The sequence below is a fragment of the Streptomyces sp. NPDC007189 genome, from assembly GCF_040703635.1.
Lineage (GTDB): Bacteria > Actinomycetota > Actinomycetes > Streptomycetales > Streptomycetaceae > Streptomyces.
Genome location: NZ_JBEYEY010000014.1, coordinates 217,802 through 274,897 on the forward strand (window position 1 = coordinate 217,802; position 57,096 = coordinate 274,897).

The 57,096-nt window shown below is 74.0% G+C and carries 46 protein-coding genes (1 of these 46 running past the window's edge); 22 read left to right on the top strand and 24 right to left on the bottom strand.

Annotation, left to right across the window (positions count from 1 at the left end):
* Positions 1–1,062: 1,062 nt before the first annotated feature.
* Positions 1,063–2,232: a lactate 2-monooxygenase gene (locus AB0950_RS27325; protein ID WP_366779612.1), complete on the bottom strand. Its 1,170-nt coding sequence runs from the start codon at positions 2,230–2,232 to the stop codon at positions 1,063–1,065.
* Positions 2,233–2,676: 444 nt separating this feature from the next.
* Between AB0950_RS27325 and AB0950_RS27330 the strand changes: the two genes are divergently transcribed.
* Positions 2,677–3,111 (top strand): subtilase-type protease inhibitor, encoded by a 435-nt coding sequence (locus AB0950_RS27330; protein WP_360148714.1) that lies wholly within the window; start codon positions 2,677–2,679, stop codon positions 3,109–3,111.
* Between the two features lie 243 nt (positions 3,112–3,354).
* On the opposite strand, the gene AB0950_RS27335 is transcribed toward AB0950_RS27330, so the two are convergent.
* From AB0950_RS27335 to AB0950_RS27355, 5 genes are all read right to left on the bottom strand, one after another.
* A complete protein-coding gene (locus AB0950_RS27335; protein ID WP_360148711.1) occupies positions 3,355–3,564 on the bottom strand; it encodes a CDGSH iron-sulfur domain-containing protein in 210 nt (69 codons plus the stop codon).
* Entirely contained in the window at positions 3,545–4,219 is a 675-nt protein-coding gene (locus AB0950_RS27340) for a HemK2/MTQ2 family protein methyltransferase (protein WP_360148708.1), read from the bottom strand. Before AB0950_RS27340 ends, AB0950_RS27335 begins: the two co-directional genes overlap by 20 nt.
* Positions 4,220–5,233, bottom strand: coding sequence for an iron-containing redox enzyme family protein (locus AB0950_RS27345; RefSeq protein WP_360574521.1), 1,014 nt, complete (start codon positions 5,231–5,233; stop codon positions 4,220–4,222).
* A 124-nt stretch (positions 5,234–5,357) separates the two neighbouring features.
* Positions 5,358–5,534, bottom strand: coding sequence for a hypothetical protein (locus AB0950_RS27350; RefSeq protein WP_360148702.1), 177 nt, complete (start codon positions 5,532–5,534; stop codon positions 5,358–5,360).
* A gap of 322 nt (positions 5,535–5,856) precedes the next feature.
* Positions 5,857–7,368 (bottom strand): MFS transporter, encoded by a 1,512-nt coding sequence (locus AB0950_RS27355; protein WP_360574523.1) that lies wholly within the window; start codon positions 7,366–7,368, stop codon positions 5,857–5,859.
* A gap of 198 nt (positions 7,369–7,566) precedes the next feature.
* Between AB0950_RS27355 and AB0950_RS27360 the strand changes: the two genes are divergently transcribed.
* The 4 genes from AB0950_RS27360 (at position 7,567) to AB0950_RS27375 (ending at position 10,953) form a co-directional block, all read left to right on the top strand.
* The gene (locus AB0950_RS27360; protein WP_360574525.1) at positions 7,567–8,094 is read left to right on the top strand and encodes an SRPBCC family protein; all 528 of its coding nucleotides are present in this window, start codon (positions 7,567–7,569) and stop codon (positions 8,092–8,094) included.
* 261 nt (positions 8,095–8,355) lie between these two features.
* Positions 8,356–9,213 carry an SDR family NAD(P)-dependent oxidoreductase gene (locus tag AB0950_RS27365; RefSeq protein ID WP_360148693.1) on the top strand — a complete coding sequence of 286 codons (858 nt, stop codon included), beginning with the start codon at positions 8,356–8,358 and terminating at the stop codon, positions 9,211–9,213.
* Positions 9,214–9,219: 6 nt separating this feature from the next.
* Positions 9,220–10,131, top strand: coding sequence for a DMT family transporter (locus AB0950_RS27370; protein ID WP_360148689.1), 912 nt, complete (start codon positions 9,220–9,222; stop codon positions 10,129–10,131).
* A gap of 51 nt (positions 10,132–10,182) precedes the next feature.
* Positions 10,183–10,953 carry a polysaccharide deacetylase family protein gene (locus tag AB0950_RS27375; RefSeq protein WP_360148686.1) on the top strand — a complete coding sequence of 257 codons (771 nt, stop codon included), beginning with the start codon at positions 10,183–10,185 and terminating at the stop codon, positions 10,951–10,953.
* 933 nt (positions 10,954–11,886) lie between these two features.
* On the opposite strand, the gene AB0950_RS27380 is transcribed toward AB0950_RS27375, so the two are convergent.
* A complete protein-coding gene (locus AB0950_RS27380) occupies positions 11,887–12,933 on the bottom strand; it encodes a galactosyldiacylglycerol synthase (RefSeq protein WP_366779631.1) in 1,047 nt (348 codons plus the stop codon).
* 238 nt (positions 12,934–13,171) lie between these two features.
* On the opposite strand from AB0950_RS27380, the gene AB0950_RS27385 reads away from it, so the two are divergent.
* Positions 13,172–13,990 carry a ribonuclease BN gene (locus AB0950_RS27385; RefSeq protein ID WP_360148683.1) on the top strand — a complete coding sequence of 273 codons (819 nt, stop codon included), beginning with the start codon at positions 13,172–13,174 and terminating at the stop codon, positions 13,988–13,990.
* On the opposite strand, the gene AB0950_RS27390 is transcribed toward AB0950_RS27385, so the two are convergent.
* From AB0950_RS27390 to AB0950_RS27410, 5 genes are all read right to left on the bottom strand, one after another.
* Entirely contained in the window at positions 13,987–16,803 is a 2,817-nt protein-coding gene (locus AB0950_RS27390) for an NHLP bacteriocin export ABC transporter permease/ATPase subunit (RefSeq protein ID WP_360148679.1), read from the bottom strand. The genes AB0950_RS27385 and AB0950_RS27390 overlap by 4 nt on opposite strands.
* 1 nt (position 16,804) lies before the next feature.
* Positions 16,805–19,024, bottom strand: a complete 2,220-nt coding sequence (locus AB0950_RS27395) for an NHLP family bacteriocin export ABC transporter peptidase/permease/ATPase subunit (RefSeq protein ID WP_360574531.1) — start codon at positions 19,022–19,024, stop codon at positions 16,805–16,807.
* The gene (locus AB0950_RS27400) at positions 19,021–19,827 is read right to left on the bottom strand and encodes an HlyD family efflux transporter periplasmic adaptor subunit (protein WP_360148673.1); all 807 of its coding nucleotides are present in this window, start codon (positions 19,825–19,827) and stop codon (positions 19,021–19,023) included. The genes AB0950_RS27395 and AB0950_RS27400 overlap by 4 nt, the downstream gene beginning before the upstream one ends.
* A gap of 99 nt (positions 19,828–19,926) precedes the next feature.
* Positions 19,927–20,142: a type A2 lantipeptide gene (locus tag AB0950_RS27405; protein WP_360148670.1), complete on the bottom strand. Its 216-nt coding sequence runs from the start codon at positions 20,140–20,142 to the stop codon at positions 19,927–19,929.
* Positions 20,143–20,597: 455 nt separating this feature from the next.
* Positions 20,598–21,011 (bottom strand): PaaI family thioesterase, encoded by a 414-nt coding sequence (locus tag AB0950_RS27410; RefSeq protein WP_360148667.1) that lies wholly within the window; start codon positions 21,009–21,011, stop codon positions 20,598–20,600.
* A gap of 198 nt (positions 21,012–21,209) precedes the next feature.
* Between AB0950_RS27410 and AB0950_RS27415 the strand changes: the two genes are divergently transcribed.
* A complete protein-coding gene (locus AB0950_RS27415) occupies positions 21,210–22,580 on the top strand; it encodes a S1 family peptidase (RefSeq protein WP_360149768.1) in 1,371 nt (456 codons plus the stop codon).
* 181 nt (positions 22,581–22,761) lie between these two features.
* Here AB0950_RS27415 and AB0950_RS27420 read toward each other — a convergent pair whose 3' ends face one another.
* A complete protein-coding gene (locus AB0950_RS27420) occupies positions 22,762–24,897 on the bottom strand; it encodes a SpoIIE family protein phosphatase (RefSeq protein ID WP_366779613.1) in 2,136 nt (711 codons plus the stop codon).
* Positions 24,898–25,262: 365 nt separating this feature from the next.
* On the opposite strand from AB0950_RS27420, the gene AB0950_RS27425 reads away from it, so the two are divergent.
* Positions 25,263–25,871, top strand: a complete 609-nt coding sequence (locus AB0950_RS27425) for a response regulator transcription factor (protein ID WP_360148661.1) — start codon at positions 25,263–25,265, stop codon at positions 25,869–25,871.
* Here AB0950_RS27425 and AB0950_RS27430 read toward each other — a convergent pair whose 3' ends face one another.
* The 4 genes from AB0950_RS27430 to lanKC form a co-directional block, all read right to left on the bottom strand.
* Positions 25,872–27,596: an ABC transporter ATP-binding protein gene (locus AB0950_RS27430; protein WP_366779614.1), complete on the bottom strand. Its 1,725-nt coding sequence runs from the start codon at positions 27,594–27,596 to the stop codon at positions 25,872–25,874. It abuts the gene before it with no gap.
* Positions 27,597–27,647: 51 nt separating this feature from the next.
* The gene (locus AB0950_RS27435; protein ID WP_366779615.1) at positions 27,648–29,363 is read right to left on the bottom strand and encodes an ABC transporter ATP-binding protein; all 1,716 of its coding nucleotides are present in this window, start codon (positions 29,361–29,363) and stop codon (positions 27,648–27,650) included.
* Between the two features lie 447 nt (positions 29,364–29,810).
* Positions 29,811–29,924: a SapB/AmfS family lanthipeptide gene (locus tag AB0950_RS27440; protein WP_330336349.1), complete on the bottom strand. Its 114-nt coding sequence runs from the start codon at positions 29,922–29,924 to the stop codon at positions 29,811–29,813.
* A 36-nt stretch (positions 29,925–29,960) separates the two neighbouring features.
* Entirely contained in the window at positions 29,961–32,570 is a 2,610-nt protein-coding gene (gene lanKC, locus AB0950_RS27445) for a class III lanthionine synthetase LanKC (protein WP_366779616.1), read from the bottom strand.
* 194 nt (positions 32,571–32,764) lie between these two features.
* On the opposite strand from lanKC, the gene AB0950_RS27450 reads away from it, so the two are divergent.
* From AB0950_RS27450 to AB0950_RS27460, 3 genes are all read left to right on the top strand, one after another.
* Positions 32,765–35,224 carry a SpoIIE family protein phosphatase gene (locus tag AB0950_RS27450; RefSeq protein WP_360574543.1) on the top strand — a complete coding sequence of 820 codons (2,460 nt, stop codon included), beginning with the start codon at positions 32,765–32,767 and terminating at the stop codon, positions 35,222–35,224.
* A 143-nt stretch (positions 35,225–35,367) separates the two neighbouring features.
* Entirely contained in the window at positions 35,368–35,643 is a 276-nt protein-coding gene (locus AB0950_RS27455) for a hypothetical protein (RefSeq protein ID WP_330336346.1), read from the top strand.
* Positions 35,640–37,133 carry a cytochrome bc complex cytochrome b subunit gene (locus tag AB0950_RS27460; RefSeq protein ID WP_366779617.1) on the top strand — a complete coding sequence of 498 codons (1,494 nt, stop codon included), beginning with the start codon at positions 35,640–35,642 and terminating at the stop codon, positions 37,131–37,133. The genes AB0950_RS27455 and AB0950_RS27460 overlap by 4 nt, the downstream gene beginning before the upstream one ends.
* Here the strand turns inward: AB0950_RS27460 and AB0950_RS27465 are convergent.
* Both AB0950_RS27465 and ctaD read right to left on the bottom strand, forming a co-directional pair.
* Positions 37,069–37,452: a cytochrome c oxidase subunit 4 gene (locus AB0950_RS27465; RefSeq protein ID WP_360148641.1), complete on the bottom strand. Its 384-nt coding sequence runs from the start codon at positions 37,450–37,452 to the stop codon at positions 37,069–37,071. The two genes, AB0950_RS27460 and AB0950_RS27465, sit on opposite strands and share 65 nt — an antisense overlap.
* The gene (gene ctaD / locus AB0950_RS27470) at positions 37,449–39,113 is read right to left on the bottom strand and encodes a cytochrome c oxidase subunit I (RefSeq protein WP_360148638.1); all 1,665 of its coding nucleotides are present in this window, start codon (positions 39,111–39,113) and stop codon (positions 37,449–37,451) included. The genes AB0950_RS27465 and ctaD overlap by 4 nt, the downstream gene beginning before the upstream one ends.
* Positions 39,114–39,238: 125 nt before the next feature.
* Here ctaD and AB0950_RS27475 point away from each other — a divergent pair, with 125 nt between their 5' ends.
* From AB0950_RS27475 to AB0950_RS27500, 6 genes are all read left to right on the top strand, one after another.
* On the top strand, positions 39,239–39,595 hold the full coding sequence (locus AB0950_RS27475) for a DUF6479 family protein (protein WP_360148635.1): 357 nt from the start codon (positions 39,239–39,241) through the stop codon (positions 39,593–39,595).
* A 122-nt stretch (positions 39,596–39,717) separates the two neighbouring features.
* Positions 39,718–39,903, top strand: coding sequence for a hypothetical protein (locus tag AB0950_RS27480; protein WP_360574549.1), 186 nt, complete (start codon positions 39,718–39,720; stop codon positions 39,901–39,903).
* A gap of 122 nt (positions 39,904–40,025) precedes the next feature.
* Positions 40,026–41,090, top strand: coding sequence for a glucose-1-phosphate thymidylyltransferase (locus tag AB0950_RS27485; protein WP_366779618.1), 1,065 nt, complete (start codon positions 40,026–40,028; stop codon positions 41,088–41,090).
* Positions 41,087–42,058 (top strand): dTDP-glucose 4,6-dehydratase, encoded by a 972-nt coding sequence (gene rfbB / locus AB0950_RS27490; RefSeq protein ID WP_360148626.1) that lies wholly within the window; start codon positions 41,087–41,089, stop codon positions 42,056–42,058. Before AB0950_RS27485 ends, rfbB begins: the two co-directional genes overlap by 4 nt.
* Positions 42,055–42,918, top strand: a complete 864-nt coding sequence (gene rfbD, locus AB0950_RS27495) for a dTDP-4-dehydrorhamnose reductase (RefSeq protein WP_360148623.1) — start codon at positions 42,055–42,057, stop codon at positions 42,916–42,918. The genes rfbB and rfbD overlap by 4 nt, the downstream gene beginning before the upstream one ends.
* Entirely contained in the window at positions 42,919–43,722 is an 804-nt protein-coding gene (locus AB0950_RS27500; RefSeq protein ID WP_366779619.1) for a class I SAM-dependent methyltransferase, read from the top strand.
* Between the two features lie 15 nt (positions 43,723–43,737).
* Here AB0950_RS27500 and rfbC read toward each other — a convergent pair whose 3' ends face one another.
* The 4 genes from rfbC to AB0950_RS27520 form a co-directional block, all read right to left on the bottom strand.
* Positions 43,738–44,346 (bottom strand): dTDP-4-dehydrorhamnose 3,5-epimerase, encoded by a 609-nt coding sequence (gene rfbC / locus AB0950_RS27505; protein WP_360574553.1) that lies wholly within the window; start codon positions 44,344–44,346, stop codon positions 43,738–43,740.
* Positions 44,347–44,350: 4 nt separating this feature from the next.
* Entirely contained in the window at positions 44,351–46,297 is a 1,947-nt protein-coding gene (locus AB0950_RS27510; RefSeq protein WP_366779620.1) for a glycosyltransferase family 2 protein, read from the bottom strand.
* A 130-nt stretch (positions 46,298–46,427) separates the two neighbouring features.
* Entirely contained in the window at positions 46,428–47,012 is a 585-nt protein-coding gene (locus AB0950_RS27515; RefSeq protein WP_366779621.1) for a hydrolase, read from the bottom strand.
* A gap of 313 nt (positions 47,013–47,325) precedes the next feature.
* On the bottom strand, positions 47,326–47,763 hold the full coding sequence (locus tag AB0950_RS27520; RefSeq protein WP_360148608.1) for a MarR family transcriptional regulator: 438 nt from the start codon (positions 47,761–47,763) through the stop codon (positions 47,326–47,328).
* A 141-nt stretch (positions 47,764–47,904) separates the two neighbouring features.
* Between AB0950_RS27520 and AB0950_RS27525 the strand changes: the two genes are divergently transcribed.
* The 4 genes from AB0950_RS27525 to AB0950_RS27540 all read left to right on the top strand — a co-directional run bounded on the left by AB0950_RS27525 (position 47,905) and on the right by AB0950_RS27540 (position 54,029).
* Entirely contained in the window at positions 47,905–50,946 is a 3,042-nt protein-coding gene (locus tag AB0950_RS27525; protein WP_360574559.1) for an FAD-linked oxidase C-terminal domain-containing protein, read from the top strand.
* Positions 50,947–50,994: 48 nt separating this feature from the next.
* Positions 50,995–52,005 carry an SDR family oxidoreductase gene (locus AB0950_RS27530; RefSeq protein ID WP_366779622.1) on the top strand — a complete coding sequence of 337 codons (1,011 nt, stop codon included), beginning with the start codon at positions 50,995–50,997 and terminating at the stop codon, positions 52,003–52,005.
* Positions 52,006–52,014: 9 nt separating this feature from the next.
* Complete coding sequence (locus AB0950_RS27535; RefSeq protein ID WP_366779623.1) at positions 52,015–52,515, top strand: metallophosphoesterase; 501 nt, start codon at positions 52,015–52,017, stop codon at positions 52,513–52,515.
* Positions 52,516–52,604: 89 nt separating this feature from the next.
* Positions 52,605–54,029, top strand: a complete 1,425-nt coding sequence (locus tag AB0950_RS27540; RefSeq protein WP_360148596.1) for an MFS transporter — start codon at positions 52,605–52,607, stop codon at positions 54,027–54,029.
* Between the two features lie 26 nt (positions 54,030–54,055).
* Here AB0950_RS27540 and AB0950_RS27545 read toward each other — a convergent pair whose 3' ends face one another.
* The gene (locus AB0950_RS27545) at positions 54,056–55,159 is read right to left on the bottom strand and encodes an XdhC family protein (RefSeq protein ID WP_360149765.1); all 1,104 of its coding nucleotides are present in this window, start codon (positions 55,157–55,159) and stop codon (positions 54,056–54,058) included.
* Between the two features lie 298 nt (positions 55,160–55,457).
* Here AB0950_RS27545 and AB0950_RS27550 point away from each other — a divergent pair, with 298 nt between their 5' ends.
* A protein-coding gene (locus tag AB0950_RS27550; RefSeq protein WP_366779624.1) for a translation factor GTPase family protein crosses the window boundary here: on the top strand, positions 55,458–57,096 show its 5' portion. The gene runs 440 nt beyond the window's last position; the window shows 1,639 of its 2,079 coding nt (coding positions 1–1,639); it begins with the start codon at positions 55,458–55,460; the stop codon falls past the right edge of the window.

Sequence of the window (57,096 nt, forward strand, 5' to 3'; positions counted from 1 at the left end):
GCCCTGGCGGTGCCGCGTCCGGCCGCCGGATGGAACTCTGGGCCGCGCTGTGCGGAGCGCCTGGTCGCATCCGGCGGAGTGCTCGGTGGCGTCGCCTGGAGCGCCTGGCGGCATTTGCCTGAGCGCCCTGGCGGTGCCGCGTCCGGCCGCCGGATGGAACTCTGGGCCGCGCTGTGCGGAGCGCCTGGTCGCATCCGGCGGAGTGCTCGGTGGCGTCGCGTGGAGCGCCTGGCGGCATTTGCCTGAGCGCCCTGGCGGTGCCGCGTCCGGCCGCCGGATGGAGCACTGGGCCGTACTGTGCGAAGCGCCCAGCGGCGCCCGTACAGCACCGCCCGCGCTGTGCGGAGCGCCCGGTGGGATCCGGCGGAGTGCTCGGTGGCGTCGCGTGGAGCGCCCGGCGGCATCTGCCCGAGCGCCTGGGGGCACTGTGTCCGGCCGCCGGATGGAGCACTGGGCCGTACTGTGCGAAGCGCCCAGCGGCGCCCGCACAGCACCTCCCGCGCTGTGCGGAGCGCCTGGTGGCATGCGGCGGAGTGCTCGGTGGCGTCGCGTGGAGCGCCCGGCGGCATCTGCCCGAGCGCCCTGGCCGCACTGCGTCCGGCCAACGGATGGAGCGTTGGGCCGCGCTGTGCGGAGCGCCCAGCTGCGCCCGTACAGCGCCCGCCCGCACCGCGCGGAGCGCCCGGTGGCATCCGGCGGAGTGCTCGGGGGCACCGCGTGGAGTGCTCAGCCGCGCCCGTAGAGCACCGCCCGCACCGCGCGGAGCACCCGGTGCCAGTCGGCGAACTGCTCGGTGGCGTCGCGTGGAGCGCCCGGCGGCATCCGCCCGAGCGCCCTGGCGGCACTGCGTCCGGCCGCCGGATGGAGCGCTGCGCCGCACTGCGCGGCGCCCAGCCGCACCCCCTACAGCACCCGCCCGCACCGAGCACCCAACGGGCACCTGGCGGAGCGCCCGACGGCACCCGGCGGCACCCGGCGGAGCGCCCGGCGGCACCCGGCGGAGCGCTCAGCGGCACTCGGTGGAGCCCCCGCGGCAGTCGGCCAAGTGGCCGCCCGGCGTGGTCAGTTCGGGTTCTCCGTCAGGTCCGCCCGCGACAGCGTTCCCGGGCCCGTGTGGCCGGACAGGGCCAGGGTCAGGTCCAGCTCCGCCAGTACGCAGCGGACGACGTGCTCCACGCCGGCCTGGCCGTCCAGTGCGAGGCCGTAGACGTACGGGCGGCCGAGGAGGACTGCCTGTGCGCCGAGGGCCAGGGCCTTGAACACGTCGTCGCCGGTGCGCACCCCGCTGTCGAACAGCACCGTCAGCCGGTCGCCTACGGCGTCGGCGACCCGGGGCAGGGCATCGGCCGCGGCGATCGAGCCCGCCACCTGCCGGCCGCCGTGGTTGGAGACGACCACGCCGTCCACCCCGGCGTCGGCGGCGAGCCGGGCGTCGTCCGGGTGCAGGACGCCCTTGAGCACGATCGGGCCGTCCCAGTGCTCGCGCAGGAACGCCAGGTCCGGCCAGGTGTGCCCGGGATCGCCGAACAGGCCGAGGAAGTGCAGCACCGCCGCGTTGGGATCCTCGTGGACCGGCTTGGCCAGACCCGCCCGGAACGCCGGGTCGGTGAAGTAGTTGGCGGTGCCCACCCCGTGCAGGAACGGCAGGTACGCCTGGTCCAGGTCACGCGGCCGCCACGCCAGCAGCGGGGTGTCCAGGGTGACCACGAGCACCGAGAACCCGGCGGCCTTCGCCCGGCCCAGGAAACTCCGCGTCACCTCACGGTCCTTGCCCCAGTACAGCTGGAACCACCGCTCGGCGTCGCCCATCGCCTCCGCCACCTGCTCCATCGGCGTGCTCGACGCCGACGACAGGATGTACGGCACACCCTGCGCCGCGGCGGCCCGGGCGGCGGCGGACTCGGCGTCCGGATGCATGATCGACAGCACGCCGACCGGCGCCAGGGCCAGCGGCGCCGGCAGCGCCCTGCCGAGCACCTCGACCGACAGATCGCGCTCGGACACGTCACGCAGCATGCGCGGCACGATCCGGCGGCGGGCGAGCGCGGCCCGGTTGGCGCGGGCCGTGCTGCCGTCGCCCGCGCTTCCCGCCACATAGCCCACCGGGCCCGGACCGAGCCGGTGTTCGGCCAGCTCCTCCAGCCGGGTCAGATCGGTGGGCAGCCGCGGCACGGCACCCGTCATCCCGTTCAGATAGATCTCGTACTGGAAATCGGCCCAGTGCTTCGCCATCCGTACGTCCCGCCTCTCCTCGTCGGGCCTGCGCCGCGCCGACCATACCCGCCGGTAGGCGCGGCTCAGCCCCGGGCCCCGTGCCCCCATCCCCGGAGCCGTTCCGGTGACACGTGCGGTCCGGGTCGCGTCTTCATGAACGCCAGGAGTCGTGGAGGCATCGTGAAAGGTTTCAGTGGAAGGGAACCCGGAATGTTTCAGGCCGATTAACGGGCCGGTGATTTTCGGCCATGTGACCGCTTTCCGCGATCAAGACCCGCTCAGTTCCGGGGCCGACGCGTTCGATTTCCGTGACTTCACGCCACTGCTTCAACACGCAATGTTACTGAAACCTATGGGTTCGATGTGTGTTTCGGCGGCGGACTCGGCAGAGTGGCGCTCGCCGCTCCGGCGCCCACCGGGCCGGAGCCGGCACTCATCGATCCGAGCGGAAGGATGCACACAATGCGGAACACCGCGCGCTGGGCAGCGGCCCTCGGCCTCACGGCCGCCGCCGTTTGCGGACCCCTGACCGGGGCCGCCGTCGCTGCACCGGGCGCCGCCCCGTCGTCGCTCTACGCCCCCTCGGCGCTGGTCCTCACCACCGGCCACGGCAGCGACGCGGCCACGGCCACCCCGGAGCGCGCCGTCACCCTGAACTGCGCCCCCACGCCCTCCGGCACCCACCCGGCCGCGGCCCAGGCCTGCGCCGAACTGAGCGGCGCCGGCGGCGACCTGAACGCCCTGAAGCCGGCCGGCGACGTGTGGTGCAACAAGCTGTACGACCCGGTCGTCGTCACCGTCCAGGGCGTCTGGCAGGGCAAACGCGTCTCGTACGAGCGCACCTTCGGCAACGCGTGCGTGCGCGACTCCGTGGGCGGCGGCGTCTTCAACTTCTAGGGAGTCTTCCAGGACCGGGATCGCACGGACCTCGCACACGCCGGAACAGGTCCGCAACCGGGGAGTGCGGCCCCTGGAGCGGGGAACCTGCGATCTCGCACCGGAGCCGACGGGCGGAGTGGGGCCGCCCGCCGGCCTCCGGGCACACAGCCGCTCCCCGGGCGGGCCCGTGGGGGGCCTGTCCCGGGGAGCGGCGTGAAACAACCGGTTGGTGAAACAACCGATTCGTGAAACAAATGGTTTTCAACCGCCGTTCCTGGTTCTGCGCCGGTGACTGGTGTCGCACCACGGATAGCGGCGACTGCGCCCACAGGTGCACAGCGCGACCCGGAAACGGTCCGAGGACACCGTGGTGCCGTCCTCCAACTCGACCTCCACCGGCCCCTCGACCAGCAGGGGCCCCTGCCGCCGGAGGCTGATCCGGCGGGCCTCTTCAGTACGTTCGTTCGGCACGGACGACCACCAACTCCTCCATGCGCGCGGCCGGTTCCAGCAGGCCGCGCCGACGCAGCCAGTCCTCCCGCGAGCGCAGCACCGGACCGAAGGGGATCCGGCGGCGCCGGACCACCGAGGCCTTCAGGCCCGCGGCACGCAGCAGCCGCAGCGTGCGGTCGGGATCGCTGAGCGCGGAGTGCACGATCAGCAGCACGCCTCCCGGGCGCAGCAGCGCGGGCGCGTCCCGGCAGATCCGGTCCAGCAGCAGCCTCCCGTCCCGGCCCGCGTCCCAGGCCCGGGACCGGCCGCGCGGCCCGTGCCGGGCGTCGGGTGCGGGTACGTACGGCGGGTTGGCGAGGATGAGGTCGAAGGTGCGGCCCCGGACCGGCCCGAAGAGGTTGCCGCGCCGGATGCGCACCGGCAGCCGGGACAGCCAGGCGTTCGCCCGCACCGTCCACACCGCGCGCCGGGACACGTCCACCGCGGTCACCTCGGCGCCGTGCCGCGCGGCCTCCAGCGCCAGCGCCCCGCTGCCGGTGCCGACGTCGAGGACCTGGCTGCCGGGCGCCGGGGCCTCCGCGCGGAGGGACTCGGTCAGCAGTTCGGTGTCCTCCTGTGGGGCGTACACGCCCGGAAGGATCAAAGCGATCACGCGGCGCGAGTACCCCGGCATTCAGGATGTATGGGAGGTGTCCGCCGCGAGCGGGGTGCGCAGGGACGAGCGCCCGGCGCGCCAGCCGGCGAGCAGCCGCCGCGCCAGCCGGTCCTCCAGGTACTCGGTCGCGTCGATGCCGAACGCCACGTCCGCCGCCAGTTCCGGTTCCTCGGCGAGCAGCCCGCCGATCACCTCGTGGCGTACGACCTGCTCGTGGACCGCGTCCGCCTCGACATGCTCGTCGTAGAAGAACTCCGCGGCGGGCCCGGCGCCGGTGCGGCGCATGGCCTCGGCGAGCCGGCGGGAACCCGGTGAGGAGGTGATCTCCACCTCCGCGAAGTGGCCGACCAGGGCGCCGCGCAGTTCGCGGTGCAGGCCGAACAGGGACATGAGGTTGACGACGGCCAGCATCTCGGCGGGAGCCGCGTCCAGGTAGCGGCCGTAGGCGGTGTCCAGGCCCAGGTCCGCCATCAGCGCGGCGAACAGGCGCGCGTGCACCCGGTCGGCCCGGCCGCCGCCGAACTCGTCGTACTCCACCGCCGCCATCGCCGCCTTCGCCCGGCCCCACAGCCGGGGCAGCACCCAGGCGTGCGGGTCGGCCTCCTTCAGGTGGTACAGGGAGCGCTGCGCGGCGTACTCGCGCAGCTGCCACAACTCGCCCTCGGCGCACAGGAAATGGGTGACTCCGCTGCCGTCGACCGGTTCGACCAGCAGCGCGCCGAGCGCGTCGTCCAGGCTGTCGTGCCCCGGTGTGTCGCTCCGCAGCGCGGACAGGAAACGGCGCTCCAGCGCGGCCCGGACCCGCAGCAGCTCCGGGTCCCACTCCAGCTCCGGGTCCACGCCGGCGAAGCCGCGGTAGTGCAGTTCGTAGCAGAGGTACAGAGCGAGCTGCGGATCGTCGCCGTAGGGGTCCGCGGCCTCGGCCTCGGCGGGGCGGGGGAGGGGGCCGGTCCCGCGCAGATACGCGGTGACGGCGGCGGACAGGGGGCCTCGGGGCGTGGGCAGCCGGGGGCCGCGTGCGTGGCTGTTCATGGGACCCGGGTACCCGCGCGGCCCCGGTGAGGCACAGGTGGGCTTCAGGGGCCATGGGGGCGGCCCGGGGACAGCGCGGTCGCCGCTGCGTGCGGCAGGCACGGCTGATTCCCCGGCCGTCCCCTCAGTCCTCGCTCGCCTGCTCCTGAGCGTCGGTGTTGGGCGTGATGGCGTCCCCGGCCTTGCCGCCGGTGTCGTCCTCGTCGCGTTGCTCGGCCTCCTCGACCTCCCGGAGGACTTCCTCCAGGGCGGTGTCGAACTGCTCCTTGCGGACCTTCTCGTCGTTTTCCTCACCGGGCATGGCCTGTCCTCCCACCGCCGGTCATCTGATCATCTGAGTTACCCGCCGGCCGGCGTCTCAACCGCTCTGCCAGGGAGTGCGCCGCGGGCACCGGCCCGGCACACCGCCCACCGGCAGCGCGCGTACGCCGTACCAGCCCCGCCTCCTCGTGCCAGCGCACGAACGCCCAGGTCAGCGCCGTAGGCTCCGACGGCGTGGACGAACCGCACCGGCCGGGCGCACCTTCGTGCGCACCCCCACCATGACAGGCCGAGGGGCCGCCGTCTCCCTGCTGACGGCGGCCCCTCGGGCTCGGTGGTGTCCGGCGGTCACCCGGCGGTCGTCACATGTGGACGACGGGTGCGGCTCCCGCGTCCTGCCGGGGCACCCCGCGCCGGTAGAGCAGGAAGGCGAGCACCGCGCCGGCGGCGAAGAAGCCGGCCGACCACCAGAAGGCGGTCGTGTAGCTCTCGATGGTCGCCTGTGCCTGCACCAGCTTGCTGGTGGCGTCCCGGCCGGACAGGTAGTCCGTGGCCGCGCTCGCCGCGAGGGTGTTCAGCAGGGCCGTACCGATCGAGCCGCCCACCTGCTGCATGGCGTTGACGGTGGCCGAGGCCACGCCCGCGTCCTCGGCGGCCACCCCGCCGGTGGCCAGCTGCATGGCCGGCGGCATGACCAGGCCGAGGCCGACCCCGGTCACGATCAGCTGGGGCAGCACCGCGCTCGCGTAGTGGGAGCCCACGCCGATGCCGGTCAGCCAGGCCATGCCGGCCATCGCGACGGCGAAGCCCAGCGGGATGACCGTCTTCGGGCCGAGGCGGGGCACCAGGACCGTGGTGCCGACCTGGGCGGTCACCATCAGCGCGCCCACCATCGGCAGGAAGGCCACGCCGGTCTTCGTGGGGCTGAAGCCGAGGTTGAGCTGGAGGTAGTAGGTCAGGAAGAGAAACACGCCGAACATGCCGGCGCCGGTGATCAGCACCGCGAGGAAGGAGGCGGCGCGGTCGCGGTCGAGCAGGATGCGCAGCGGCAGCAGCGGGTGCGCGGCCCGGGTCTGCCACCAGGCGAAGGCCGCCAGCAGCACGCCGCCCGCGATCAGGAAGCCCCAGGTCAGCGGCGAGCCCCAGTCGTGGGTCTCGGCGTTGGAGAAGCCGTAGACCAGGGAGAACAGTCCGGCGGCGACGAGCACCGTGCCCGGCACGTCCAGCCTGGCGTGCTCCGCGTCCCGGTGGTTGCCCAGCAGGAGCCAGCCGCCCGCGAAGGCGACGACCGCGATGGCCACGTTCACGTACAGCGTCCAGCGCCAGTCGAGCGCGTCGGTCAGCACACCGCCGAGCAGCAGCCCCACGGCACCGCCGGCGCCGGCGATCGCGCCGTACACGCTGAAGGCGCGGGCCCGCTCCCGGGCGTCGGTGAACGTGGTGTTCAGCAGCGACAGCGCGGCGGGCGCGAGCAGCGCGCCGAAGGCGCCCTGCAGGGCGCGGGCGACGACCAGCATGACGAAGCCGTTCGCGGCGCCGCCGAGCGCGGAGGCGGCGGCGAAGCCGACGACGCCGGCGAGGAATGCGGGCTTGCGCCCGAACAGGTCGGCGATCCGGCCGCCGAGCAGCAGCAGGGACGCGAAGGCGAGGGCGTACGCGGTCACGACCCACTGCCGGTTGCCGTCGGAGAACCCGAGGTCGTGCTGGGCGGACGGCAGGGCGATGTTCACGATCGTGGCGTCGAGGACGACCATCAGCTGGGCGATCGCGATGACCGCGAGGATCCACCACCGCTTCGGCGAGGCCGCTCCGGCTCCGTGTTCTACGGCCGCGGCCCCCGCTCGGGAGCTGTCGGACAGGGTCTTCTGGGGCATGCGGAACCACTCCAGGGAAGTCGTTCGGGATGGCAGGGCGAAACAGCCCGTAAACGAAACTGTTTCGTACAGCTAGACCCTACGCGAGGATCAGCGAAACGGCAACGTTTCTTTATTCAGGTGGAATATGGGACCGTGTCCGACCTCCGCGACGTCGGACGACACCCGGCGCCCCCACCACCGAAGGACTGAGGCACCATGCCCGTCGACCTCACCGGCACCTATCTGATCCTCGACGACGGCCGCCCCGCCGTCCGGTTCAGCCGCACCTACGACCACCCGGCGGACCGCGTCTGGCACTTCGTCACCGACTCCGGCGAACTGCGGCGCTGGTTCCCCTTCCGCGCCGAGATGGAGCTGCGCCCCGGCGGGGCCGTCCGCTTCGGCGGCGACCCGGATGCTCCCGAGTCCACCGGCCGGGTGCTCGCCGTCGACCCGCCCCGCCACCTGTCCTTCGCCTGGGGCGGCGACGAACTCCGCTTCGACCTGGAAGCCGTCGGCGAGCGGCGCACCCGGTTCACGTTCACCGACGTCCTCGGCGAGGCGAACACCGCCGCCCGCAACGGCGCCGGCTGGGAGGTGTGCCTGGCCGCCCTCGACGCCAGGGCGCGCGGCGAGCGTTTCGAGGGCGCGCACGCCGGGATGAGCGAGCCCTGGAAGGAGTTCTACGCCGGCTACCTCGAGGCGGGCGTCCCCTCCGGCGCTCCCGTCCCGGGCCTGGACTGACCGGCCGGGCCGGCGCCCAGATCGGTGCCCCGGCGTGCCGCGCGCCCTTCTCCCGGCGAGGGCCCCGGTCTGCGGTCGTACGACGCGCCCTGCGCCCTCGGTCACCCGGCGACCCGGGCCACCTTCAGGTCACCTTCGGCGCGCGTTCGGCGGGGTTCCGCCGTGCGCGGTGTTTCAGTGTGTGGCGCCCTGGATACACCGCGAGGGTTCGGCCCCGGAGCTCGCGAGCCCGTGCAGACACGTCGCAGTGAGGTCGTCACCATGTCCCATGCCCCGCTCCCCGCAGGACCGTCGAACCGCACCGGGCCGGTCGCGACTTCCGTCCCCCGGACGGGAACCGCGCCCGGATCCTCCGCCGGGACCCCGACGGGCCGGAGCGGCACCGCCCTGGTGACGGGCGCCTCCTCGGGCATCGGCGCCGTGATCGCCCGCCGACTGGCCGCCGAGGGAGGCTGGCGGCTGGTGCTGAACGGACGCGACGTCACCCGTCTGGAGCAGGTGGCCGCCCAGATCGACGCCCTGGCCGTACCGGCGGACCTGACCCGGCCGGGCGCGGAGCGGCTGCTGACCGACGCGGTCCTCGACCACGCCGAACGCCTCGACCTGCTGGTGGCGAGCGCCGGCCTGGGCTGGGCCGGCGACTTCGCCGCCATGCCGCACGCCCGCATCGACGAGATCGTCGGCGTCGACCTGCTGGCCACGGTCCACCTCGTGCGCGCCCTGCTGCCGCACATGGTCGCGGCCGGCACGGGGCGCATCGTGCTCATCGGCTCCGTCGCCGGATCCGTCGCCGTGCGCGGCGAGGCCGTGTACTCCGCCGCCAAGGCCGCCCTGGCCGCCTTCGCCGACGCCCTCAGGTACGAGGTGCGCCACACCGGCGTGGGCGTCAGCCTCGTCATCCCCGGCGCGGTCGACACGCCCTTCTTCGCGCGGCGCGGCGCCCCCTACACCAGGAGCTGGCCGCGGCCGGTGCCGCCCGAGCGGGTGGCGGACGCGGTCTGCGCCGCCGTCCGGCAGGGCAAGGACGAGGTGTACGTCCCCGGCTGGCTGCGGTACCCCGCCCTGGTGCGCGGCGCCGCGCCCGGGCTGTACCGGCGGCTCGCCGCCCGCTTCGGGTGAGCGGCCGTGACCGGCGTCACGGTGCTGCTCGCGCTCCTCGCGGCGCTCTCCAACGCCGCCGCCTCGGTGCTCCAGCGCCGGGCCGCCGTGCAGGAGGACGAGGAGTGCGGCAGGGCGCGGGCCGCCCTGCGCCGGCTCACCCATCTGCTGCGGCGCCCGAACTGGCTGGCCGGCAGCGGGCTGCTGGCGCTGTCCAGCCTGCTGCAGGCCGCGGCACTGGCCACGGGCAGCCTGTCCCTCGTCCAGCCCCTGCTCGCCGCCGAGCTGCTGTTCACGCTGATCGTGGGCAGCATCGCCTTCCGGCGCACCCCCGACCGGCGGACCTGGCTGGCGTTCGTCGCCCTCGCCGTCGGACTGGCCTTCTTCCTCGTGGCGGCGTCGCCGTCCGCAGGGCGGCCCACGGCGTCGCCCCAGGCCTGGCTGGTCGGCGGCACCGCGGCGATCGGTGCGGTGGTGCTGCTGGTGGCGGTGGCCCGTCCGGCCAGGCCCGCCGCGCGGGCCGCGCTGCTCGGCCTCGCCTCGGCCGTGTCCTTCGCGACCACCGCCGCCCTGCTCAAGGAGGCCGTGGGGCGGCTCGGCCAGGGGCCGGAGGCGATGTTCGGCCACTGGTCGCTGTACGCCACCGGCGCCGTCGGGGCCGTCGCCTTCCTGCTGCTGCAGAGCGCGCTCAGCGCCGGTTCCCTGACGGCCTCCCAGCCCGCCCTCACCCTGGGGGACGCGATCACCAGCGTCATCCTCGGCTGGGTGCTGTTCGACGAGGTGATCCAGCTCGGGGCGCGGGTGATCCCAGAGGTGATCGGCATCGCGCTGATCGGGACGGGCAGCCTGGGGCTCGCCCACGCCTCCGCCGAGGGCGGGGAGTGGGACGCGCACGTGCGGGACCGCCCGCCGCGTGACCCGCACCGGGTACATCGTTAGGGCACCACCGTGCGCAGAGGCGACATCCCCGACCAGGAAGGCGGTTCAGCGATGGTTCCGAGGTCCGGCCGTGTCTGGCGGAAGGCGGCCCTGCTGCTGCCGGCCGGGATCGCGGCCGCGCACATCGCACCGGCGGCCACCTGGCTGCCGGGAGTGCGGCTGCTGCTGTGTCCACGGCTCTCCGGTGCCGGCCGGAGCCGGCACATCGCGCTCACCTTCGACGACGGCCCCGACCCCGCCTCGACGCCCCGCTTCCTCGACGCGCTGGACGCACTCGGCGTGCGGGCGACCTTCTTCGTGCTCGGCGAGCACGTCGTACGCCATCCCGGCCTGGTCCGCGAGACCGTGCGGCGCGGACACGAACTCGCCGTGCACGGCTGGACCCACGACCGCCCCTGGCGTCCCGCCCCGGCCCGCGACGCCGAGGAGGTCGCCCGGACCGTCCGCGCGGTGCACGACATCTCCGGCCACCGGCCGCAGTGGTACCGGCCGCCGTACGGCATCCTCACCTCCGGACGCTGGCTCGCGGCCCGGCGGTCCGGGCTGCGGCCGGTGCTGTGGTCGGCGTGGGGCAAGGACTGGACGGCCGACGCCACCCCGGCGTCCGTGCGGGCCCTGGTCGCCGCGGACCTGCGCGACGGCGGCACCGTCCTGCTGCACGACTCGGACCGCGTCGCGGCCCCGGGCTGCTGGCGCTCGACCCTCGGCGCCCTGCCGGCCCTGGTGGAGGGCTGCCGCGAGGCCGGCCTGACGGTGGGCCCCCTGCGCGACCACGAACCGACCGGGCCCACGGCGGCATCCGCTGCCGCGGGCGGCCGGTGAGGGGGTGGTGCGTGTGACGGAGCCACTGGGCAGGGGCTGGCTGGGTTCGTCGTGGGGTCTGCTGTCGCGGCTGGCCGGTGGGGGAGGGGCGGCGGCGCGTGTGACGGAGGCACCGGTCGGGGGTCGGCCGTGTTCGCCGCGGCGTCTGCTGTCGTAGGCGGCGGATGGGGGAGCGGTGGCGGGTGTGATGGAGGTGCTGGGCAGGGGTCGGCCGGGTCCGCCGAGGCGTCCGCTGTCGCGGGCGGCCGGTGGGGGACGGGCAGAGCGTGTCATGGAGGTACTGGGCAGGGGTGGGCCGGGTTCGTCGTGGGGTCTGCCGTCGCGGGTGGCCGGTGGGGGGCGGCGCGTGTGACGGAGCCACTGGGCAGGGGCCGGCCGGGTTCGCCGCGGGCGGCCAGTGAGGGGAGGACGGCGCGCCTGACGGACGCACCGGGCACGGGTCGGCCGGGTTCTCCGTGGCGTCTGCTGTCGCGGGTGGCCGGTGGGGGAGGGGCTGCGAGTGTGGAGGGGCTGCGCGTTGTGAGGGAGGCACCGGTCGGGGGTCGGCAGGGCTCGCCGCGGCGTTTGTGGCCGAAAGCGGCCGGTGGGGGAAGGGCGGCGCTTGTGACGGAGGTACCGGGCACGGATCGGCCGGGCTCGCCGTGGCGTCTGCGGCCGTGGGCGGCCAGTGGGGGAGATGCGGCGCATGTGACGGGGGTACTGGGCGGGGGTCGGCCAGGTTCGCCGTGGCGTCTGCTGTCACCGGCGGCCGGTGAGGGGACGGCGCGTGTGACGGAGGCACCGGGCACGGGCTCGCCGCGGTATCCGGGCAGCGGTCTGCCGGTGACGGTGGAACAGCTCAGCTCACGGGAGTCCCCGGGACGGGCGGCGCCGTGCGGCAGGGCGCGGCGCCGGATCAGGCGGCCGGGGAGCACGCGGTGGCGGGCCGTCGGGTCACGGCCCCGTCGTGTACGCCATCGGGTCGGCCCGGAACAGGGACCGCCCCCGGGCCACCCGCCGCGCCCGTTCCGGTCCGCCCTCCGTGAGCCGGGCGAGCGCGGCCAGCAGAGCGGCGCCGTCCGGGGCGAGTTCCGAGACGCCGAGGCCGGACATCCGCCGGACCCCGTCCACGCCGTGGCCGGGCAGCGGCCGGTACCCGATCACGGGCAGCCCGGCGGCCAGGGCCTGTACGGCGGTCTGGCCGGCCGCGTTGTCCACCAGCGCGTACGCGGCGGCCAGCAGCCCCGGCATGTCGTCCACCCAGTCCAGCGCGAGCACCCCGGGCGCCCGGGACACCCGCGCCCGCAGCCGCGCGTTGCGCCCGCAGAGCACCACCGGCAGGTAGCCGGCCTCCCACAGCAGCCGGGCGGTGCCGTCCGCACGGTGCGCCGCACCCCAGGCGCCCGCGGACAGCAGGACCGCCGGCCGGCCGCGCGCCCGCTGTTCGAAGCGCTTTCGCCACGCCGCCGCGCCGGGCGCCGGTGCGCGAAAGGCGGGCGCGACCGCCGGGCCGGTCGTCACCGCAGGCGTGCCCAGGGCCCGGCGCACCTCGGCCGCCGCCTCGTCCGTGAGGCACAGGTACCGGTCGTTGCCGGGGTGCAGCCACTGCCGGTGCACCGCGAAGTCGACGAGGAACACGGTGCTCGGCACAAGCAGCCGGCCCCGGGCCCGCAGATGACCGGTGAGCTGCGCGGCCAGATGGAAGACGGGCACCACCGCGTCGGCGTCCAGCCGCTCCACCAGGTCCGTCAGCGCGTCGGCGGCCAGCCGGGCCAGCGGGACCCCGCTGGGGCGCGGCCCCCTGCCGCCGCGCAGGAAGGCGCCGTAGACACCGGCGTACGCCCACGGGAAGTGCCGTACCGAGGCCTGGTAGGACCGGCGCAGCCCGCCGCCCAGGCCGTACGGCAGCAGGTGCAGGATGTCCGCCACATGCGGCTTCAGTCCGCGGGCCGTGGCCCGGCGGGCCAGTTCGGCGGCCACGGTGTCATGGCCGGCGCCCATGCTCGCGCTGAGGATCAGCGGCCGCCGGCTCGGCGGGGACGCGTCCGTGGAGGGCACCTCGGCAGGAGTACGCACGGGGTCCGATTGTCCGGTGGGCGCCGCCCGCAAACCGGTCACCCGGCCGCCGTGTCGCCCCGGCGCGATCAGCCGACACGGCGGGCACGCGAGTTGCCCGGAGCGGGCCGGGGTGGATGAATCGGCTCAGGAGAGCGTGTGGGCGGCGAGCACGGGAGGAGCCGTGAGGTGGTGGCGGCGCGGCCTGCACCGCGCTTGGGAGTGGCTCAGGGCCGGGGCCCTGTTCGAGCACGGCCGCGAGCTGGAGCTGATGCACCGCGCCATGGGGTTCGCGACCCTGGCCCTGGTGACGCTGGCGCCCATGCTCATCGTGGTCGCCGCCGCCGATCCCCTGGTGCGGGGCGGTTTCGCCTCCTGGCTCACCGACGGCATGGGCCTGTCCGGGCGGTCCGCCGATGTGGTCACCGGTGTCATCAGCCCGCCGCGCAAGGTCATCGGCACCACCAGCGTCTGGGGCGGTGTGCTGCTGGCCGTGTTCGGCGTGTCCTTCGGCGGCAGCGTGCAGAACGCCTACGAACGCATCTGGGGCCTGGCCTCCGGCCCCTGGCACCGGGTGTGGCGGCAGGCGACCTGGCTGATCGTGCTCACCGCCTACCTCTACCAGGAGGTCGCGAGCAAGAACACACTGCGCGGGGGCCAGCGGATCGGGCTGTCCGCGGTGACCGGCGTGCTGTTCTTCTGGTGGGGGCAGCGCTTCCTGCTGGGCGGGCAGATCCGCTGGCGCTCCCTGCTGCCGGGCGCGCTCGCCACCGTCATCGGCCTGGCCGGTCTGCGGGCCTTCTCCTACCTGGTGTTCACCCCGCTCATCGTCACCAACGCGCTCAGCTACGGCGCCGTCGGCACCGTCCTCGTCGTGGAGTCCTGGCTCATCGGCGTCGGGTTCGTCATCTACGGCGGCGCCCTGTTCGGCCGCTGGTTCTGCGAGCACCACTGGCGGCCGGGCCACCACGAGCACCCACGGGGCGAGAAGGAGTGCGGCTAGGCCATCTGGCGGCGCACCAGCTCGTGCAGTCGGCCCGTGGTGTCGGCGAGCAGTTCCGCCGGGGTGCCCTGCTGGACGACCTTGCCGTCCTCCATCACGATCACCCGGTCGGCGTCCAGGACCGTCGACAGGCGGTGCGCGATGACGATGCGGGTGGCGTTCAGCTTGCGGGTGCTGTCGATGACGATGCGCTGCGTGTCGTTGTCCAGGGCGCTGGTGGCCTCGTCGAAGAACAGGATCCGCGGGCGCCGGATCAGCGCCTGGGCGATCATCAGACGCTGCCGCTGCCCGCCGGAGATCGCGCCGTTGCCGGCCACGATCGTGTGCAGGCCCATCGGCATCCGCTTGATGTCCTCCGCGAGCCCCGCCATCTCGGCCGCCGCCATCGCCTCCTCCGGCGTGTACGGCTCGGTGCCGCAGATGACGTCCAGGATGGAGCCGGTGAAGGGCTGCGCGTGCTGCAGGACCACCCCGCACTGGCGGCGCACCGCCGACTGGTCCAGGGCCGCCAGGTCCTGGCCGTCGTACAGGACGCTGCCGGAGACCGGCTTGTCGAAGCCGATCAGCAGCCGCAGCAGCGTGGACTTGCCGCAGCCGCTCGGGCCGACGATCGCCACGAACTCGCCCGGCCGGACGGCGAAGGACACGTCGTCCAGGACGAGCGGCCCGTCGTCGGCGTACCGGAAGGACAGCCGGCGGGCCTCGATCCCGCCGGACAGCGGGCCCGGCCGGGTGCTGGACGTGCGCACCTCGGGCGTCGCCTCGAAGACCGGCTTGATCTCCTCGAACAGCGGCAGCGCGGCCACCGCCGACACGAAGGAGCCGGTCAGCTGGGTGACCGAGGTCAGCACCATCGTCACCGACGTGTTGAAGGTCAAAAAGTCGGACGCCGACATCGCGCCCTTCGCCGGGCCCGCCAGCAGCATGAACATCAACAGCGTGCACACCGGCAGATAGATCCCGCCGAGGACGGTGGTGAGGTTCTTGATCCGGCCGACCTTCTGCTGCAGCTCCCGGCTGCGCGCGAACTGGCGCGCCCATGCGGCGTAGGCGTAGTTCTCGGCCGCCGCGACCCGCAGCTTGGGCAGGCCGCGCAGGGTCTGGAACGCCTGGTTGTTCAGCTTGTTGCCGAGCACCGTCAGCTTGCGCTGCCAGCGCACCTGCCACAGCCCGAGCCCCAGGAACACGGCCGCGATCACGACGAGCATGCCGAGCGCCGCCAGGGCCATCGACGGGCTGTACCAGAACAGCAGGCCCAGGTTCATCGCACCGACCGTCACCGACTGCGCGACCACCGGGCCCACGCCCGCCAGCAGCCGGCGGATCGCGCTGATGCCCATCGCCGCACTGGCCAGCTCGCCGGTGGAGCGCTGGGTGAAGAACCGGGTCGGCAGCCGCAGCAGCCTGTCCCACACGGCCGGCTGGAGCGCGGCCTCGATCCGGCCCTCCAGACGCAGGATGGACAGGTTCTCCAGCAGCGTGAACGCCGCCGCGACCACCCCGCTCACCATCACCGCCAGGCACACCTGCACGATCGGGCCGGTCTGCGCCCTCGGCACGAACTCGCCGAGCACCTTGCCCGTCGCGACCGGCACCAGCGCGCCGATCGCCACCGTCACCAGGCCCGCCAGCAACAGGGCGAGCACATCGCCGCGGGTGCCGCGCAGGCTGAACCGCAGCAGGCCGAGCGGGCTGAGCGCCCTGTCGGGCAGCGGCCGGTAGAACATCACCGCGCGCGGCTCGAACTCCTCCGCGTTCGCCTTCTCGATCGGGGTCTCGCGGCCCGTTCCGGGATGGACGGCCACATAGCCGCCGCGCCGCCACAGCAGCGCGACCGGCGCCCCCGACAGCGCCCGGTGCCCGACCAGCGGGCCCACGTTCTCCCGCCACCAGCGCCCCTGGAGCCGTACGGCGCGGGCGCGCACCCGGGAGGCGAGCGCCACCCGCTCGATCGGATCGAGGCGTTCGCTCTCGGTACCGCTCTGCGCGGGCTCGGCGAGCGTGATCCCGGCCGCCTCGGCGACCAGCTTGCAGGCGGCGTACCCGGCGTCGGCGTCGGCGGCCGTGGTCCGGCGGGCCGAGCGCTTGCCGATGGAGGCCAGCAGGGTCTGGTCGGCCTGGGCGCGTACCGCCTCACCGGCCTTGATCCCGGCGGCCGTACGGGTCTCGTGGCTGCGCTCCAGCTGCTCGATCCACCGGTCCAGCGCGGTCAGCAGCCGGTACTGCTGGTCCACCATGGACTGCCACAGCGCCGGGTCCATCAGCAGGTCGGCGGCGGCCTCCGCCCCGTACAGCGAGCCGTACTGGACGCTGCCCGGCGGCACCTGCATCCAGAACACGTCGTCGTCCGTGGGCGTGGCGGGCCGCTCCTCCGCCATCGGCGCCTGGAACAGCACGGACAGGCCGCGGCCGACGCCGAGCGCGACCGCGTACTCCAGCGGGCTGGTCGCGGGCGGCACGTACTGCGGGTTGCCGTACTCGTCGTACGACCACGTCTGGGTGTTCGCCGGCTGGTACAGCTCGCGCAGGTTGATGCGGTGCACCACGCAGTCCCGGACCGGGCGGGCCACCAGGGTGTGCTGGGGTCCGGCGACCGGGCCGAGCAGCAGCGTGCCCGCCTCCAGCCGGCCCAGGTGGTGCCAGTGGCCCTGCTGGGCGGCGTCCACCGCGAACAGGTCCAGGGCGCCGGCCGCGACCAGCCACAGCACCTGGGGGCCCTCGAGGTCGAGGCGGTTGAAGCCGGCGCAGTCGATGCGCGCGCCCAGCGAGCCGAGCGCGCCCAGGACCAGATCGCCTTCCTGTACGGACGTCATCTCATCGCTCCCTGACCAGCGCGGCGTACGCGCCGCCGCGCGCCACCAGCTCCTCGTGCCGTCCGCGCTCCACGACCGTGCCGTGCTGCAGCACCACGATCTCGTCGCTGTCGCGGACCGTGCTCAGCCGGTGCGCGATCACCACGCAGGCGCAGCCGCGCCGGCGCAGGTTGTCCATCACGGCCTGCTCGGTCTCCGCGTCCAGCGCGCTGGTCACCTCGTCCAGGACCAGGATGCTCGGCCTGCGCACCAGCGCCCGCGCGATCTCCAGGCGCTGCCGCTGCCCGCCGGAGAAGTTGTGGCCGTCCTGCTCGACCCTGCTGTGGATGCCGCCGGGCCGGCGCATCACCACGTCGTACAGGGCCGCGTCCTTCAGCGCCTCCACCACGGCCTCGTCCGGGATCGACGGGTCCCACAGCGCCACGTTGTCGCGGACCGAGCCCTCGAAGAGGAACACGTCCTGGTCGACGAAGGACACCGAGGCGGCGAGCGCGCCGCGCGGGATGTCCTCCAGCCGGCGGCCGTCGATGCGGATCACCCCGTCCCACGGCGTGTACAGGCCCGAGATCAGCCGGGACACCGTGGACTTGCCGCTGCCGGAGCCGCCGACCAGCGCCACCTGCTGCCCCGGCCCCACGGTCAGGTCGAAGCCGCTCAGCAGCGGCTTGTCCAGCGGGCTGTAGCCGAAGGTGATGTTCTCCAGCTCGACGTGCCCCTGCAGCCGCCGGGTGGAGTCGGCGCCGCCCGGGCGGGCGTAGAGCGGGTCGGCCTGGAAGTTCTCCACGTCCTTCAGCCGGGCCACGTCGGCGGCGAAGTCCTGGATGCGGCCCGCGACGCCGTTGAGCCGGGTCAGCGGCGCGGTGAAGCGGGTGACCAGCGCCTGGAAGGCGACCAGCAGACCCACCGAGATGTGCCCCTCGACCGCGCGCAGACCGCCGATCCACAGAATCAGCGCGCTGTTGAACGTGGCGAGCGTCGGCGCGACCACACCGAGCCAGGCGCTGGGCACCCCGAGCCGCTGCTGCTCCTCCAGGGTGGTGGCGTGCTGCCCGGCCCACTTGCGGAAGTAGCCGTCCTCGCCGCCGGTCGCCTTCATCGTCTCGATCAGCTGCAGACCGGTGTACGAGGTGTTGGTGAGCCGTGCCGTGTCCGCGCGCAGCTTCGCCGTACGGGTCGCGCGCAGCCGGACCACCAGCCGCATGGCGACCACGTTGAGCAGCGCCACGCCGATGCCGACGAACGTCAGCTGCGGGTCGTAGGTGTAGAGCAGCACGGCGTACAGCACGACGACGATGGCGTCCACGCCGGCCGCCGCGAGGTCGCGGGCCAGGGTCTCGGCGACCTGGTCGTTGGACTGCAGGCGCTGCACCAGGTCGGCGGGGGAGCGCTGGGCGAAGAAGGTCACCGGCAGCCGCAGCAGATGGCGCAGGAAGCGGGCGCTGGAGAGGGTGGAGGAGATGATCCGGCCGTGCAGCAGGTTGGCCTGCTGCAGCCAGGTCAGCACCAGCGTGAGCAGGACGCAGGCGGCCATCGAGGCGAACAGCACGCCGAGCAGGGAGGTCTGGCCGCCGATGAGGAACGTGTCGATGTAGGTGCGGCCGAGCGCGGGCACCGCGGCGCCGACCGCGACCAGCAGCAGGCTGGCCAGGACGGCGGCGGGCAGGGTGCCGGCGGTGCCGCGCAGCCGGGCCGGCATCGCGCCGAGCACGCCCGCCCGGCGGCCGCCCTTGGTGAAGCCGTCGCCCGGCTCCATCACCAGCACCACACCGGTGAAGCTGCCGTCGAACTCCTCCATGGGCACGAACCGGCGGCCCTTGGCGGGGTCGTTGATGTACACGCCCCGGCGGCCGAAGCGGCGGCCCATGCCGTCGAAGACGACGTAGTGGTTGAACTCCCAGAACAGGACGGCCGGCGCCGCCACCTCGGCGAGCGCGGCCAGGTCCATCTGCATGCCCTTGGCGGTCAGGCCGTAACTGCGCGCCGCCTTGAGCAGGTTGGAGGCGCGCGAGCCGTCGCGGGAGACACCGCAGGCGATGCGCAGCTCCTCCAGCGGAACGTGCCGGCCGTAGTGCGCGAGGACCATCGCGAGGGAGGCGGCGCCGCACTCGACGGCCTCCATCTGGAGCACGGTCGGCGTGCGGACCGTTTTGCCGCGGGGCTTGGGGACCGGCCGCTTGGCGGGGGCGGCGCGTCTGCGGCCGCGTTCCTGGGTGGCGGTCACGGGAGCAGCCAATCGACGGGATGCTGGTCGGCCAGCTTGATGGAACCGGAGGCGAGGGTCATGGAGTCCAGCCGGAACGGCGGCCCGTCCGTGGTGGACCAGCGGTAACCGCTCTTGGTGGCCGACGACTTGTCGAGGGCGACCAGGACGGCCACCGGGCGGCCCTTGCGGGTGAACTGCTCGCCGAGCTGGCTGTCGCCGAGGAAGGCGGAGATCGACTGGGCGGACTGCGCGGTGCGGTCCACCGACTTCACCTCGCCGCGCAGCACGCCGTACGTCTGCGCCGGCACCGAGGACACGGTGAGGTCGACGGAGGCGTGCGCCGGGATGCCGGCGGCGCTCTCGGCGGGGACGTACACGGTCGCGTACAGCGGGTCGGAGGCGTGGGCGACCTTCTCCACGGCGGCCACGTTCGTGCCGGTCTGGATGATCTGCCCGATGGTGGCGGCGAGCGTGGTGACCCGGCCCGCGGCGACCGTGCGGACCACCGCGTCGCCCTGCTGCGTACGGACCTTGAGGACCGGGGCGTTCGCGGGCAGCCGCTCGCCCTGCCGGGCCAGGACGGCCGTCACCTGCCCGGACACCGGGCTCTGGAGCACATAGCTGCCCTGCCCGTGGGTGAGGACGGCCGGGGCGCTCACCGTGGAGGCGACCGAACCGGTCACCGCCCACACGGAGGCCGCCGCCATCACGACGACGGTGACACCGAGGGCCAGCCAGCCCTGGGGGCGGGCCAGCCGCACCGGGAGGTCCAGCTCTTCCGGTGACTGGAGCTTGGCGAGGGCCTGTTGGCGGAACTGCACGGAACTTCCCTCACCTGTGGGAGAGACGCGGGTGTTTCAGGCATCCGAGAGCCCCGGAGCCGGCGAACGGCTCCGGGACTTCGGTGCGACGAGGTGCGATCAGAGACCGGCGACCAGGTCGGTGACCGGCTGCACGTTCAGACCGGTGACACCCTCGACGGTGCCGACGACCGTGTTCACGGCGCCGGAGACCGGGGCGACGCCGTTCACGGCGCCCGTGACGGTGTTCAGGGTGTTCAGGGACAGACCGCCGGAGACGTTGTCCAGCTCGGCGTCCGAGATCTCGACGGTCTCGACCTGGGGGGTGGAGTTCATGATGGAACTTCCCTTCCTGATGGATACTTCACAAGGGGGAGCGGCCCCCTCTGGGGGACAGACGGACGGCCGCCACCGCGGGCGCCGGGCCCCCGTCGCCGGGAGCCCGCCGTGAACCCCCGCGGTGCGATGGATCAAAGCACGCACGCGGGGCGGGCTTCCAATCAACCAGGGCTCTCACCAGGGCACTTGACCGGCGATGGAGTCCATCCGTGCAGGTCTGCGCACGCCATGTCGGCGACTCCTTCACATGCCGCACGGCATCGTCGCGCCGACGCCCTTGCCCGCCCGGCGGCGAATCCGGCACTCCGCGCCAAAGGCATGCGCGGGGGCGTGCGGATGTGCAGATCCGCCGTCGGCGGTGAGCCGCTTGGGTATTCGATGTGCAGATTCCCTGAAGGGAAGATTCCGCTACCCGCCCGGAACGGACCGTTACTGATTGGTAGCGGACCGTGTCAGCCCAGGATCGCGTACACCGTGCTCGCCCGGGCGGCGAGCGCCCCCGAGCCGGCGTCGCTCAGGGCGATGTCCGCGAACGCCATCCGGCGGCCCAGCTTCGTCAGCACCGCTTCGATCCGGACATCCGCACCGGACACCGCCCGCTGGAACGACGTCGACTGCTGAACGGTCGTCATCGGCACGAAGCCGCCCCGCGCGGCCGACACCGCGATCACCGTCGCCGTGTCGGCGGCCGCCATCAGCGCCTGCCCCGACAGACCGCCGCCCTCCCGGGCCAGCCGCTCCGACCAGGGCAGACGCAGCACGGCCCGGTCCTCGCCCACCGCCTCGACCGACAGCCCCAGATCGAGCACCCAGGGAGCGAAGTTCGCGGCGAGGATCTTGTCGGCTTCGGCCGGGGTCATCGTCATACGCGGGAGTGTTCCCGGCCGCCCACCGCGCCACGCGGGGCATGGCCGATTCGCCCGCCCGGCACGGCCGTCCGGAAACGGAATTGAACACACCGCGCGGCCGGTGCGTACGTACGGCCATCCAGGCGCCCCGAGACCAACTGCCCGCGAGCGGCAGCCCCCGTACCCAGGAGGTCGAGAAGTTTGAGTCACAAGCGAATGCCCAAGCGCAAGGCCGCGATAGCGGTGGGCGGTGTCGCGGCGCTCGGAGCGGCGGCCCTCCTGCTCCCGCACGCCAACGCCTCGCAGGACAAGGGCCAGGCGGCGGGCGGCACCGCGAAGACCCTGAAGGCCGCTCAGGCCTCCGGCCTCGCCGCCCAGTTGCAGAAGGCACTCGGTGACGCCTTCGCCGGGTCGTACTACGACAGCGGCAAACAGCAGCTCGTCGTCAACGTGGTCAGCGGCGACGACAACGTGATCCAGCAGGCGAAGAGCGCGGGCGCGATGGTCCGCCAGGTGAAGAACAGCACCCGCGACCTCAAGGCCGCCGCCACGACGCTGAAGACCAGGGCGACCATCCCGGGCACCTCCTGGGCCGTGGACCCGCGCACCGACAAGATCCTCGTCACCGCCGACTCCACCGTCACCGGCGCCAAGTGGAACAGACTGCAGTCGACCGTGCAGAGCCTCGGCTCCGGCATGGCGACCCTGAAGAAGTCCGCCGGCACCTTCAAGACCTTCGTCTCCGGCGGCGACGCCATCTTCGCCCAGGTGCAGGGCGGCGGCGTGCGCTGCTCCCTCGGCTTCAACGTCACCGCCTCCGACGGCAGCCCCGCCTTCCTGACGGCCGGTCACTGCGGGGTCGCCGCCAAGGACTGGTCCGACTCCCAGAACGGGCAGCCCATCGCCACCGTCGACCAGGCCAAGTTCCCCGGCAACGACTTCTCGCTCGTCAAGTACAACGACCCGAGCACCCAGGCGCCCAGCGAGGTCAACGCCGGCAACGGCCAGACCGTGCAGATCACCCAGGCCGCCGACGCCACGGTCGGCGAGACCGTGTTCCGGATGGGCTCCACCACCGGACTGCACGACGGCCAGGTCACCGGCCTCGACGCCACGGTCAACTTCCAGAGCGAGACGAACCCCGGCGGCGTCGACACCGTCAACGGCCTCATCCAGACCAACGTCTGCGCCGAGCCCGGCGACAGCGGCGGCTCGCTGTTCACCCAGGACGGCAGCGCGGTCGGCCTGACCTCCGGCGGCAGCGGCGACTGCACCAGCGGCGGCGAGACCTTCTTCCAGCCGGTCACCGCCGCCCTCCAGGCCACCGGCGCCACCCTCGGCAACGGAGCCGGCGACCAGTCCGGAGCCGGTGACCAGTCCGGCTCCGCCGATCCGTCGGCCTCGGCGGGCGACCAGTCCGGCGGCGGCGACCAGTCGGGCGCGGGCGACCAGTCCGGCGGCTCCGCCGACCCGTCCGCCTCGGCGGGCGACCCGTCGGGCGGCGGCAGCGACCAGTCCGGCAGCGGCAGCGACCAGTCCGGCGCCGGGGCCGGGGACGACGGGTCGTCGCTGACCAGTACGCGCTGAGCGTCCGGCGCCGAGGGGTGGCGATACAGGCCGCGGCGCCGTCGCGGCTGGTCGCGCAGTTCCCCGCACCCCTTTCCGGGCGCCGACCGGCACCCCCGTCTCCCCGCCGGCCTCACCCGCGGTTCCCGTCGGCGGGGAACGGTCCGGCCCTCCGGCGGGAGGGCCGGACCGCCGCACGCCGTCAGGCGTCCTGGCACGCCCGCAGCAGCAGCACCGCCACGTCGTCCACCCGATCCCGGGCCGCCGCGCTGTACCGGACCACCTCGTCCGCCAGCAGCTCCAGCGGCCGGTCGCCGATCTCCGACAGCAGGCCGCCGAGACCCACCAGCGCGTCCTCGATGTCGGTCTCGGGCGTCTCGACCAGACCGTCGGTGTACAGGAGGAGCACCGAGCCGGGAGCGAGCGACACCTCGGTCGTCGGGTACACCGCCGCCGGATCGATCCCCAGCAGCGGGCCGCCGGCCAGGTCCAGCACCCGCACCCGCCCGTCCGGCCGCCTCAGCAGCGGCGGCGGATGCCCCGCCCGCGCCATCACGGCCGTCCCGCGCGCCGGGTCCAGCCGCAGATACAGACAGCTGGCGAACAGCTCGGCGCCGAGGTCGAACACCAGCCGGTTCGTGCTGCGCATCACCTCGTGCGGCGCCTGGCCGACCGTGGTGTACGCCCGCACCCCGGTGCGGATCTGCCCCATCAGGGCCGCCGCGGTCACGTTGTGCCCCTGCACGTCCCCGATCACCGCCGCCGTCAGCGGCAGTGAGGGCACCAGGTCGTAGAAGTCGCCGCCGATCTCCATGCCGTGGGCGGCCGGCAGATAGCGGGCGGCCGCCTCGATGCCGGGCGGCGGCACCAGCGAGCGCGGCAGCAGGGCCTGCTGCAGCCCCTGCGCGAGCCGGTGCTTGGCGTCGTACAGCCGGGCCCGCTCCAGCGCCTGCGCGATCAGCCCGCCCAGGGACGTCAGCACGGCCCGCTCGTCCGCCGGGAAGACATGCGGCTCGGCGTAGGCCAGCACACACGTGCCCACCGGCCGCCCGGACGCGATCAGCGGCAGATACGCCCAGGCCGCGTAGCCGTCCGGGGTCACCTGTCGGCCCGGATACAGCCGCTCCAGCTGGTCCCGGGACTCGAAGAACGCCGGGACCCCGCTGGTCAGCACATGGGTGCCCGGAGTGCGCCGGGCCAGCGGCAGCCCGTGGAACCGCTCGACGGTGTGCGGGTCCCGGTACCCGCGATGCCCCAGCACGTGCAGCCGCCCGCCCTGCGAGCCGAGGATCACCAGCGCCTGGCTGCCGACCGCCGGCGCCACCTCGTCCCAGACCAGCTGCACCACGTCCTCCACCCCGACCGCCTCGGTCAGCCCGCCCGCGAAACTCAGCACCTGCGAGATCGACACCAGCCGGGACGGCGCGCTGTCCGCCCGCGGCGCCTCGCGCGCCATGTCCGCCACCGCCCTGGCCCGGCTGATCCGCATGCTCAGCCCCGTCGTGCTCGGATACATGCGGAACGACAGCCACTCGCCCGGCGGGCGCAGCGCCACGAACGACGTCGTCTGCTGGCTGAGCAGCGCACCCCGGTAACGGTCCTCGTACATCGGATCGTTCAGCCACGGCACCGACACCCACGGCAGGGTGCCCAGCAGCTCGCCCGCCGGTCGGCCGAGCAGCTCGGCGGCGGCCGCGTTGACGAACCCGATCCGGCCGTCAAGATCCAGCGACACCAGCCCGTACGGCAGCCGGGACACCATCCGCGCCGCCTCCACCGCGCCCATCGTCTCGGCCGCGGCCCACGCCGTCTCGGCCAGCACATCGGTCTCCCCGCCGAGCGTCCGGCCCTCCCCGGCGGCGCGCTCCAGCCGCAGCGCCAGCCGCTCGCAGGCCGCCCACAGCTGGTCCCGCTCCCCGTCGGACAGCTCCGGCGGATGCGTGCCGGGCCAGGTCACGAACACCGCGCCGTACACCTGCCGCTCGGTGGCCACGGGCAGCGCGGCGAGCGCGAACGGGTACGGCAGCACCACCGCGATGCGCGGATAGCAGCGGGCCATCTCCTCCTCGCCGCCCACCCACACCAGCCGCCGCTCGCGCACCGCGTCCGCGACCGGGATCGGCGCGGACAGCCCGACCCGCTCCCACGGCGCCGCGAACGCCCGCGGCATGCCCGCGTGCACCGACATCCTCAGAACCTGCTCACCGGGCCTGAGCAGGTACACCGCGCCGGAGTGCGCGTGCACCTCGTGCATCATCGACACCAGCGCGAGCGACAGCACGGGATGGGCGCCCGGTGTCGTGCCGGCCGCCGGTGCCGGTTCCGGCCCGTCGGACACGCCGACCACCTCCTCGTACGGCCGCGTCGCGCATCCTGGGGACAACGTTCCCCCGCGGGCGAGCCCGGCGCACGGCGAGCACCCGGCCGCAGGCCCGTCGTCCCGCCGGGGGATGCCATCGCATACCCCGTTCGCGTACACCCATGCCCGGACAGCGGAAGCGCGGGCGGCGTACGGGCGCCTGGCATGCGCCCCCGCGCACCCTGATGGCCGGATCTCCGCGCCCGCGAACGGTACCGGCACCGAAGAATGGGCACGCGCCGTCCGTGCGGGACCACGGCGCGCTGTGTGACGGCCACGACGGCGCGGACGGCGACGCGGAACGCGAGCGACGGGCGCAGGACGACCAAACGAGGGGGCGGGCAGTGATCCGGGTGCTTCTGGTGCAGGACGCGTGTCTGGTGCGATCGGTCCTGGCCGAGTGGCTGCGGCGGGAGCCCGGTCTGGACGTGGACGACACACCGTGGCGGGGCGCCGTCGGCCGGGTGCGTTCCTTACGGCCCGACGTGTGCGCGGCGGACCTCGACTGGGCCGACGGGCCCGGCGTGCCGCCGCTGGCCGACCTGTGCCCGCCCGGCCCCGGCGGCACGCCGCCGGCACTGGTGGTGCTGGCCCAGGCGAACCGGCCCGGCCTGCTGAAACGGGCTGCCGAGGCGGGCGCGCTCGGTTACGTCGACAAGGCGGGCGCACCGGAACGGCTGGTGCGTGCCATCCGGTCCGTCGCCGCGAGGGAACGTTTCATCGATCCCTCGCTGGGCTTCGGTTTCCTCAAAGCGGCGCAGATGCCGCTGACCAGACGCGAACTGAGCGTGCTGTCCCTGGCCGCCGGAGGCGCGACCGTCGCCGAGATCGCCGGGCGGCTCCACCTCTCGCACGGCACGGTCCGCAACTACATGGCGTCGATCACCCGCAAGACGGGGGCGCGGAACCGGATCGACGCCATTCGCATATCGCGCGGGGAGGGATGGGTGTGATCAGCGGGGCAGCGGGGCGGTGCTCGTCCAGCGGCCCGCCAGGTCCCGGTACAGCTCCGATGTGCGCAGCAGCTCCTCGTGGGTGCCGCAGGCGGTGCGCGCGCCGTCCATGACCAGGACGCGGTCGGCGCGGCGGGCGGAGCTGATCCGGTGCGCGACCACGATCAGCGTGCCGCCGGGGCGCGCCGCGAAGGCCCGCTCGGCCCGCGCCTCGGCCTCCGGGTCGAGATGACAGGTCGCCTCGTCCAGCAGGGCCAGCGGGGCGGGGCAGAGGTAGGCGCGGGTCAGCGCGACGAGCTGGCGCTCGCCCGCGGACAGCCGCGCGGGGTCGACGGGGGCGCGGGGCCCGCCCAGGCGCCGCAGCAGGGGCGTCAGGCCGACCGCGTCGGCGGCGGCGAGGAGTTCCGGCTCGGGTACCGGGGCCGGGCGGTGCAGGGCCAGGTTCTCGGCCAGGGTGCCGGAATGGACGTAGGCCTCCTGCGGGATGAGGACGGCGGAACAGGCCTGGACGGTGCCGTGCTGGGGGAGGAGCAGGCCGGAGATCAGTGCGGTGAGTGTCGACTTGCCGATTCCACTGGGGCCCACGACGGCCAGGTGGGTGCCGTGGGCAAGCGCGAGGTCGAGGTCCTTCAGCACGGGCTCGCTCGCGGGGCCGTAGGCGAAGGTGACCGAGGTGAGCAAGAGGGCGGTGTCCGGCGCGCTCGGCGAGGCGACGCCACTGACGACCGCGGCCCCGGGCCCCTCGGGGCGTGGGGCCAGCAGGCGGCGCAGCACCACCGTCAGGCGTGCGCCGCTGGTGCCCAGGCCGTGGACCAGGCTGGCGAGGGCGGGGAGCAGGGACTGGGTGACGTAGGTCAGCGCCCCCACCAGGGCTCCGGGCGTCACGCCGCGGTCGAGCAGCCACGGGGCCGTCACCAGCAGCAGCACCGCGGGCAGTTCGCCGCCCAGCGCCGGGGCGGCCACCCGGGTCACACTCCACCGGGCCAGGGCACGCGCGGAGCGCAGTTCCGCGTCGGTGCGCCGGGCGAGGGCGGCGGCGACGCGTTCCTCGGCGCCGGCCGCGGTGACGTCCCGCAGCGCCGGGACGACGGCGCCCAGTTCCTGGGCCAGTTCCTCGTCGGCGGTGAGGAAGGCCTCCTGACGGCGGGCCAGCGGGCGCAGCGTCGCGGCGAACAGGGCCGTCCCGGCGAGCAGCGGGGGCAGGACGACCGCCAGCAGCAGCGGGGCCAGCGAGAACAGGCCGATCAGGGCGCCGGCGGCGGTGAACAGGAACGAACGCGACACCAGCACCACACCGGCGAACGTGTCCCGGGCGATCTCCACCTGCTGGGTGAGCCCGGACAGCGCACCGGAGTCCGCCTGGCGCACCCCGCGCCCGACCACCGCCGTGACAAGGCGGTCCCGGGCCGGCTCCACCAGCGCGGCGACCACGCCGTACACCCGCCCCGTCCCGAACGCCCCGACCCCCACGGCGAGCCCCGCCGCCCCCAGCCACAGCAGCCCGGTCCGCGCGTCCCCGGCCAGGAACCCGGCGTCCAGCGCCCGTGCGAGGGCGTACCCGAGGACGAACGTCTGCCCCGCCTCCAGCACGGACCAGGCCCCCAGCCGGACCAGCACCGGCCACCGCTCCCGCAGAAACCGGTATCCATGGCCGCGGACCGGCGCCGGGTGTCCGGTGGCCGGCAGTGTGGTCTCCCGTCCGGATGAGCGTCCGGCGTCGGCCATGTGCGTCAACTCCCCCTTCGGGACGGGTGCGTACGTGTCGTGCCGTGTGCGTCAGCCGGCCTCCGCCTGACCGAACACCGCCCGGTACCCCGCCTCCTGCCACAGTTCGCGGTGTGTGCCAAGGGCCCTGACGCGGCCGGCGTCCAGCCAGGCGACGCGGTCCGCGTGGGCCGCCGTCGAGGCGCGGTGGGCGATCAGGAGACGGGTGCGGCCGGGGTCCGGGGACAGCAGGGTGCGGGTGATGTGGTGTTCGGTGACCGTGTCGAGGCTGGAGAGGGCGTCGTCGAGGACGAGCAGACGGCCGCCGTGGGCGAACGCGCGGGCGAGGCCGAGGCGTTGGGTCTCGCCGCCGGAACGGGCTGCGTCGGCGACGCGGGTGCGGTAGCCCTCGGGGAGGCGCCGTACGAAGTCGTCGGCCCGGGCATGCCGCGCGGCGCGGCGCACGACGGCCGGGGTGGCGGGCGTGCGGCCGAAGGCGATCGTGTCCTCGACGGTCGTGCCCAGCAGGGCGGGCCGCTCGAAGGCGTAGGCGACCGCGTCGCGCAGCTCGGCGTGGCCGAGGTCGCGCAGCGGTACGCCGTCGAGGAGGACCTCGCCCGCGTCGGGGTCGGCGAGCCGCCCGGCGAGCGCGGCGAGCAGCGACTTCCCGGCGCCGGAGCGGCCGACCACCGCGAGGCTGGTGCCGCCCGGGACGACCAGGTCGACGCCGTCCAGGACGGTTCGCCCGTCCCGGCGTGCGGTCACCGCGCGCAGCTCCAGCCGCCCGTTGCCCGGCGGCAGGCGGCGGGTGCCGTGTGCGGGCGCGGGCTCGGCGCGCACCTCGGCGAGCCGGGCGGTCGCCGCGCGGGCCCGTGCCAGCGCGGCCAGCTGTCCGACGAGCGTGCCGACGCCCGTGGCGAGCACCGCGTACCGGGAGGCGGCCAGCACCTCGCCCACCGACAGGCGGTGCCGGGCCAGCAGCAGTCCGGCCACCGCCAGCACGCCCAGGTTCAGCAGCGGTGCCACGCCGACCGCCTGGGCGGCCGCCCGCCCCTGCACCCGCCACATGCGGTGCCCGGCGCGCGACAGTTCGGGCAGCGGTGCCAGCACGCGGGCGGTCTCGCGCCGCTCGGCGCCCGCGGCCCGGATCGTACGGACGCCGCCGACCGCCTCCGCCAGCGCCCCGGCGATCCGGCCCTGCGCCCGCTGGTAGTCGGCCACGCACGCCGACGTGTCCCGGGCGAACGCGCGCAGCAGCAGGGCCAGGACCGGCGCCCCGGCGAGGAACACGGCCGCCAGCCACGGGTCGATGAGACCGAGCGCCACCACGCCCCCGACGGGCCCGGCGAGCGCGGCGAGCGACGCGGCCAGCGCACCCGGCGCCGTCCCGGCCTGCGCGGCGTTGCCGACCAGCCGTGCCACCAGGTCACCGGCCCCGAACCGGGCCGACGCGCGCGGGCCCAGCGCCAGGACATGCCCGGTGAGATCCCGGCGCAGCCATGCGGTGGCGTGCGCGTCGGCGGTGCCGGTGAGCACCCCCGCGCAGCCGTCCAGCACGGCGAGCAGCAGGACGACGCCGGCACAGCAGCCGACCCAGCGCCCGGCCGGGGAACGCGCCAGCAGCAGGTCCAGGGTGTGACCGAGCAGGGCGGGCAGCAGCAGGCCGGCGGCGGTGGCGGCCGTGCTCACGGCGCACAGCGCGGCACAACGGACACCGCCCTGCCGCAGCACCGCCCGCGACAGTTCATGGCCTGCCGCGGAAGTGGCCTGGGTGGAGGGGGAGTTCATCGGCTGCGGCCTCGCTGGGGTCGGACGGAATCGGCACGGCTGGGCTTTGGGCGGCCGTTCGCCGGAGGGGCGGCTGGTGTCTGGGTGCCGGCCGCCGGTGCTTCGACTGGCGCGGCCTCCGGACGGCGGCTCGCCGGCGCGCCTGCCGGGGCCCTTCGACGGCAGCCGTCGATGGTGGCGCCGGGGCCTGGGCGGCCTGTCGGCAGCGGCGGCCCGGGCCTTGGGCGGTGTGCCGCTCGCGGTCGCCGCCGTGACGGCGGGTGTGCCCCTTCCTGCGTCGGCCCTCGGGGCGAGCGGCCTTGTCGCGTCGCCCCTCGGAGGCCAGCCGCGAGGAGGCAGGCGCACACCCGCGCCGTATCCCGGGCCACCCCCTTCAGGCCGGATCGGCCCCGGACGGCGCCCCCGCGGGGAGGGCGTCGCCCGGAGCCGTCCGTGCCGGCGCCGGGGTCAGAGGCAGAGCAGAACGCTCGCCGCGGACACGCAGGAGAGCAGGCTCGCGGTGCTCGCGCCGGTGTGGTGGTGCTCCTCGGACTCGAGGGTCTGCAGGTCGAGCAGTGCCATGGTGTTGTCCTTTCCTCGTTGGGGACGGAGGTGGTGTCACGGCTCCGTCGGTGCGGAGCCGCGTGCGTGGGCCGCCGGTGGCGGCGGCAGGAAGGGCAGGTGCGCGGTGCCGGCGTCGTCGCGGGCCGCGGCGAGCGCGAGCAGGCAGCCTGCCGTACCGGTGGCGAGGTCCATGGAGAGCCGCATCATCTGGTGCCCGGGGAAGGCCAGTTGGCCCTGGTAGTCCATGGCGAACCAGCCGAGCCCCGCGATCTGCTGCTCCAGCCGAGCGCGTCCGGCGCCCGGGGCGGTGCTGCGGGCGAGGTGCAGGATCATCCCGGCGCGGCCCTGGAAGAGGCCGGGCTGGGCGTAGAAGCGGGAGGTGGCGGCGGTGAGGATGCCGGCCCGGGCGCGTTCGAACTCCTCGGCGCCCTCTGCCGCGTGGGCCAGGTAGTCGTCCAGGACCAGTCCGATGCCCGCGCTGCCGTCGCCGAGGTAGGGCAGCGTCCGCCAGCCCTCGTCCACCTCCAGGCCGCCGCCCGCCCCCTGGGTCACGCAGCGGTCCAGGTCGCGGCGGAGCGCCTCGCCCGCCGCCGTCAGCCAGCACTCCTCGCCGGTCTGCTCGTACCACCGGATCAGGAACAGCGCGGGACCGCTCGCGCCGCGCAGCAGCCCGGCGCGCCGGCGGGGGCCGTCCTGCGCCGGTTCCGCCAGCCGCCGCCGCAGGATGCCGGCGGCCTCGGCGGCGTGTTCCCGCAGGGCCGGCTCGCCGGTGGTGTCCGCGAGCCGGCCGAGGACCAGGCCGAGCCCGGCGAGTCCGCCGTGCAGGTCGGAGGCGAGGCTGCGCCAGTTCTCCCGCAGCACGCCGTCGATCAGGTTCAGCGCCCGCTGCCGGTACCCGAGTCGGTCCAGCACCAGGGCGACGCCCGCGAGGCCGTCGTACAGGCCGAGCGGGGTGCCGGGCGGCGGCGGGGCGGTACGGTCCAGCAGCCAGCGCTCGCCCTCGTCGTACCGGCCGCACCCGGACGCCTGGAGGGCGTACAGCACTCCGGCCGCGCCATGGGCGAGGCCGAGACCGCCGCCGTCGGCGAACTGGGCGATGTCCCCGGGAAAGAGCCGGTCGTCGCGTTCCGGGGTGGCGGAGGCGAGGATCGCCTTCGCCATCGAGTCCCGGCTGTACGGCCAGTCGCCGGGCACCACCGGGGGCCGGGCCGCGGTGCGGGGCGTGTTCCGGGTGATCTCCGCGACCGCCTCGTCCAGGAAGGCCCGCGGCACGTCCGGGAACTGCTCCGCGATCACCTCAGCCAGATGCGCCGCCTTGCCCCGGTCGACCACGAACAGCGTGGTCACCGGCAGGAACAGGGCGAGCCGCAGACAGGCCAGCGCATAGCGGTCGACGTCCGTGCCGCGCCGGTCCGGCGGGGCGAAGAAGCCGGGGTGGGCGACGGTCTGCCGGGCGTTGTCCTCGGCGGGTGCGGCGGCCTCGAAGTCGATGAGACGGACGGATCTGTCGTCCTCGGCCACCATGATGTTGAAGACGTGCAGGTCGTTGAAGACCAGCCCGCGCGCGTGCACCGCCGCCACCGCCCGCTCCACCGCCGCGTGGATCCGCAGCGCCCACGCCGTGTACGCGGCGACCGCGGCCGGGTCCGGGTCGGGGGTGAGCAGCGGATGCCGCTCGGCGAAGAAGGAGTTGAGCGGGCGGCCCGCCACGTGGTCCATGACCAGGAACCGGTGCTCGCCGAGCGTGAACCAGTCCCGCACCTCGGGCACCACACCGGTCCCGGCGACCCGCTCCAGCGCCGCCTTCTCCCGCTCCAGCCGGGTCACCGCGTCCGCGCCGTCGGCGGCGAGACCGGCGTACGGCCGGGCCTCCTTGAGCACCACCCGGCGCCCGTCCCGCGTGTCGGTCCCGGCGTACACCCCGCCGCCGTTGGAGAAGTGCAGCGCCTTCTCGATGCGGTACGGCAGGTCGCCGACCGTCGTGGTGTTGCGGGCCTGAAGATGCGGGCGCAGGAACTCCGGCAGCGTCACCCACTCGGGCACCTGGAAGGACGGGTCCCGCCGGTCCGGCACCAGCCGGCCCCCGCCGTCGGCCACCGCCGGGACCAGCGAGCCGCGCTCGTCGACGACGTACCGGCGGGCGAAGGCGCCGTAACGGACGTAGAGCGGGCCGTCGTACCAGCGCAGATCGGTGAGGATGTACGGCCCCTCGAAGCCGTCCAGCAGCGTGCCCAGCTCCCGCAAGGTCCGGTGCAGCTGCTCCTCGTCGGCCGGGTAGACGGTGACGAACTTGCCGCTGGTGTCGCGGCCCGCGTACTTGGCGTTGCGCAGGTGCAGCAGATGCGGGCCCGGCACGAACTTGAACGGGATCCGGCGCGGCACGCAGTAGTCCCACACGAGGGCCGCGACCTGGTCGGCGTTCGCGGCCGTCGCCGAGGAGTGGATCTTCCAGCCCTGCGCCGGCGACGGCAGCGGCGCGCCGTCCGCGCCCACGGGGGTCAGCGTCAGCCAGTCGCCCGAGCGCGCCGCGCGCCAGCCCTCCGGGACGGCGCGACACGCCGTCGCGAACTGCGGCGCCGGGGCGCCGTCCGCTCCCGGGAGCCGGTCGGGCGTGTCGTAGAAGTGCCCGTCGGCGAGCGCGTACACCTCGTACCGCTTGTCCATGCCCCTCCCGCCCCTTCGTGGTGTGACCGCAGACGACACTCGCAGGAGCCGGCCGGTCGCGGACAGTCACGTCTGTCATGAGGTCGGTGTGCGGAACTCACGCGTCAAGATGTGTTCGGCGGCTTTCGAGCGAAGGCCGCGCCACGCACCCGCGCCCTTCACAGGGGCTGCGCAGGAGCCGCATACGCGCTGTAATGGCGAACGTGGTGAGGAGCGAGGGCGCTGCGATCAGCCGGACGACGACGGAGCGAGCCCGAGCCGCCCTGGAAGCGCTCACCGCGGCGCCCGACACGCCGGACCGGCTGCACCGCATCCTCGAACAGGCACTGGTGTTCGCCAGGGCGGCCTTCGCCGGCGTCTACACACCCGGCGACGACCCGGCCCAGCTGTGTCTCATGGAGTCCGCGGGACTGCCCCGCACCCTGTACGGCCTGCGCGACTGCTATCCGCTCGCCGGCGGTTCCCCGGTCGCCGAGGCCCACCGCACCGGGCAGCCGCGCTGGCTCGGCCCCGAGCAGCTCGCCGGGTGCCCCGAGGCCCGGCGCACCCCGTCCCCGGACTTCTCCGTGGCCGCCCTGCCGCTCGGACCGGCGGGCGGCGGCTGTCTGCTGGTCGTCAGCGAGCACGGCGGCGGCTTCGGCGCCGACGAGCGCGCCTGCCTGGAGCTGATCACCGGCGCGATCGCCGTACCCCTGCCGGTGGCCCTCGCCGGCGAGGGCGGCGAGCTGCCGCCGGACGCTTTCAGCCTGGCCATGGACAGTGGCCGGATCGAGGTCGGCGACGGGATCCTCCGGCTGTGCGGGCTCACCCGGGACGACTTCGACGGCCGGGTGGAGACCCTGCTCTCGCTCACCGTCCCCGAGGACCTGCCGGCGCTGATGAGCGTGGTCGAGGCCGACCACATGTCGATCGGTGAGCGCGAGCTGGAGTTCCGCATCCTGCAGCCCTCCGGCGCGCCCCGCTGGCTGCGGCTGCGCGGCCGGCTGGTGCCCGGCGGCGAGGGCCGCCCAGCCCGGCTCGTCGGCACCGTCGCCGACGCCTCCACCCTGCGCTCCGACGTCACCGACGTGGCCCGGGTGCAGCGCCTGGCCGCCGCCCTCGCCACCGCCACCACGGTCAAGGACGTCGGCAAGGCCGTCGTCGCCGCCCTGCGCGGACCGCTGCAGGCCGACCGGCTCGCGCTCGCCGAACTGGAGAACGACCGGCTCGTCGTCACCGTCCTCGACCCGCCCGAGCCCGAACAGTGGCCGGAGGTGTGGCGCACCGAGTGGCGCACCGAGTGGCCCGACGCGCCGGTGCGCGCCATGCCCACGCTGGCCGCCGCGCTGCGCGAGGGCCGCGCCCGGATCTGGCCGGCCGGCACCGCGCTGGAACCCGCCCTCGCCGACGTCGGCCCCGGCGGTCTCGCGGTGCTGCCGCTGCCCGCCGGCGGCCGCATGGCCGGCGCCTGCCTGATCGGCTGGGACCGCCCGCACCCCTTCAACCCCGACGAACGCGCCCTGCTCACCGCCTGCGCCGGGCTCGCCGGACAGGCCCTGCTGCGCGCCCACGCCTTCGACGCCGAGCACGAACTCGTCGGCATGCTCCAGCGCACCCTGCTGCCGCGCCGCCTGCCCCGGCTGCCCGGCGCGGTCGCCGTCGCCCGCTATCTGCCCGCCACCGAGGGGCTGCAGGTCGGCGGCGACTGGTACGACGTCATCCCGCTCGGCGACCACCATGTCGCCCTCGTCATCGGCGACGTCCAGGGCCACAACGCGGGCGCCGCCACCCTGATGGGCCAGATGCGCACCGCGCTGCGCGCCTACGCCGCCGAGGGCCACACGCCGGACGTGGTCGTCGCGCACGCCAACCGCCTGCTGCTGGACATGGAGACCGACCTGTTCGCCACCTGCGCCTACGTCGACGTCGACATGGAGCAGGGCACCGCCTGGTGCGTACGGGCCGGCCATCTGCAGCCCGTGCTGCGCCACCCGGACGGCACCACCGAGATCATGGCGGCCGAGGGCGGGCCCCCGCTCGGCGTGCTCGGCCAGGCCGACTTCCCGATGACGCCGCTGCGGCTGCTGCCCGGCACGGTGATCGCGCTCACCACCGACGGCCTGGTGGAGTCCCCGGACGCCGACATCGACGTCGGCATGGACCGGCTCGCCCGCGAACTGTCCGCCGCCGACCCGGCCCACCTCGGCCTGGTCGCCGACGCGCTGCTCACCGGCGCCCACCGGGACGACGACGTGGCCCTGCTGCTGATGCGCTACGACGGCATGGCCGTACGGCCGCTGCGGGAGAGCTGGACGGTGTGGCGGGTGCCGGAGGCGGTCCGGCACGCCCGCCGCTTCACCCGGCGCACCCTGCGCACCTGGGGCGTTTCGCAGGACACCATGGACGCGGCGCTGCTGGTGGTCTCCGAACTGGTCACCAACGCCCTCGTGCACACCGGCGGCCAGGTCCGCCTCGACCTCAGCCTGGTCAACCACCGCCTCCGCCTCGCCGTCGCCGACTCCTCCCCGCGCAGCCCCGTCAAGCCCACCAGCATCGGCTGGGAGGCCACCGGCGGCCGCGGCATCCTCCTGGTCGAGGCGGTGTCGGCGGCCTGGGGCACGGTCCCGGTCAGCGGCGGCAAACAGGTCTGGGCGGACCTGGTTCCGGGCGGCTGACGGCCGCGGTCGCTTCCTCCACCGACAGGCCGACGACCACCCTCGCACGTACCGTGCCCCTGACCGCCACACGGGTACCGTTTCGGCAGGTTGGCGCAGCCTGGGGAGGCGTGTCCGGGAAGGGGTGCCTAGGGTCGATTGGTGTGGCACACACCTTCGAGGAACTCGTGCAGAAGCAGCGCGCGGCCGAGGCGGCCCACGCCACGGTCGAGGAGCTGCGGCACACCTACGGCCCGCCGGCCGAGCGGCGGATGACCGGCGCCCAGTCCGGCACGTACGAGACCGCGCTGCGCGCCTGGCGGGACCTGGCCCGGGACGTGCAGACCGCGGTGAGCGAGTACGCGAAGGAGTCGGGCCGGCCGCGCCCCGAGGTGGAGGCCGAGGTGGCCCGGGCGGCGGCGGAGCCCGAGGACGCATGAGCGGGGACACCAGCCGCGGGGAGCGGCTCGTGCGCGCCGTGGACCGCAGGCTGCCCCTGTCGCAGGCGGGCTCGCTGCTGCGCAAGGCGTTCCCCGAGCACTGGTCCTTCCTGCTCGGCGAGATCGCCCTGTACAGCCTGCTGGTGCTCGTGCTGACCGGGGTGTGGCTGACGTTCTTCTTCCAGCCGGACATGCGCGAGGTCGTCTACGCGGGCCCGTACGTGCCGCTGCGCGGGGTGCGGATGTCCGAGGCCTACGACTCCACCCTGCGCATCAGCTTCGACGTGCGCGGCGGACTGCTGATGCGGCAGACCCACCACTGGGCCGCCCTGGTCTTCCTGGCCGCGATCGGCACGCACATGCTGCGGATCTTCTTCACCGGCGCCTTCCGCAGGCCCCGCGAGGGGAACTGGGTCATCGGGCTGACCCTGTTCGTCCTCTCGCTCGCCGAGGGCTTCGCCGGCTATTCCCTCCCCGACGACCTGCTCTCCGGGACCGGGCTGCGCATCGCCCAGGGAATCCTGCAGTCGATCCCGGTGGTCGGCACCTACCTCGTGTTCTTCGCGTTCGGCGGCCAGTTCCCCGCCCACGAGATCATCACCCGGCTCTACCCGCTGCACATCCTGCTGCTTCCGGGCCTCCTGCTCGCCCTGGTCGCGGTGCATCTGATCCTGGTCTTCCAGCTCAAGCACACCCAGTGGCGCGGCCCTGGCCACACGAACAGCAATTCCGTCGGCAAGCCCCTGGTCCCGCAGTTCACGGCCACCTCCGCGGGCCTGTCCCTCACCGTCTTCGGCGTGCTGGTGCTGCTCGCGGGCGTCGCGCAGGTCAACCCGATCTGGAACTACGGCCCCTACCGCCCCGACCAGGTCTCCACCGCCTCCCAGCCCGACTGGTACGTCGGCTTCCTGGAGGGCTCGCTGCGGCTGGTGCCGCCCTGGGAGACGAACATCGCCGGCCACACCTTCATGTGGAACGTGCTGCTCCCGGCGGTCGTCCTGCCCGCCCTGCTGTTCGGCGTCCTGTACGTCTATCCGTTCGTGGAGCAGCGCCTGACGGGGGAGTGGTGGGCCGAGCGGCACCTGTGCGACCGGCCCCGCGAGCGGCCCGTGCGCACCGGGCTCGGCGTGGCGGGCACCGTCTTCTACGGCGTGCTGCTGGTGGCCGGCGGCAACGACGTCATCGCCCAGACCTTCCGCGTCTCCGTCAACGCCATCACCTGGGTGTGCCGTATCGGCCTGATCGCGGCGCCGGTCCTGGCGTTCCTGGTGACCCGGTGGCTGTGCCGGGCCCTGACGGCGGCCGAGAACGAGCGGCTGGCCGACGGCGTGCCCACCGGCGAGATCCGGCAGAGCGTCACCGGCGGTTACGAGACCGACCACGAACCCGTGGAGGCGTTCCGGCCCGGCGCCCCGCGCAGGCCCCTCACCGGTGCGCGTACTGGAACACCAGCCCGTACACCCCGCGCGCCAGAACGCCCAGGCCGATGAGGAACAGCCACAGCCCGAAGACCACGCCGGTCGCGGTGAGCGCGAAGCCGAGCGCGGTGACGATCGGGAAAGGGCTCTCGTCGGGGAAGAACGCCACCGGCCCGGCCGCGTCCGCGACTTCCGCTTCCGTGCGGTCCTGAGCCCGCGTCCCGCGGCGCCGGTACTGGATCAGGCAGAAGAACGACACCAGCCCGGCCATGCCGCACGCGACGACCAGGGCGGCCGTGCCCGCCTCCTCGCCCGACCACAGCCCGTACAGCGCGGCGGAGCCGCCGAAGAACAGCGCGACCCCGCCGAACAGCAGCGCCTCCGCCTTCATCGCACCCGCTCCTCTCCGGCCGGGTTCTCGATCCCCGGATGGTGCAGGTCGAACGCGGGGGACTCGGAGCGGATCCGGGGCAGCGCCACGAAGTTGTGCCGGGGCGGCGGGCAGGAGGTGGCCCACTCCAGGCCGCGGCCCCAGCCCCAGGGGTCGTCCACGGTGACCTTCTCGCCCTTGGCGGCGGTGCGCCACACGTTGTACAGGAACGGCAGGGTGGAGACGCCCAGAAGGAACGCGCCGGCCGAGGACAGGGTGTTGAGCAGGGTGAAGCCGTCCGCGGTCAGATAGTCCGCGTACCGGCGGGGCATGCCCTCCTCGCCGAGCCAGTGCTGCACCAGGAACGTCAGCTGGAACGCCGGGAACAGCAGCCAGAAGTGCAGCTTGCCGAGCCGCTCGTCCAGCATCTTGCCGGTGAACTTCGGCCACCAGAAGTAGAACCCGGCGAACATCGCGAACACCACCGTGCCGAACAGCACGTAGTGCAGATGCGCCACGATGAAGTAGGTGTCGGTCAGATGGAAGTCCAGCGGCGGCGAGGCGATCAGCACCCCGCTCAGCCCGCCCAGCAGGAACGACACCAGGAAGCCCATAGCCCAGAGCATCGGTGTCTCGAACGACACCGAGCCGTTGACCATCGTGCCGATCCACGCGAAGAACTTGATGCCCGTGGGCACCGCGATCAGGAACGACATGAGGGAGAAGAACGGCAGCAACACCGCGCCGGTGGCGAACATATGGTGCGCCCACACCACCGCCGACAGCATGGTGATCGCGATCGTCGCCCCGATCATCGGCACATAGCCGAACAGCGGCTTGCGGGAGAACACCGGGATGATCTCCGAGACGATCCCGAAGAACGGCAGCGCCACGATGTAGACCTCCGGATGCCCGAAGAACCAGAACAGGTGCTGCCACAGCAGCGCGCCGCCGTTCGCCGCGTCGAAGACGTGCGCCCCGAACTTCCGGCCCGCCTCCAGCGCCAGCAGCGCCGCCGTGAGCACCGGGAACGCGGGCAGGATCAGGATCGAGGTGAACAGCACGTTCCAGGTGAAGATCGGCATGCGGAACATCGTCAGGCCCGGCGCGCGCAGGCACACGATCGTGGCGATGAAGTTCACCGCCGTCAGCGTCGTCGACACACCGGAGACCACCAGCCCCATCGCCCACAGATCGCCGCCCGCGCCGGGGGAGAAGTAGGCGCTGTTCAGCGGCGCGTAGGCGAACCAGCCGAACGCCGCGGCCCCGCCCGGCACCAGGAAGCCGGAGAGCACCATCAGCCCGCCGAACAGGAACATCCAGTACGACAGCGCGTTCAGCCGGGGGAAGGCGAGGTCCGGCGCGCCGATCTGCAGCGGCATCACGGCGTTGGCGAACCCGGCGAACATCGGGGTCGCGAACAGCAGCATCATGATCGTGCCGTGGATCGTGAAGAACTCGTCGTAGCCGTGCTCGCTCAGGAACTGCAGACCCGGCCGGGCCAGTTCCGCGCGCATCGCGAGGGCGAGCAGCCCCGCGAACAGGAAGAAGCAGAACGCCGTGACCATGTACAGCCGGCCGATCACCTTGTGGTCGGCGGTGGAGACCCAGCGCAGCACGGCCCGGCCCGGACGCGGGGCGGGCGCCGTGTAGCGTGTGACGATCTCGTGAGTATCCGACATTTCCGGTAGTTCCGTCATCGCGGGTGACGCTACTCCCCGTGACCTGCGGCCTCGTGTGCGCCACGCCTCGCACCGGGGGTCGTATCCGCCGCTCGGCCGGGTACCCGACGCCCATGGACTTCGCGATGAACACAGCAGCATCCGGTGCCCAGGTCTTCGGGTACGTCCTCATCCTGCTCGCCGGGGTCGCCTGCACCGCGGGACTGATCCTCGCCTTCCGGCTCGGCATCAAGGTGCGCCGGGGCGAGTCCCCGCCGCCGCGCCCCGAGGAGCAGCCGACGGTGCCGCCGTCCGGACCGGTGGGCGAGACCCGCGAGATGCGTGAGCCCGACGAGGTGCCCCGCGCCGCGGACGGCGGCGAACGGCTCACCCCGCACCAGGTGGGCACCGTCCGCAGCAGGCGCGCCGACGACCAGCGCCGGCCGCGCTGGTCGCCCGGCTCCAGCGGATCCTTCGGCGGCGGGGGCGGCGGCCGCACCTGAGCCGCCCCGCGTTTGCGGCCCCGGCCCCGCGGGGACCCGGTACGACACCCCTCGCACACGGGCCCCGCGGGGCCGTGACGCACACGCGTCCCAGCGGGGCCGGCGGACGACGCAGAAGGAAGATGGACGACGTGACCGCGCAGCCCACCGAGAAACCGTCCCTGCCCTACGCCGAGACCGGCTGGGCGAAGGCCCGCCGGAGGCGGAACCGGGGCGTGCGGACCTGTCTCCCGGCCGTCGTGGACCGCGGCTCCGCGCAGCAGCGGAAGACCGCCTTCGAGGACAACATCGTGCGGGGCGAGGACTGAACGGCGCCGACGGGAGAACACCCTCCCGGTAAAGCCTCGTCGACCCCAGAGCCATACCGTCGTAACGAACAAGTCAGCCGAGCAAAGCTCCGATCCGGACGATCGCCGTTAAGGTGTGGCGAATGAAGGCTCTGGTGCTCTCCGGCGGCTCCGGCACCCGGCTGCGTCCGATCACGCACACCTCGGCGAAACAGCTGGTGCCGGTGGCCAACAAGCCCGTGCTGTTCTACGGCCTGGAATCCCTCGCCGAAGCCGGGATCACCGACGTCGGAATGGTCGTCGGGGACACCGCCGCGGAGATCCGGGAAGCCGTCGGCGACGGCTCGAAGTTCGGCCTGGACGTCACCTACATCCCCCAGGAGCGCCCCCTCGGCCTCGTCCACGCCGTGCTGATCGCACGGGACTTCCTCGGCGACGACGACTTCGTGATGTACCTCGGCGACAACTTCGTCGTCGGCGGCATCCGCTCCCTCGTCGAGGAGTTCCGCACGCACCGGCCCGACGCCCAGATCCTGCTCACCCGGGTCCCCGACCCGCGCGCCTTCGGAGTCGCCGAACTCGACGCGTCCGGCCGGGTGACCGGCCTGGAGGAGAAGCCCGAGCACCCCAAGAGCGACCTGGCCCTGGTCGGCGTCTACCTCTTCACGCCGGCCGTGCACGAGGCCGTACGCGCCGTGAAGCCGTCCTGGCGGGGCGAGCTGGAGATCACCCACGCCCTCCAGTACCTCATCGACACGCGCGCCGACGTGCGGTCGACCGTCATCGGCGGCTACTGGAAGGACACCGGGAACGTCGGCGACATGCTGGAGGTCAACCGGACCGTCCTGGAACGCCTGGAGCGGCGGGTCGACGGCGAGGTGGACGACGCCTCCGAGACCGTCGGCCGCGTCGTGATCGAGGAGGGCGCCCGGGTCACCCACTCCCGGATCGTGGGCCCCGCCGCCATCGGCGCCGGAACCGTCGTCGCCGACTCCTACATAGGCCCCTACACCTCCATCGCGGAGAACTGCCGGATCACCGACAGTGAACTGGAGTTCTCCATCGTGCTGCGGGACTCCTCCATCGCCGGGGTGGGCAGGATCGAGTCCTCGCTCATCGGCCGCCACGTCGAGGTCACCCCCGCGGGCGTCCCCAGCGCCCACCGACTCGTCCTCGGAGACCACAGCAAGGTGCAGATCCGTTCATGAACCTCCTCGTCACCGGCGCCGCCGGATTCATCGGCTCCGCGTACGTCCGCACGCTCCTCGCCGACGACTCGCCCGGTGCCCCGCGCGTCACCGTGCTCGACCGGCTCACCTACGCCGGCACGCTCACCAACCTGCCCCTCGGCCATCCCCGGCTGGACTTCGTGCAGGGCGACATCTGCGACGCCGACCTCGTCGGCAAGCTGATGGCCGACGCCGACCAGGTCGTGCACTTCGCCGCCGAGTCGCACGTCGACCGGTCGATCGAGGGCGCCGCGGAGTTCGTGCGCACCAACGTCCTCGGCACCCAGACCCTGCTGGACGCGGCGCTCCGGCACGGCGTGGGCCCGTTCGTGCACATCTCCACCGACGAGGTGTACGGCTCCATCGACACCGGCTCCTGGCCGGAGGAGCACCCGCTGGCCCCCAACTCGCCGTACTCCGCCTCCAAGGCCTCCTCCGACCTCATCGCCCTCGCCTACCACCGCACCCACGGCCTGGACGTGCGGGTCACCCGCTGCTCCAACAACTACGGCCCGCACCAGTTCCCGGAGAAGGTGATCCCGCTCTTCGTCACCAACCTCCTCGACGGCCTGACCGTGCCGCTGTACGGCGACGGGCGCAACGTCCGCGACTGGCTGCACGTCGACGACCACTGCCACGGCATCGACCTGGTGCGCACCAAGGGCCGCCCCGGCGAGGTCTACAACATCGGCGGCGGCACCGAGTTGAGCAACAAGGAGCTGACCGGCCTGCTCCTCGAGGCGTGCGGCGCCGGCTGGGACCGGGTCGAGCACGTCGCCGACCGCAAGGGTCACGACCTGCGCTACTCGGTCGACTGGAGCAAGGCCCGCGACGAACTCGGGTACCGTCCGCGCCGCGACTTCACCGCCGGGCTCGCCGAGACCGTCGCCTGGTACCGCGAGCACCGCGACTGGTGGGAGCCGCTGAAGCGGCGGAGCGCCCGATGAGGTGGCTGGTCACCGGCGCGGGCGGCATGCTCGGTCAGGACACCGTGCACGCACTGCGCGGGCGCGGCGAGGACGTCACCGGACTCGGCCGCGCCGCCCTCGACATCACCGAACCGGCCGCCGCGCAAAGGGCGTTGGCCGAGCACCGGCCGGACATCGTGGTCAACTGCGCCGCCTACACCGCCGTGGACGCCGCCGAGACCGACGAGGAGCGCGCCCTGCTCGTCAACGGCGAGGGCCCCCGGCTGCTGGCCCGCGCCTGCGCCGCCGCGGGCGCCCGCCTGATCCACGTCTCCACCGACTACGTCTTCTCCGGCGAGGACCGCGACGCCCCCTACGGCGAGGACGAGGAACCGGCCCCGCGCACCGCCTACGGCCGCACCAAGCTCGCCGGGGAACGGGCCGTGCTCGCCGAACTCCCCGGCGCGTCGGCGGTGGTGCGCACCGCCTGGCTGTACGGCGTGCACGGCGGGAACTTCGTGCGCACCATGCTGCAACTGGAGCGCACCCGGGACACCGTCGACGTCGTGGCCGACCAGCGCGGCCAGCCCACCTGGAGCGCGGACGTGGCCGCCCGCATCGCCGACCTGGGAGTGACCGGCGCATCAGGGGTCTTCCACGCCACCAACGCGGGCGAGGCCAGCTGGTACCAGCTGGCGCGCGAGGTGTTCCGGCTGGCCGGCGCCGACCCGGACCGGGTCCGCCGCACCGACAGCCGGGCCTTCGTCCGGCCCGCGCCCCGGCCCTCCTACAGCGTCCTCGGTCACGAACGGTGGCGGACGGCCGGTCTGGCACCGCTGAGGGACTGGCGGACCGCCCTGCACGAAGCACTGCCCCACATCCGCAAGGAGACGTCTTAAGTGAAACGGCACGAGTTCCTGCGGGAGCTCCACAAGGTCAGCGCGAACCGCAACTACCTGGAGATCGGCGTCAACGACGGCCGCAGCCTGACGCTGTCCCGGGTGCCCAGCATCGCGATCGACCCCGCGTTCAAGGTGGTCACGGAGATACGCTGCGACGTGCACCTGGTGAAGGCGACGAGCGACGACTTCTTCGCCCGCGACAACCCCCTCGCGCACCTGCGCGGCGGCCGGCATCCGCTGCGCAACCTCGCCCGCAACCGCAGCCCGTTCGGCTACTTCAGGCGCACCACGCTCGACCTGTCGTTCATCGACGGCATGCACCTGTTCGAGTACGCGCTGCGCGACTTCATCAACATCGAGCAGCACTCCGACTGGGCGAGCGTGATCGTCTTCGACGACATGCTCCCGCGCAACGTCGACGAGGCCGCCCGCGACCGGCACACCAACGCCTGGACCGGCGACGTCTACAAGCTCATCGAGATCCTCGGCCGCCACCGCCCCGACCTGGTGACGGTCCTGGTCGACACCGCGCCCACCGGCCAGCTGCTGGTCTTCGGCGCCGACCCGGACAACACCGTCCTGAAGGACGGGTACGACGAGATCATCGCGGAGTTCGAGGTGCCCGACCCGCAGAAGGTCCCCGAGTCCGTGCTGGAGCGCACCACGGCCGTCAAGCCGGAGGAGTTCCTCGCGGCCGGCTTCTGGAAGGCGCTGGTCACGGCCCGCAACCGGGGCACGAAGCGCTCCCGTGGCTGGGAGCCGCTGCGCCGCGCGCTGGCCCCGTACGCCGCCGGCCGCTGAGCCGCCCGTACGCCCTCAGCCGCTGAACTCCCCGGAGCGCAGCCGCTGGTAGTGGGCGGAGCAGTCCGCGTACGTGGGCAGCAGCCCGGACCGCTCCGCCTCGGCCAGCGTGGGCGCCTCGGCGTCCTTGGGCGACAGCACCGGCTCGATGCCCTCGGGCCAGGCGATGTCCAGCGCCGGGTCCAGCGGGTGCAGCCCGTGCTCGCGCCCGGGCGCGTACCCGGTGGAGCACAGGTACACCACCGTGGCGTCGTCGGTGAGCGCCATGAAGGCGTGCCCGAGCCCCTCGGCGAGGAACACCGCGCGCCGGGTCTCCTCGTCCAGCCGTACGGCCTCCCACTGCGCGTAGGTGGGGGAGCCGACGCGGATGTCCACGGTCACGTCGAGGACGGCCCCGCGCACACAGGTGACGTACTTGGCCTGGCCGGGCGGCACGTCGGCGAAGTGGATGCCGCGCAGCACGCCCCGCCGGGACACCGAGCAGTTGGCCTGGGCGAGGCCGAGGTCGTACCCGGTGGCCTCGCGGAACTCCGCGCCCCGGTACCACTCGTGGAAGCTGCCCCGGTCGTCCGGGAACACCTGGGGTTCCAGCACCCAGGCGCCGCCGATCCCCAGTTGCCGCACGCCGTCATGCCCTCCGTGTCGTCGCGGTCGTCCGCGCCCGCCGTACGCCGCCGAGCAGGCGCCGTGCCCTGCGCAGCAGTCGGCGCAGCATACCGGGCGGGGCCGGGCGGACCACCTCGACCGCGCCGGGTCCGCGTCCCACGCGCAGCAGCAGCGGCAGCTTCACGGCGCGGCCGCCGGACAGCCGCAGCTCCGTGCGCCACAGGGCGCCGCGCAGCTCGCCGAGCGGCAGGCCGGCCTCCAGCAGCGCGTGGACTCCGTCGGCGGGCGTCAGCAGGGCCGGCCGGTCGACCGCGCGGCCGGAGGCGCCGGCCAGCCGGACGGCGACCGTCGTGCTGTCGGGCACGTACAGCGGCAGTGCGACGGTCAGCGTCTCGGCGGAGACCGTCGCGTCCGCCGGGGTGAGCCGGTGCAGTCCGAGGGACTTCACGGCACGGTCCACGTCCAGCGACAGGTTGCGGTACTGCTGCGTCCAGTACGGCAGTACGACGCGGCCCGCGACGATCCCGGCCGGCGGCAGCGCGAGCCCCTGCGCCGGGGCGGGGCCCAGCCGGCACTCCTTGGTCCAGCCGCCCAGGCCGACCCGCACGTACAGGTCCCACAGGCCGCCGCCGAGCGGGTCGCCGCCGGCCGCCGCGGCGGGGTCGACGGCGGCCGTGGCGCGCAAGCGCAGCCGGGTGCCGCCGGCCTCGGCCGGGACGCGCTCGCGGGTGACGTCGACCGGCTGGAAGAAGGAGGCCCCGCTCTCCCGGTCGCGCACGATCACATCGACGGCGGCCGTCTCGAAGCCGTCCTCGGCGGCCGCCGCCAGCCAGGACGCGGCCTCGGCGACATCGCGGGGCGCGCCGTCCGCCGGCGGCCTCGGGGCGTTCGCCGGGACCGTGAGCGGGCCGTCGGCAGTGGTGTACTCGACGCCGAGGTCGATGCGCAGGACGCCGTCCCGCCAGGCGGCCCCGGCCGGTACGGCCTGCGGCCGCACCCCGGCCTCCCACTCGGCGTAGGCGACCAGGTCGTCGTAGCGGTCCTCGCGGATCAGCGCGGCGACGATCCGCTGGCCGGGGCGCAGGCCGGGGGCGACGCCGGGGCCGAAGCGCTCGACGACGACCGCGTGCATCTCCTTGAACAGCGCGCGCCGGTAGTCGTCCGGCATCGCCAGCAGCCGGCGGCCGCTCATCCGCTCGACCATCTCCACCCGCAGCCAGCGGCGCAGCAGCCTGTCGCGCAGCGGGCCCGGCTCGGTGTACCGCTCGACCACGTCGAGGGCCTCGCGGAGGTTGGTGAAGTAGCCGACCGGGTCGAAGCGCTGGAAGCCGGCGTTGGAGGCGTCGTCGCGTTTGATGTGGTAGTAGCAGACGTAGTCGCTGAGCACCGAGACGTTGTCCGCGCGCAGATAGGCCTCGGTGAAGAAGACGTGGTCCTCCAGGCGCCGCCGGCCCTCGAGGAAGCGCAGCCCGGTGCGGTCCAGGAAGGAGCGCCGGACCATCTTGTGCGGGGTGAGGCTGTCGATCAGGGGGGCGGTGGCGACCGTGGCGTGCGGGTGGTTGCGGCGGAACAGCTCCACCGGGACCGGGCGGCCCTTTCCGGCCATCTTGCCGACGATCACGTCCGCCTTGTTGGCGACCCCGTAGTCGTACATCCGCTCCAGGGCCTCGTCGCCGAGCCGGTCGTCGTTGTCGACGAACATCACGAACTCGCCCCGGGAGGCCGCGATGCCCACGTTGCGGGGCTTGCCCGACCAGCCCGAGTTCTCCTGGTGGATGACGTGGATGTGCGGATGCTCGGCGGCGAGGGCGTCGAGCCGGGCCGGCGTGGCGTCGGTGGAGCCGTCGTCCACGAAGATCACTTCGTACTCGTCGGGAGGCAGCGACTGGCGCAGCAGCGAGGTGATGCAGTCCTCGATGTACGGCCCCGGGTTGTACACGGGGACGATGACGCTGACCTTGACCGGCATCCGGTGACAAGCCCCCTCTGTTCGCTTCCCGTTGCCTGGGTGGCACGGGTGGGCGTGGCCGAATGCTAACCCGGACCCGTGCGGTGGTGTGCGGGCACCCCCGCCCGCCGCACGCGTCCGGGCCCGTGGATCAGGCGTGGGTCTTGGCGAGCAGCTCCAGGATCTCGGCGGTGGTGCCGCTCTCGCCGAGCCGCGGGAAGATCCGCTCGACGCTGTTCGCGTGCGCCTCGGCGTCGGCGTCGGCCATCGCGTCGGTGGCGAGGGTGACGTGGTAGCCGTGGGCGTAGGCGTCGCGGGCGGTGGACTCCACGCCGATGCTGGTGGCGATGCCGGTGAGCACGATCTGGGTGACGCCGCGGCGGCGCAGCTGGACGTCGAGGTCGGTGCCGTGGAAGGCGCTCCAGTTGTGCTTGGTGACGCGGATGTCGCCGGGGTGGCCGTTCAGCTCGTCGGCGATGACGTCCCAGCCCTCGGGGAAGGCGAGGCCGCGCGCCTGGCGCTCGGTGCGGCCGGGGACGGCGTCGGCCCAGTCGGGCGCGAAGGAGACGCGGACCAGGACCACGGGCAGCCCCTTGGCGCGGAAGGCGCCGGCGAGTTCGGCGGTGCGGGAGACGACGTCGGAGGCCGCGTGCGGCTGCACGGGCATGCCGACGATGCCGTTCTGCAGGTCGATCGCGACGAGGGCGGTGCGGGGGTCGAGCGTGGTGAGCGACATGAGTCGGTCAGGCCTTTCCAGGGGTTCGGTGTTTTCGGGGGTTCGGATGGTTTCCGTGGATTCGGGAGTTTTCCGGGGGTCCGGAGTTTTGCGGGGTGCGCCGGCCCGGGAGCGGTCCGGCGGGGGGGGGCGTCGGCAGCGGTGGCGAGCCGGCGAGCAGGAGGGGGCCGGCGTGCGGCCGGGCGGTCTCGGCGGGCGGGGGTCCGAAGGCGACGCCGGACCCACGGCGACCGTCGAGCAGTCGAGGGGGCGGCGGCAGGAGCCGGCGAGGGAGGGGCGGGATGCCGTCCCGGCGTGTGCGGCCGCCTGCGGGTCACGGCTGCGACAGGCGTTCCATCAGCTCCAGCGCCGCGAGCACGGTCTGCCGCTCCTGCTCGGTGTAGCGGTCCTGGAAGGCGCGGGCCAGCCACTCCTCGCGCACCTGCCGGTTGCCCTCGATCCGGGCCCGCCCGGCGTCGGTCAGGGTGACCAGCTGGCGGCGGCCGTCGTCCGGGTCGGGGGTGCGCCGGATCAGCCCGTGCTGCTCCAGGGCGGCCAGCGTGGTCGCCATCGACTGCGGGCGTACGCCCTCGGCGGCGGCCAGCGCGCTGGCCGTGGCGGCGCCGTGCTTGCCGACCAGGGTGAGCGCCGACTCCTGGGAGGGGCTGAGGTCGGTGTCCTGCGCGACCTCGCGGATACGGCGCCGCAGCCGGCTGAACACCACGCGCAGATCGCGCGCGGCGCGGGCGGCGGAGTCGGAGATGTCAGCCATGCCGCCACCCTAAGACCGGCAGCCGTAACTGTCCAGCTCGACCTGTTCAGTCTTGCCTGTCCAATTGTCGGGTACTCGCCCGTCCTCGGACAGGCAGCACGTCGGTGACCCCGCACGGTCGGTGAAGACAAGGGAGCGCAGATGACCCCTTCGGACATGTCCGGCCTTCAGGCGGCTCTCCGCGCCGAGGTGGACGGCGAGATCCGCTTCGACGCCGGCAGCCGCGGCGCCTACGCCACGGACGGTTCCAACTACCGGCAGGTCCCGCTGGGCGTCGTCGTCCCGCGCACGGTCGAGGACGGCGCCCGCGCCGTGTCGGTGTGCGCGCGGTTCGACGCCCCCGTCCTCTCCCGGGGCGGCGGCACCAGTCTCGCCGGACAGTCGACCAACACCGCCGTGGTGATCGACTGGAGCAAGTACTGCAACCGGATCATCTCCGTCGACCCCGAGCGGCGCACCTGTGTGGTGGAGCCCGGGATCGTCCTCGACGAACTCAACCGCCAACTCGCCCCGCACCGGCTCCAGTTCGGACCCAAACCGTCGACCCACAGCCACTGCGCGCTCGGCGGCATGATCGGCAACAACTCCTGCGGGGCCTCCGCGCAGGCCTACGGCAAGACCGTCGACAACGTGCGGCAGCTGGAGATCCTCACCTACGACGGCCAGCGCGCCTGGGTGGGTCCCACCCCGCCCGACGAGCGCGCCCGGATCGTCAGCGGCGGCGGCCGGCTCGCCGAGCTGTACGCCGGCCTCGACCGCATCGCCACCGAGTACCTCGCCGACATCCGCCGCGGCTACCCGAAGATCCCGCGCCGCGTCTCCGGCTACAACCTCGACTCCCTGCTGCCCGAGAACGGCTTCGACGTCGCCAAGGCGCTCGTCGGCAGCGAGGGCACCCTGGTCACCGTCCTGCGCGCCGAACTCGACCTCGTCCCGGTGCCGGCGTACCAGTCGCTGCTGGTCCTGGGCTACGACGACATCTGCACGGCCGGCGACGACGTGCCGCTGCTGCTCGAGCGCTGCTCGCCCACCCAACTCGAGGGGCTGGACGACCGGATGGCGCAGCTGATGCGGGAGGAGGGCGCCTACCTCGACTCCCTCGACGCCCTGCCCGAGGGCGCCAGCTGGCTGATGGTGCAGTTCAGCGGCGACAGCCAGGAGGACGTCGACGAGCAGGCGCACGCCCTGCTGCGCGCCGTCGGCCGCGACGAGAAGGACAGCAGGATCGCCTTCTCCGACGACCCGGAGCGCGAGCAGAAGATGCTCAAGGCCCGCGAGGCCGGACTCGGCGTCACCGCGCGCCCGCCGGACGACCGGGAGACCTGGGAGGGCTGGGAGGACTCCGCCGTGCCGCCCGACCGGCTCGGCGACTATCTGCGCGACCTGAAGGGCCTGTTCGAGGAGTTCGACTACGATCACCCGTCCCTGTACGGCCACTTCGGGCAGGGCTGCGTCCACACCCGCATCCCCTTCGACCTGCGCACCGCCGACGGCGTGGCGCACTTCCGCCGCTTCGTGGAGCGCGCCGCCGATCTCGTCGCCTCCTACGGCGGCTCGCTGTCCGGCGAGCACGGCGACGGCCAGTCCCGCGGCGAACTGCTCACCCGCATGTTCGGCGAGCGGCTCGTGACCGCGTTCGGCGAGCTGAAGGCCCTCTTCGACCCGGGCAACCGGATGAACCCCGGCAAGGTCGTCCACCCCAACCCCGTGGACGGGCAGCTCCGGCTCGGCCCGGGCTGGCGGCCGGCCACCCCCTCGACCCACTTCGGCTTCCCCGAGGACGAGCACTCCTTCAACCGTGCCGTGATGCGCTGCGTCGGCATCGGCAACTGCCGTAGCCACTCCGGCGGCGTCATGTGCCCCTCCTACCGGGCCACCATGGAGGAGGAGCACTCCACCCGCGGCCGGGCCCGGCTGCTGTTCGAGATGCTCGGCGGGCACGCCGACTCCGCGATCCAGGACGGCTGGCGCTCCACCGCCGTACGCGACGCGCTCGACCTGTGCCTGGCCTGCAAGGGCTGCAAGTCCGACTGTCCGACCGGCGTCGACATGGCCACCCTCAAGGCCGAGTTCCTCGCCCACCACTACGAGGGCCGGATCCGCCCGGCCGCCCACTACTCCATGGGCTACCTCCCGCTGTGGGCCCGGCTCTCCCGGATAGCCCCCTCGCTGGTCAACTCCGCGCTGCACGCGCCCGGTCTGGCCCGGCTCGGCAAGCGGCTCGCGGGCATCGACGAGGCGCGCTCGGCACCGGTGTTCGCCGAGGAGTCGTTCGTGCAGTGGTGGAAGGCACGCGACCGGCAGGAGCCGGACCCGGCCGACCCGCGCACCGTGGTGCTGTGGCCCGACACCTTCAGCACCTACTTCCACCCCGCGATCGCGAAGTCGGCCGTACGGGTGCTGGAGGACGCCGGATTCCGCGTGGCCGTACCGACCGAACCCGTGTGCTGCGGCCTGACCTGGATCTCCACCGGTCAACTCGCCGTCGCCAGGAAGGTGCTGGCCCGTACCCTCGCGGTGCTGCGCCCCTACCTGGAGGCCGGCACCCCCGTCATCGGTCTCGAGCCCTCCTGTACGGCCGTCTTCCGCGCCGACGCCCCCGAGCTGATGCCCGCCGACCAGGACGTGCAGCGGCTCGCCGGGCAGGTCCGCACCTTCGCCGAACAGCTCGTCCACCACGCCCCCGACGACTGGCGGCCACCGCAGCTCGCCCGGCAGGCCACCGTGCAGACCCACTGCCACCAGCACGCCATCATGAAGTCCGGCGCCGACGAGGAACTGATGCGCCGCGCCCACCTGGACGCCGAGGTCCTCGACGAGGGCTGCTGCGGACTCGCCGGCAACTTCGGCTTCGAACGCGGCCACCACGAGGTCTCCATGGCCGTCGCCGAACAGGGCGTGCTGCCCGCCGTCCGCGGCGCCGCGCCCGACAGCCTGGTCCTCGCCGACGGCTTCAGCTGCCGCACCCAGATCGAGGAGGGCGGCACCGGCCGCCGCGCCCTGCACCTCGCCGAGGTGCTCGCGCTGGCCCTCGACGGCAACCTGCCCAGCGACCAGCCGGAACGCCTGGCCGACCGCCCCGACCCGCCCTCCCGCACCGCCCGCTGGGCGACGGCCGCCGCCACGGCGGCCCTGCCCGCCGGCACCGCGCTCGCCTTGCGGCTGCTGCGGCGCCCGGGATGAGGCACGGCAGTACCGAGTGCAGTGAAGCCCGCAGGAAAGGAGATGATCATGCCCGCGACCGTCGTCATCACCGGTGCCAGCGCCGGAATCGGCCGCGCCACCGCCCGGCTGTACGGCCGGCGCGGCGCGAACGTCGTGCTGGTCGCGCGTGGCGAGGGCGGCCTGCGGGCGGCGGCCGACGAGGTCGCGGCCCTCGGCGGACGCCCGCTCGTGCAGCCCGCCGACGTGGCGGACCAGGCCCAGGTCGAGGCCGTCGCCGAGGCCGCGGAGAAGGAGTTCGGCCCCATCGACGTATGGGTCAACTGCGCCTTCGCGAGCGTCTTCGCACCGTTCGACGAGATCACCGCCGAGGAGTTCCGGCGGATCACGGAGGTCACCTACCTCGGCTTCGTCAACGGCACCCGCTCCGCCCTCACCCGCATGCTGCCCCGCAACCGGGGCACGATCGTGCAGGTCGGCTCGGCCCTCGGCGAGCGGTCGATCCCGCTGCAGTCCGCCTACTGCGGCGCCAAGCACGCCATCAACGGCTTCACCTCCTCCCTGCGCACCGAACTGCTGCACCGCGGCAGCCACGTGCACGTCACCGTCGTCCAGATGCCCGCCGTCAACACCCCGCAGTTCGAATGGGTCCGCTCCCGGCTGTCCCGGCACCCCATGCCCGTGCCGCCGATCTACCAGCCGGAGGTCGCCGCCCGCGGTGTGCTGTACGCGGCCGACCACCCGCGCCGCAAGCAGTACTACGTCGGCGCCAGCACCGTGGCCACCATCTGGGCCAACCGGCTCGTCCCGGCCCTGCTCGACCGCTATCTCGCCCGCACCGGCTTCGACTCCCAGCAGACCGACCGCATCCCGCCCGCCGGCCAGGACAACCTCTTCACCCCCGTCGACCAGGACCCCGGCGAGGACCACGGCGCCCACGGCTCCTTCGACGACAGCGCCCACCCGCGCTCCCTGCAGCAGACCGTGGCCCGGCATCCGGCCGCGGCCGCCCTCGGCACGGGCGTCGCGCTGCTCGGCGCCGCACGCGGCCTGCGCCGCCTGGCCTCCCGCGCCGCCTAGGCTGACACCGTGCGCCTGCTGCTCATGTCCGACACCCATCTGCCCCAGCGCGCCAAACGGCTCCCCGAGCCCCTGCTGGCCGAACTCCCGCACGCGGACGTCGTGTTCCACGCCGGGGACTGGGTCGACACCGCCACCCTGGACCTGCTGGAGAGCCACAGCCGCCGGCTCGTCGCGGTGTACGGCAACAACGACGGGCCCGAGCTGCGGGCGCGGCTCCCCGAGGTGGCCCGCGCCGAGCTGGGCGGCCTGCGCTTCGGAGTCGTGCACGAAACCGGCCCCGCCCAGGGCCGCGAGGCCCGCTGCGCCGCCCGCTTCCCCGACCTCGACGTGCTGGTCTTCGGCCACAGCCACATCCCCTGGGACACCACCGCCCCCAACGGCCTGCGCCTGCTCAACCCCGGCTCCCCGACCGACCGCCGCCGCCAGCCCCACTGCACCTTCCTCACCGCGACCCTCACCGACGGCGCACTCACCGACGTGACCCTGCACCGCCTGCCCCCGCGGTAGGCCGGACGCCGCGTCCCACCGGGCGGCGCCCGCAGCACGCGGGGTACCGCACGACGTCTGAGCGGTCCGCCGGGTGGTACCCGGCCCCCATGCCCGAGGCAGCCGTCACCCTGCTCAAGCGCGCGGTGCGCCCGGCCCGGCGCGCCGGATCCCCGCGCACCGTCCTCCTCGTCATGTGCGCCGGATACTTCCTGGTGCTCCTCGACGTCACGATCGTCAACGTCGCCCTGCCCCGGATCGGCTCGGGGCTCGGCGCGGACGTCGGCGGACTGCAGTGGGTCGTCGACGGCTACGCGCTGGCGCTGGCCTCCCTCATGCTCACCAGCGGCACCGCCGGCGACCTGTACGGCCACAGGCGGGTCGTGCTCACCGGCTTCGTGGTGTTCGGCGCCGGGTCCCTGGCCTGCGGGCTCGCCCCGGGCGTGCCCGTGCTCGTCGCCGCCCGGGTGGTGCAGGGCGTCGGCGCGGCGCTGCTGCTGCCCGGCACGCTCGCCCTCATCGGCCGGGCCTTCCCCGACGAGGCCGAACGGGCCCGCGCGATCGGCGTGTGGGCGGGCGTCGGCAGCCTCGCCCTGCCCGCCGGCCCCCTGCTCGGCGGGGTGCTCACCCAGGGGCTCGGCTGGCGCGCCGTCTTCCTGGTCAACGTGCCGATCGTGGTGCTCGCGCTGATCTGGTCGGCGGCGGTCGTCCAGGAGAGCCGCGAGGAACAGGCCCGGCGCCTCGACCTGCCCGGGATGCTGCTCGGCGCCCTGGCACTCCTCGCCGTCACCTTCGCCTTCATCGAGGGCGGCCGACTGGGCGCCGCCGCGCCTCGGGTCCTCGCGGCCGCCGCGACCGCCGTGGCCGCCCTGGCCGTACTGGGCGCGGTCGAACTGCGGCGCGGCGACGACGCGATGCTGCCGCTCACCCTGCTCCGCCGGCCGGCCTTCGGCGCCGCCAACACGGCCGCCGGGATCATGAACCTGTGCACCCTGGGCACGCTGTTCGTGCTGACCCTGTTCCTGCAGTCGGTGCAGCACCGTTCGGTGCTCCTGGCCGGGGTCATGCTGGTCCCGCTGTTCGCGCCGCTCGCCGTCCTCGCGCCGTTCGGCGGCCGGATCACCGGCAGGATCGGCTCCCGGCTGCCGGCCGGCGCCGGGTTCCTGATCGCCGCGGCCGGCCTCGCGCTGCTCCTGCGGGCCACGCCGGGCGCGGGGTATCCGGTGCTGCTCGTGGCGTTCCTGCTGTGGAGCGTCGGGCTCGGGCTGGTCACGCCGGCGGTGGTGGCGGCGGCCATCGCGGCGGTGCCGGGCGAGCGGTCGGGTCTCGCCTCCGCGGTCAACAACACCGCCCGCCAGACCGGGGGCGCGATCGGCATCGCGGTGGCCGGGGCGGTCGCCGGGGCGCCCGCGGACCAGGGGCGGTTCGTCTCCGGGTTCCACGCGGTGGCTCTCGCCTCCGCCGGCCTGTACACGGTCGCCGCGCTGATCGCCGTGGTGTTGCTGCCGGGGGCCTTGGTACGGGTGCGGCGGTGAGGTTCGAGCACCTGCCCTGCGGCTCGTCAGGCGGCGGGCGGGTGGATCGCTCCGGCGGTGCTGGTCAGCGGCGCCCCGCTGCCGCCCCAGCGCAGGGCGACGATCTCGGCGGCGACGGACACCGCGACCTCCTCGGGCGTACGGGCCCCGAGGTCGAGGCCGAGCGGAGAGCGCAGCCGGGACAGCTCCGCCCGGCCGAGGCCGGCCTCCGTGAGCCGGGCGAGCCGCTCCTCGTGGGTCTTCCGGCTGCCCATGGCCCCGATGTAGGCGGCCGGGCGGCGCAGCGCCTCCTGAAGGAGCGGTACGTCGAACTTCGGGTCGTGGGTGAGGACGCAGACCACCGTGCGGTCGTCGGTCTGCGTGCCGGCGAGATAGCGGTGCGGCCAGTCGGCCACGACCTCGACGGCCGCCGGGAAGCGCTTGGGCGTGGCGAAGACGGGGCGGGCGTCGCACACGGTGACCCGGTAGCCGAGGAAGTCGCCGATCCGCGCCACCGCCGCCGCGTAGTCGATGGCGCCGAACACCAGCATGCGCGGCGGCGGCGCGAACGACTGGAGGAACACGGTGACGGCGTCCTCGCGGCGCTCGCCGTGCGGCCCGTAGTGCCGTTGCACCGAGGCGCCGAGCGCGAGTTCGCCGCGTGCGTCGGCGGTGACGGCGGCGTCGAGACCGCTCGTGCCGAGCGTGCCGGCCGCCCGGTCTGGCCAGACGGCGAGGGCCGCCCCCTGCGGCGCCGGTCCGTCCACCACCGTGGCCACGGTCACCGGCTCGCCGGCGGCGACCGACGCGGCGACCGCGCCGAGCGCCGGGTCCGACTCGGCGGTCACCGGCCGCACCAGCAGGGTGATCTCGCCGCCGCAGGTCAGCCCCACGGCGAAGGCGTCCTCGTCGCTGTAGCCGAAGGTCTCCAGCCGCGGCGCGCCGCTCGCCACGACCTCCTGGGCGAGCTCGAACACCGCGCCCTCCACACAGCCCCCGGACACGCTCCCCACGACCTCGTCGTCCGGGCCCACCGCCATCGCGGCACCCGGTCCGCGCGGCGCGCTGCGGCTCACCGCGACGACCGTGGCCAGCCCGAACGGAATCCCGGCCGCGTGCCAGCGCGCCAGCGCCGGCAGGATCTCCCGCACCATCCGCTCCTCTCACCGGGACCATCGGAACACCGGGCCCACCGGGTGCCCACCGGCCGGGGCGCCCGCACCACCGCCGCCCGCTGCTCCCCGGGCAGCCGGCGATCGCCGAGTTCCCCGGCCGTTGCTGCGACAGGCGTTTGTTGAGCGTTAATCCATTGCCGCTGGGTCCCGGTGTCTGCTGCACTGCGGGCTGTCCGTCGTCACACACATCACACAGAGAGAGGTCCGCCGATGCGCGCTGCGTGCATGTCCGCCCAGGAAGGAATCCGCCCCGTGCCGAAGGACATCACGCTCAGTGCATCTGCTCAATCTCGGAATTCTCGCGCATGTCGACGCCGGTAAGACCAGCCTGACCGAACGGCTGCTGCACTCCGCCGGGGTGATCGACGAGATCGGCAGCGTCGACGCCGGCAGCACCGCCACCGACACCCTCGCGCTGGAGCGGCGGCGCGGCATCACCATCAAGTCCGCCGTCGTCTCGTTCCCGCTCGACGGCGTCACCGTCAACCTCATCGACACCCCCGGCCACCCGGACTTCATCGCCGAGGTCGAGCGGGTGCTCGGCGTCCTCGACGGCGCCGTCCTGGTCGTCTCGGCCGTCGAGGGCGTCCAGGCGCAGACCCGGGTGCTGATGCGGACGCTGCGCCGGCTGAGGATCCCCACGCTGATCTTCGTGAACAAGATCGACCGGCGTGGCGCGGACGGCTCCGCCGTGCTGGAGCAGATGGCCCGCAGGCTGTCCGTACCGCTCGTGCCGATGGGCGAGCCCGCCGCACCCGGCACGCCCGCGGCCCGTTTCGTCCCCGGCCTCGCCCCCACCGCGCCGGACGTGCTCGCCGACCACGACGACGACCTGCTCGCCGCCTACCTCGACGGCTCGCTGGCCGACGCCCGTGTGCACACCGCCCTCGCCGCCCAGAGCCGCCGCGCGCTGGTCCACCCGGTGTACTTCGGCTCCGCCATCACGGGAGCCGGTGTGCCCGAGCTGATCACCGGCATCGAACACCTCCTGCCCACCGCCGGCGGCGACCCGGCCGGCCCCCTGTCGGCCACGGTCTTCAAGGTCGAGCGCGGCCCGGCCGGCGAGAAGGTGGCCTACGCCCGCATCTTCTCCGGCGCCCTGCGCGTGCGTGACCGGGTGCCGTTCGGCAGCGGGGGAGCGGAGGATGCCCGGGCCGATGACGGAGTACGGAACGCCGGGGGCCTGGACGGGCCGCCGTACCGTCCCGGCGGCGGTCGGGCCGTCGGCCGGGCCGTGCGGCGCCGCGCCGAGGGCCGTGTCACCGGGCTCAGCGTGTTCGAGGCCGGTACCGATGTGCGGCGGGACCAGGCCGGTGCCGGGCGCATCGTCAAGGTGTGGGGGCTCGACGGCATCCGGATCGGCGACGCCCTCGGCCGCCCGGGCACGGCGTACCGGCACCACTTCGCGCCGCCCACCCTGGAGACGGTCGTCGTGCCCGGCCCCGGCACCGGCCGGCGCTCGCTGCACCTCGCGCTCACCCAGCTCGCCGAGCAGGACCCGCTCATCGGCGTCCGGCACGACGAGCAGCGCGGGGAGACCTCCGTGTCCCTGTACGGCGAGGTGCAGAAGGAGGTCGTCCAGGCGACCCTCGCCGAGGAGTACGGCCTGGACGTCACCTTCCGCGAGACCACGACCCTGTGCATCGAACGGCCGGCCGGCACCGGGCACGCCGTGGAGTTCAACAAGAAGGACGGCAACCCGTTCCTCGCCACGGTCGGCCTGCGCGTCGAGCCCGCACCGCCCGGCGCGGGCGTGGAGTTCCGGCTGGAGGTGGAGCTGGGCTCGATGCCGTACGCCTTCTTCAAGGCCGTCGAGGACACCGTCCGCGAGACGCTCGGCCAGGGACTGCACGGCTGGCGGATCCCCGACTGCACGGTCACCATGACCCACTCCGGCTACTCGCCCCGGCAGA

Excerpts from the sequence above, each read along its gene's own strand:
- AB0950_RS27325 (WP_366779612.1), bottom strand. The coding sequence starts at position 2,232 with ATGGCGAAGCACTGGGCCGATTTCCAGTACGAGATCTATCTGAACGGG.
- AB0950_RS27330 (WP_360148714.1), top strand. The coding sequence starts at position 2,677 with ATGCGGAACACCGCGCGCTGGGCAGCGGCCCTCGGCCTCACGGCCGCC.
- AB0950_RS27340 (WP_360148708.1), bottom strand. The coding sequence starts at position 4,219 with ATGCCGGGGTACTCGCGCCGCGTGATCGCTTTGATCCTTCCGGGCGTG.
- AB0950_RS27345 (WP_360574521.1), bottom strand. The coding sequence starts at position 5,233 with ATGAACAGCCACGCACGCGGCCCCCGGCTGCCCACGCCCCGAGGCCCC.
- AB0950_RS27350 (WP_360148702.1), bottom strand. The coding sequence starts at position 5,534 with ATGCCCGGTGAGGAAAACGACGAGAAGGTCCGCAAGGAGCAGTTCGAC.
- AB0950_RS27355 (WP_360574523.1), bottom strand. The coding sequence starts at position 7,368 with ATGCCCCAGAAGACCCTGTCCGACAGCTCCCGAGCGGGGGCCGCGGCC.
- AB0950_RS27360 (WP_360574525.1), top strand. The coding sequence starts at position 7,567 with ATGCCCGTCGACCTCACCGGCACCTATCTGATCCTCGACGACGGCCGC.
- AB0950_RS27365 (WP_360148693.1), top strand. The coding sequence starts at position 8,356 with ATGTCCCATGCCCCGCTCCCCGCAGGACCGTCGAACCGCACCGGGCCG.
- AB0950_RS27375 (WP_360148686.1), top strand. The coding sequence starts at position 10,183 with ATGGTTCCGAGGTCCGGCCGTGTCTGGCGGAAGGCGGCCCTGCTGCTG.
- AB0950_RS27380 (WP_366779631.1), bottom strand. The coding sequence starts at position 12,933 with ATGGGCGCCGGCCATGACACCGTGGCCGCCGAACTGGCCCGCCGGGCC.
- AB0950_RS27390 (WP_360148679.1), bottom strand. The coding sequence starts at position 16,803 with ATGACGTCCGTACAGGAAGGCGATCTGGTCCTGGGCGCGCTCGGCTCG.
- AB0950_RS27405 (WP_360148670.1), bottom strand. The coding sequence starts at position 20,142 with ATGAACTCCACCCCCCAGGTCGAGACCGTCGAGATCTCGGACGCCGAG.
- AB0950_RS27410 (WP_360148667.1), bottom strand. The coding sequence starts at position 21,011 with ATGACGATGACCCCGGCCGAAGCCGACAAGATCCTCGCCGCGAACTTC.
- AB0950_RS27415 (WP_360149768.1), top strand. The coding sequence starts at position 21,210 with ATGCCCAAGCGCAAGGCCGCGATAGCGGTGGGCGGTGTCGCGGCGCTC.
- AB0950_RS27430 (WP_366779614.1), bottom strand. The coding sequence starts at position 27,596 with ATGGCCGACGCCGGACGCTCATCCGGACGGGAGACCACACTGCCGGCC.
- AB0950_RS27435 (WP_366779615.1), bottom strand. The coding sequence starts at position 29,363 with ATGAACTCCCCCTCCACCCAGGCCACTTCCGCGGCAGGCCATGAACTG.
- AB0950_RS27440 (WP_330336349.1), bottom strand. The coding sequence starts at position 29,924 with ATGGCACTGCTCGACCTGCAGACCCTCGAGTCCGAGGAGCACCACCAC.
- lanKC (WP_366779616.1), bottom strand. The coding sequence starts at position 32,570 with ATGGACAAGCGGTACGAGGTGTACGCGCTCGCCGACGGGCACTTCTAC.
- AB0950_RS27450 (WP_360574543.1), top strand. The coding sequence starts at position 32,765 with ATGGCGAACGTGGTGAGGAGCGAGGGCGCTGCGATCAGCCGGACGACG.
- AB0950_RS27460 (WP_366779617.1), top strand. The coding sequence starts at position 35,640 with ATGAGCGGGGACACCAGCCGCGGGGAGCGGCTCGTGCGCGCCGTGGAC.
- AB0950_RS27465 (WP_360148641.1), bottom strand. The coding sequence starts at position 37,452 with ATGAAGGCGGAGGCGCTGCTGTTCGGCGGGGTCGCGCTGTTCTTCGGC.
- ctaD (WP_360148638.1), bottom strand. The coding sequence starts at position 39,113 with ATGTCGGATACTCACGAGATCGTCACACGCTACACGGCGCCCGCCCCG.
- AB0950_RS27475 (WP_360148635.1), top strand. The coding sequence starts at position 39,239 with ATGAACACAGCAGCATCCGGTGCCCAGGTCTTCGGGTACGTCCTCATC.
- AB0950_RS27480 (WP_360574549.1), top strand. The coding sequence starts at position 39,718 with ATGGACGACGTGACCGCGCAGCCCACCGAGAAACCGTCCCTGCCCTAC.
- AB0950_RS27485 (WP_366779618.1), top strand. The coding sequence starts at position 40,026 with ATGAAGGCTCTGGTGCTCTCCGGCGGCTCCGGCACCCGGCTGCGTCCG.
- rfbB (WP_360148626.1), top strand. The coding sequence starts at position 41,087 with ATGAACCTCCTCGTCACCGGCGCCGCCGGATTCATCGGCTCCGCGTAC.
- rfbD (WP_360148623.1), top strand. The coding sequence starts at position 42,055 with ATGAGGTGGCTGGTCACCGGCGCGGGCGGCATGCTCGGTCAGGACACC.
- AB0950_RS27510 (WP_366779620.1), bottom strand. The coding sequence starts at position 46,297 with ATGCCGGTCAAGGTCAGCGTCATCGTCCCCGTGTACAACCCGGGGCCG.
- AB0950_RS27515 (WP_366779621.1), bottom strand. The coding sequence starts at position 47,012 with ATGTCGCTCACCACGCTCGACCCCCGCACCGCCCTCGTCGCGATCGAC.
- AB0950_RS27520 (WP_360148608.1), bottom strand. The coding sequence starts at position 47,763 with ATGGCTGACATCTCCGACTCCGCCGCCCGCGCCGCGCGCGATCTGCGC.
- AB0950_RS27525 (WP_360574559.1), top strand. The coding sequence starts at position 47,905 with ATGACCCCTTCGGACATGTCCGGCCTTCAGGCGGCTCTCCGCGCCGAG.
- AB0950_RS27530 (WP_366779622.1), top strand. The coding sequence starts at position 50,995 with ATGCCCGCGACCGTCGTCATCACCGGTGCCAGCGCCGGAATCGGCCGC.
- AB0950_RS27540 (WP_360148596.1), top strand. The coding sequence starts at position 52,605 with ATGCCCGAGGCAGCCGTCACCCTGCTCAAGCGCGCGGTGCGCCCGGCC.